This window comes from Branchiibius cervicis (assembly GCF_042661605.1).
Taxonomy (GTDB): Bacteria; Actinomycetota; Actinomycetes; order Actinomycetales; family Dermatophilaceae; genus Branchiibius; species Branchiibius cervicis.
This window is the reverse complement of the sequence record NZ_JBHSWJ010000002.1, coordinates 1,072,396-1,130,066: the sequence shown is the minus strand read 5'-3', so window position 1 is coordinate 1,130,066 and position 57,671 is coordinate 1,072,396. Positions and strand designations below refer to the sequence as shown.

44 protein-coding genes, 11 pseudogenes and 1 riboswitch (2 of these 56 only partly in view) are annotated in these 57,671 nt (G+C 68.7%); of the genes and pseudogenes, 24 read left to right on the top strand and 31 right to left on the bottom strand.

Features of this window, described 5'->3' with window-relative positions; translation table 11 throughout:
* A protein-coding gene (locus ACFQBT_RS06055; protein ID WP_377821149.1) for a malate synthase G crosses the window boundary here: on the top strand, nucleotides 1-1,665 show its 3' portion. Its footprint begins 498 nt before the window's first position; only the last 1,665 of its 2,163 coding nucleotides appear in the window; its start codon lies beyond the left edge, outside the window; the stop codon is at nucleotides 1,663-1,665.
* A gap of 22 nt (nucleotides 1,666-1,687) precedes the next feature.
* On the opposite strand, the gene ACFQBT_RS06050 is transcribed toward ACFQBT_RS06055, so the two are convergent.
* Entirely contained in the window at nucleotides 1,688-2,089 is a 402-nt protein-coding gene (locus ACFQBT_RS06050) for a LysM peptidoglycan-binding domain-containing protein (protein WP_377821147.1), read from the bottom strand.
* 320 nt (nucleotides 2,090-2,409) lie between these two features.
* Here ACFQBT_RS06050 and lexA point away from each other — a divergent pair.
* Nucleotides 2,410-3,155, top strand: a pseudogene (gene lexA / locus ACFQBT_RS06045) (transcriptional repressor LexA).
* Between the two features lie 9 nt (nucleotides 3,156-3,164).
* Here the strand turns inward: lexA and ACFQBT_RS06040 are convergent.
* The gene (locus tag ACFQBT_RS06040; protein WP_377821145.1) at nucleotides 3,165-4,013 is read right to left on the bottom strand and encodes an NAD-dependent protein deacetylase; all 849 of its coding nucleotides are present in this window, start codon (nucleotides 4,011-4,013) and stop codon (nucleotides 3,165-3,167) included.
* A 120-nt stretch (nucleotides 4,014-4,133) separates the two neighbouring features.
* On the opposite strand from ACFQBT_RS06040, the gene ACFQBT_RS06035 reads away from it, so the two are divergent.
* On the top strand, nucleotides 4,134-5,063 hold the full coding sequence (locus tag ACFQBT_RS06035) for a LysR family transcriptional regulator (RefSeq protein ID WP_377821143.1): 930 nt from the start codon (nucleotides 4,134-4,136) through the stop codon (nucleotides 5,061-5,063).
* Between the two features lie 4 nt (nucleotides 5,064-5,067).
* Here the strand turns inward: ACFQBT_RS06035 and ACFQBT_RS06030 are convergent, their stop codons facing one another.
* From ACFQBT_RS06030 to holA, 9 genes are all read right to left on the bottom strand, one after another.
* Nucleotides 5,068-7,482: a ComEC/Rec2 family competence protein gene (locus ACFQBT_RS06030; protein ID WP_377821141.1), complete on the bottom strand. Its 2,415-nt coding sequence runs from the start codon at nucleotides 7,480-7,482 to the stop codon at nucleotides 5,068-5,070.
* Nucleotides 7,479-8,477: a ComEA family DNA-binding protein gene (locus ACFQBT_RS06025; protein WP_377821139.1), complete on the bottom strand. Its 999-nt coding sequence runs from the start codon at nucleotides 8,475-8,477 to the stop codon at nucleotides 7,479-7,481. Before ACFQBT_RS06025 ends, ACFQBT_RS06030 begins: the two co-directional genes overlap by 4 nt.
* A 104-nt stretch (nucleotides 8,478-8,581) precedes the next feature.
* A complete protein-coding gene (dhaM, locus tag ACFQBT_RS06020) occupies nucleotides 8,582-9,283 on the bottom strand; it encodes a dihydroxyacetone kinase phosphoryl donor subunit DhaM (RefSeq protein WP_377821137.1) in 702 nt (233 codons plus the stop codon).
* Nucleotides 9,280-9,912 carry a dihydroxyacetone kinase subunit DhaL gene (dhaL, locus tag ACFQBT_RS06015; protein ID WP_377821136.1) on the bottom strand — a complete coding sequence of 211 codons (633 nt, stop codon included), beginning with the start codon at nucleotides 9,910-9,912 and terminating at the stop codon, nucleotides 9,280-9,282. Before dhaL ends, dhaM begins: the two co-directional genes overlap by 4 nt.
* A 3-nt stretch (nucleotides 9,913-9,915) precedes the next feature.
* Nucleotides 9,916-10,914, bottom strand: coding sequence for a dihydroxyacetone kinase subunit DhaK (gene dhaK, locus ACFQBT_RS06010; RefSeq protein ID WP_377821133.1), 999 nt, complete (start codon nucleotides 10,912-10,914; stop codon nucleotides 9,916-9,918).
* Nucleotides 10,915-11,038: 124 nt separating this feature from the next.
* A complete protein-coding gene (locus ACFQBT_RS06005) occupies nucleotides 11,039-11,923 on the bottom strand; it encodes a DegV family protein (protein WP_377821131.1) in 885 nt (294 codons plus the stop codon).
* A gap of 10 nt (nucleotides 11,924-11,933) precedes the next feature.
* Entirely contained in the window at nucleotides 11,934-14,819 is a 2,886-nt protein-coding gene (gene leuS / locus ACFQBT_RS06000) for a leucine--tRNA ligase (protein WP_377821130.1), read from the bottom strand.
* Between the two features lie 204 nt (nucleotides 14,820-15,023).
* On the bottom strand, nucleotides 15,024-15,284 hold the full coding sequence (rpsT, locus tag ACFQBT_RS05995; RefSeq protein ID WP_377821127.1) for a 30S ribosomal protein S20: 261 nt from the start codon (nucleotides 15,282-15,284) through the stop codon (nucleotides 15,024-15,026).
* Between the two features lie 176 nt (nucleotides 15,285-15,460).
* On the bottom strand, nucleotides 15,461-16,414 hold the full coding sequence (gene holA, locus ACFQBT_RS05990) for a DNA polymerase III subunit delta (protein WP_377825381.1): 954 nt from the start codon (nucleotides 16,412-16,414) through the stop codon (nucleotides 15,461-15,463).
* Between the two features lie 52 nt (nucleotides 16,415-16,466).
* Here holA and ACFQBT_RS05985 point away from each other — a divergent pair, with 52 nt between their 5' ends.
* Entirely contained in the window at nucleotides 16,467-17,111 is a 645-nt protein-coding gene (locus ACFQBT_RS05985; protein WP_377821125.1) for a dihydrofolate reductase family protein, read from the top strand.
* On the opposite strand, the pseudogene ACFQBT_RS05980 reads toward ACFQBT_RS05985, so the two are convergent.
* Nucleotides 17,102-18,963 (bottom strand): annotated as a pseudogene (locus ACFQBT_RS05980) (ATP-dependent DNA helicase). The gene ACFQBT_RS05985 and the pseudogene ACFQBT_RS05980 overlap by 10 nt on opposite strands.
* Before the next feature lie 139 nt (nucleotides 18,964-19,102).
* Between ACFQBT_RS05980 and ACFQBT_RS05975 the strand changes: the two are divergent.
* Nucleotides 19,103-20,550 (top strand): annotated as a pseudogene (locus tag ACFQBT_RS05975) (protein adenylyltransferase SelO).
* Here ACFQBT_RS05975 and hflX read toward each other — a convergent pair.
* The 4 genes from hflX to miaA form a co-directional block, all read right to left on the bottom strand.
* A complete protein-coding gene (gene hflX, locus ACFQBT_RS05970; protein ID WP_377821123.1) occupies nucleotides 20,551-22,020 on the bottom strand; it encodes a GTPase HflX in 1,470 nt (489 codons plus the stop codon).
* Between the two features lie 43 nt (nucleotides 22,021-22,063).
* On the bottom strand, nucleotides 22,064-22,663 hold the full coding sequence (locus ACFQBT_RS05965; RefSeq protein WP_377821121.1) for a class I SAM-dependent methyltransferase: 600 nt from the start codon (nucleotides 22,661-22,663) through the stop codon (nucleotides 22,064-22,066).
* Nucleotides 22,663-23,346, bottom strand: a complete 684-nt coding sequence (gene dapF, locus ACFQBT_RS05960; RefSeq protein WP_377821119.1) for a diaminopimelate epimerase — start codon at nucleotides 23,344-23,346, stop codon at nucleotides 22,663-22,665. Before dapF ends, ACFQBT_RS05965 begins: the two co-directional genes overlap by 1 nt.
* A gap of 183 nt (nucleotides 23,347-23,529) precedes the next feature.
* The gene (gene miaA / locus ACFQBT_RS05955; protein WP_377821117.1) at nucleotides 23,530-24,495 is read right to left on the bottom strand and encodes a tRNA (adenosine(37)-N6)-dimethylallyltransferase MiaA; all 966 of its coding nucleotides are present in this window, start codon (nucleotides 24,493-24,495) and stop codon (nucleotides 23,530-23,532) included.
* A gap of 62 nt (nucleotides 24,496-24,557) precedes the next feature.
* On the opposite strand from miaA, the pseudogene ACFQBT_RS05950 reads away from it, so the two are divergent.
* From ACFQBT_RS05950 to ACFQBT_RS05930, 5 genes and pseudogenes are all read left to right on the top strand, one after another.
* Nucleotides 24,558-24,848, top strand: a pseudogene (locus ACFQBT_RS05950) (FAD-dependent oxidoreductase); the annotation flags it as partial.
* A 35-nt stretch (nucleotides 24,849-24,883) separates the two neighbouring features.
* Nucleotides 24,884-25,849 carry an NAD(P)/FAD-dependent oxidoreductase gene (locus tag ACFQBT_RS05945; RefSeq protein ID WP_377821115.1) on the top strand — a complete coding sequence of 322 codons (966 nt, stop codon included), beginning with the start codon at nucleotides 24,884-24,886 and terminating at the stop codon, nucleotides 25,847-25,849.
* Nucleotides 25,846-26,565 (top strand): DUF1365 domain-containing protein, encoded by a 720-nt coding sequence (locus tag ACFQBT_RS05940; RefSeq protein ID WP_377821113.1) that lies wholly within the window; start codon nucleotides 25,846-25,848, stop codon nucleotides 26,563-26,565. The genes ACFQBT_RS05945 and ACFQBT_RS05940 overlap by 4 nt, the downstream gene beginning before the upstream one ends.
* Nucleotides 26,566-26,914: 349 nt before the next feature.
* Complete coding sequence (locus ACFQBT_RS05935) at nucleotides 26,915-27,829, top strand: class I SAM-dependent methyltransferase (RefSeq protein WP_377821111.1); 915 nt, start codon at nucleotides 26,915-26,917, stop codon at nucleotides 27,827-27,829.
* A complete protein-coding gene (locus tag ACFQBT_RS05930; protein ID WP_377821110.1) occupies nucleotides 27,826-29,103 on the top strand; it encodes a class I SAM-dependent methyltransferase in 1,278 nt (425 codons plus the stop codon). The genes ACFQBT_RS05935 and ACFQBT_RS05930 overlap by 4 nt, the downstream gene beginning before the upstream one ends.
* A 25-nt stretch (nucleotides 29,104-29,128) precedes the next feature.
* Here the strand turns inward: ACFQBT_RS05930 and miaB are convergent, their stop codons facing one another.
* The gene (miaB, locus tag ACFQBT_RS05925) at nucleotides 29,129-30,658 is read right to left on the bottom strand and encodes a tRNA (N6-isopentenyl adenosine(37)-C2)-methylthiotransferase MiaB (RefSeq protein WP_377821108.1); all 1,530 of its coding nucleotides are present in this window, start codon (nucleotides 30,656-30,658) and stop codon (nucleotides 29,129-29,131) included.
* A gap of 65 nt (nucleotides 30,659-30,723) precedes the next feature.
* Here miaB and ACFQBT_RS05920 point away from each other — a divergent pair, with 65 nt between their 5' ends.
* The gene (locus tag ACFQBT_RS05920) at nucleotides 30,724-31,596 is read left to right on the top strand and encodes a diacylglycerol/lipid kinase family protein (protein WP_377821106.1); all 873 of its coding nucleotides are present in this window, start codon (nucleotides 30,724-30,726) and stop codon (nucleotides 31,594-31,596) included.
* On the opposite strand, the gene ACFQBT_RS05915 is transcribed toward ACFQBT_RS05920, so the two are convergent.
* The 7 genes and pseudogenes from ACFQBT_RS05915 to ACFQBT_RS05885 all read right to left on the bottom strand — a co-directional run bounded on the left by ACFQBT_RS05915 (nucleotide 31,579) and on the right by ACFQBT_RS05885 (nucleotide 35,878).
* A complete protein-coding gene (locus ACFQBT_RS05915) occupies nucleotides 31,579-31,896 on the bottom strand; it encodes an Rdx family protein (RefSeq protein WP_377821104.1) in 318 nt (105 codons plus the stop codon). The genes ACFQBT_RS05920 and ACFQBT_RS05915 overlap by 18 nt on opposite strands.
* On the bottom strand, nucleotides 31,886-32,431 hold the full coding sequence (locus ACFQBT_RS05910; protein ID WP_377821102.1) for a regulatory protein RecX: 546 nt from the start codon (nucleotides 32,429-32,431) through the stop codon (nucleotides 31,886-31,888). Before ACFQBT_RS05910 ends, ACFQBT_RS05915 begins: the two co-directional genes overlap by 11 nt.
* Nucleotides 32,431-32,859 (bottom strand): annotated as a pseudogene (locus tag ACFQBT_RS05905) (recombinase RecA family protein); the annotation flags it as partial. The gene ACFQBT_RS05910 and the pseudogene ACFQBT_RS05905, both read right to left, overlap by 1 nt.
* A gap of 24 nt (nucleotides 32,860-32,883) precedes the next feature.
* Nucleotides 32,884-33,957 (bottom strand): annotated as a pseudogene (locus ACFQBT_RS05900) (intein-containing recombinase RecA); the annotation flags it as partial.
* Nucleotides 33,949-34,578 (bottom strand): annotated as a pseudogene (recA, locus tag ACFQBT_RS05895) (recombinase RecA); the annotation flags it as partial. The pseudogenes ACFQBT_RS05900 and recA, both read right to left, overlap by 9 nt.
* Before the next feature lie 265 nt (nucleotides 34,579-34,843).
* Entirely contained in the window at nucleotides 34,844-35,647 is an 804-nt protein-coding gene (locus ACFQBT_RS05890; RefSeq protein WP_377821100.1) for a transglutaminase-like domain-containing protein, read from the bottom strand.
* Nucleotides 35,648-35,878 carry a DUF3046 domain-containing protein gene (locus ACFQBT_RS05885; RefSeq protein WP_377821098.1) on the bottom strand — a complete coding sequence of 77 codons (231 nt, stop codon included), beginning with the start codon at nucleotides 35,876-35,878 and terminating at the stop codon, nucleotides 35,648-35,650.
* Between the two features lie 66 nt (nucleotides 35,879-35,944).
* Here ACFQBT_RS05885 and ACFQBT_RS05880 point away from each other — a divergent pair, with 66 nt between their 5' ends.
* From ACFQBT_RS05880 to ACFQBT_RS05860, 5 genes and pseudogenes are all read left to right on the top strand, one after another.
* Nucleotides 35,945-36,904, top strand: coding sequence for a nitrilase-related carbon-nitrogen hydrolase (locus ACFQBT_RS05880; protein WP_377821096.1), 960 nt, complete (start codon nucleotides 35,945-35,947; stop codon nucleotides 36,902-36,904).
* Nucleotides 36,904-37,925: pseudogene (locus tag ACFQBT_RS05875) on the top strand (agmatine deiminase family protein). Before ACFQBT_RS05880 ends, ACFQBT_RS05875 begins: the two are co-directional and overlap by 1 nt.
* Before the next feature lie 57 nt (nucleotides 37,926-37,982).
* Nucleotides 37,983-42,652 (top strand): annotated as a pseudogene (locus ACFQBT_RS05870) (ATP-dependent helicase).
* Between the two features lie 4 nt (nucleotides 42,653-42,656).
* A complete protein-coding gene (locus ACFQBT_RS05865) occupies nucleotides 42,657-43,253 on the top strand; it encodes a DNA-formamidopyrimidine glycosylase family protein (RefSeq protein ID WP_377821094.1) in 597 nt (198 codons plus the stop codon).
* An 11-nt stretch (nucleotides 43,254-43,264) separates the two neighbouring features.
* The gene (locus tag ACFQBT_RS05860; protein ID WP_377821091.1) at nucleotides 43,265-43,510 is read left to right on the top strand and encodes a hypothetical protein; all 246 of its coding nucleotides are present in this window, start codon (nucleotides 43,265-43,267) and stop codon (nucleotides 43,508-43,510) included.
* Nucleotides 43,511-43,584: 74 nt separating this feature from the next.
* Here ACFQBT_RS05860 and ACFQBT_RS05855 read toward each other — a convergent pair whose 3' ends face one another.
* The 4 genes from ACFQBT_RS05855 to rimO form a co-directional block, all read right to left on the bottom strand.
* Nucleotides 43,585-43,872, bottom strand: a complete 288-nt coding sequence (locus tag ACFQBT_RS05855; protein ID WP_377821089.1) for a helix-turn-helix domain-containing protein — start codon at nucleotides 43,870-43,872, stop codon at nucleotides 43,585-43,587.
* A 131-nt stretch (nucleotides 43,873-44,003) separates the two neighbouring features.
* A complete protein-coding gene (locus ACFQBT_RS05850; RefSeq protein WP_377821088.1) occupies nucleotides 44,004-44,477 on the bottom strand; it encodes a CinA family protein in 474 nt (157 codons plus the stop codon).
* Nucleotides 44,474-45,184: a CDP-diacylglycerol--glycerol-3-phosphate 3-phosphatidyltransferase gene (gene pgsA / locus ACFQBT_RS05845; protein ID WP_377821086.1), complete on the bottom strand. Its 711-nt coding sequence runs from the start codon at nucleotides 45,182-45,184 to the stop codon at nucleotides 44,474-44,476. Before pgsA ends, ACFQBT_RS05850 begins: the two co-directional genes overlap by 4 nt.
* Entirely contained in the window at nucleotides 45,181-46,638 is a 1,458-nt protein-coding gene (gene rimO / locus ACFQBT_RS05840) for a 30S ribosomal protein S12 methylthiotransferase RimO (protein ID WP_377825379.1), read from the bottom strand. The genes pgsA and rimO overlap by 4 nt, the downstream gene beginning before the upstream one ends.
* Before the next feature lie 100 nt (nucleotides 46,639-46,738).
* Here rimO and ACFQBT_RS05835 point away from each other — a divergent pair, with 100 nt between their 5' ends.
* On the top strand, nucleotides 46,739-47,896 hold the full coding sequence (locus ACFQBT_RS05835; RefSeq protein WP_377821085.1) for a dipeptidase: 1,158 nt from the start codon (nucleotides 46,739-46,741) through the stop codon (nucleotides 47,894-47,896).
* Here the strand turns inward: ACFQBT_RS05835 and ACFQBT_RS05830 are convergent.
* The 3 genes from ACFQBT_RS05830 to ACFQBT_RS05820 all read right to left on the bottom strand — a co-directional run bounded on the left by ACFQBT_RS05830 (nucleotide 47,878) and on the right by ACFQBT_RS05820 (nucleotide 52,949).
* Nucleotides 47,878-48,378: a hypothetical protein gene (locus ACFQBT_RS05830; protein ID WP_377821083.1), complete on the bottom strand. Its 501-nt coding sequence runs from the start codon at nucleotides 48,376-48,378 to the stop codon at nucleotides 47,878-47,880. The two genes, ACFQBT_RS05835 and ACFQBT_RS05830, sit on opposite strands and share 19 nt — an antisense overlap.
* Nucleotides 48,375-50,831, bottom strand: a complete 2,457-nt coding sequence (locus tag ACFQBT_RS05825; RefSeq protein ID WP_377825377.1) for an FtsK/SpoIIIE family DNA translocase — start codon at nucleotides 50,829-50,831, stop codon at nucleotides 48,375-48,377. Before ACFQBT_RS05825 ends, ACFQBT_RS05830 begins: the two co-directional genes overlap by 4 nt.
* Before the next feature lie 285 nt (nucleotides 50,832-51,116).
* Nucleotides 51,117-52,949 (bottom strand): flavin-containing monooxygenase, encoded by a 1,833-nt coding sequence (locus tag ACFQBT_RS05820; RefSeq protein ID WP_377821082.1) that lies wholly within the window; start codon nucleotides 52,947-52,949, stop codon nucleotides 51,117-51,119.
* Between the two features lie 105 nt (nucleotides 52,950-53,054).
* Between ACFQBT_RS05820 and ACFQBT_RS05815 the strand changes: the two genes are divergently transcribed.
* The 7 genes and pseudogenes from ACFQBT_RS05815 to ACFQBT_RS05785 all read left to right on the top strand — a co-directional run.
* Nucleotides 53,055-54,233: a GAF domain-containing protein gene (locus tag ACFQBT_RS05815; RefSeq protein ID WP_377821080.1), complete on the top strand. Its 1,179-nt coding sequence runs from the start codon at nucleotides 53,055-53,057 to the stop codon at nucleotides 54,231-54,233.
* A 30-nt stretch (nucleotides 54,234-54,263) separates the two neighbouring features.
* A riboswitch (SAM riboswitch) is annotated at nucleotides 54,264-54,378 on the top strand.
* 62 nt (nucleotides 54,379-54,440) lie between these two features.
* A pseudogene (locus ACFQBT_RS05810) lies at nucleotides 54,441-55,331 on the top strand (aminotransferase class V-fold PLP-dependent enzyme); the annotation flags it as partial.
* Nucleotides 55,332-55,417: 86 nt separating this feature from the next.
* Nucleotides 55,418-55,699 (top strand): annotated as a pseudogene (locus ACFQBT_RS05805) (aminotransferase class V-fold PLP-dependent enzyme); the annotation flags it as partial.
* A gap of 39 nt (nucleotides 55,700-55,738) precedes the next feature.
* Nucleotides 55,739-55,879: a hypothetical protein gene (locus ACFQBT_RS05800; protein ID WP_377825586.1), complete on the top strand. Its 141-nt coding sequence runs from the start codon at nucleotides 55,739-55,741 to the stop codon at nucleotides 55,877-55,879.
* A 180-nt stretch (nucleotides 55,880-56,059) separates the two neighbouring features.
* Nucleotides 56,060-56,890 carry a DUF4097 family beta strand repeat-containing protein gene (locus tag ACFQBT_RS05795; RefSeq protein ID WP_377821078.1) on the top strand — a complete coding sequence of 277 codons (831 nt, stop codon included), beginning with the start codon at nucleotides 56,060-56,062 and terminating at the stop codon, nucleotides 56,888-56,890.
* Entirely contained in the window at nucleotides 56,887-57,510 is a 624-nt protein-coding gene (locus ACFQBT_RS05790) for a PadR family transcriptional regulator (RefSeq protein ID WP_377821077.1), read from the top strand. The genes ACFQBT_RS05795 and ACFQBT_RS05790 overlap by 4 nt, the downstream gene beginning before the upstream one ends.
* Before the next feature lie 9 nt (nucleotides 57,511-57,519).
* Nucleotides 57,520-57,671, top strand: partial view of a citrate synthase gene (locus ACFQBT_RS05785; RefSeq protein ID WP_377821075.1) — the 5' portion only. Its footprint extends 970 nt past the window's final position; 152 of the gene's 1,122 nt are visible here — the first part of the coding sequence; the start codon lies at nucleotides 57,520-57,522; its stop codon lies off the right edge, out of view.

The following is a 57,671-nucleotide window of genomic DNA, read 5'->3' as shown; positions in this document are numbered from 1 at the left end:
ATTGCGTTCGCCAAGGACTTCCTGGATCGCGCCGTCCCGCTCGAGGGCGCGTCGTACGCCGATGCCACCGGTTTCGCGGTGAGCGAGGGTGCCCTGCAGGTGCGCACCGAGACGGGCACGGTCGGGCTGGCCGATCCGGCGCAGTTCGTCGGTTACACGGGTCAACCGACGGCGCCCAGCTCGATCCTGCTGCGGCACAACGGTCTTCACCTCGACATCGAGATCGACCCGTCGTCGCCGATCGGCGCATCGGACCCCGCCGGTATCAAAGACGTCGCGGTCGAGTCCGCGATCACCACGATCATGGACTTCGAGGACTCGGTCGCAGCGGTGGACGCCGAGGACAAGGTGGTTGGCTACCGCAACTGGCTGGGGTTGAACAAGGGCGATCTTGCCGAGCGGATCGAGAAGAACGGCAAGAGCTTCACCCGCGTGCTGAACCCCAACCGTGAATACACCGCTCCCGACGGAACCACCTTCGAGCTGCACGGTCGTTCGCTGCTGTTCGTGCGCAACGTGGGTCACCTGATGACCAACGACGCGATCTTGGATGCGGAGGGCAACGAGGTCCCTGAGGGGATCCTGGACGCGCTGTTCACGTCGCTGATCGGCATCCACGGCCTGTCGGCCGACGGGCTGCAGAACTCTCGCACGGGTTCGATCTACATCGTCAAGCCCAAGATGCACGGACCGGACGAGGTGGCCTTCACGGTGGAGTTGTTCGAGCGGGTCGAGCAGGTGCTCGGCCTTCCGGCGCGCACGCTCAAGGTCGGCATCATGGACGAAGAGCGCCGTACCACGGTCAACCTCGCGGCCTGCATCAACGCTGCCGCCGACCGGGTGGTCTTCATCAACACCGGGTTCCTGGACCGCACGGGCGATGAGATCCACACCTCGATGCTCGCGGGACCGATGGTGCGCAAGGGCGAGATGAAGACCCAGACCTGGATCACGGCGTACGAGGACTTCAATGTCGACACCGGCCTGGCGGCCGGGCTGCCGCACAAGGCGCAGATCGGTAAGGGCATGTGGGCCATGCCCGACCTGATGCACGACATGCTGGAGCAGAAGATCGCACATCCCAAGTCGGGCGCCACGACAGCGTGGGTGCCCTCCCCGACCGCCGCCACCTTGCACGCACTGCACTACCACGAGGTCGATGTCTTTGCGGTCCAGCAGGAGCTGGCCGGCCGCACCCGGGCAAGCGTCGAGCAGATCCTGACGATCCCGGTCGCCGTGCACCCGGACTGGAGCGAGCAGGAGCGCCAGGAGGAGATCGACAACAACTGTCAGTCGATCCTGGGATACGTCGTCCGCTGGATCGATCACGGCGTCGGCTGTTCGAAGGTGCCTGACATCCACGATGTCGCGCTGATGGAGGACCGGGCCACCCTGCGGATCTCCAGCCAGCTTCTGGCGAACTGGTTGCAGCACGGGGTGATCACGCAGGACCAGGTCATCGACTCCTTGAAGCGGATGGCCGTGGTGGTCGACCAGCAGAACGCGGGCGATCCGGCCTACCGGCCGATGGAGCCGGACTTCGAGACCAACATCGCCTGGCAGGCCGCTCGAGACCTGATCTTGCTCGGCGCGCAGCAGCCGTCGGGTTACACCGAGCCCTTGCTGCACGCGCGGCGCCGCGAGTTCAAGGCAGCCAACGCCTGACCGGATCAGCCGGCTCTACCGGTCAGCGCGGGATCAGTAACGTCTGACCCGCGCTGACCTGCAGCGAATTCAGGTCGTTGGCCAGTTGGACCCGCACGACGGCCTCCTGCACGGGCAGTTGCGGCAGCGCGTTGTGGGCCACTTCGGACAGGGTCTGTCCGGACTGCACGACCACCGACGCCGGACCGGCCGGCGCCGGCGCGATCGCGTGGGCGACGAGCACGCCGCACAGGGCTGTCATCGCTGCCAGGACCGTACCGATCGCCACGACGCCGCGCCGGGTCAGCCGCAGTCGGGTCGCGGACTTGGCCGTCGGGGCGCCGACAACCGGAACCGGGAACGACGTCGGGTGCAGATCCGGAACCAACCGCAAGTGGGGACGCGTGGGACGGGCGACGGGAACGAGAACGGGGACTGCGCTCATGGCTTCCTCCTGACACGGTGTGGCTCGACCGATCGGTGAACCGCTGACACCTGTGGAAATCGAACAGGCGTTCGATTTCCGTTCGTTACGATGTATAGCACGCTTGTTCGAAGAGGGACAAGGGCCGTCGGCGACCTCGCCGGTGGCCTGGCCGGGAAATTCGCGGCGACACGCGTCGTACACATGTTTGGAACTCGTGTGCGAACGCCCTAGCCTGAATCGCATAGCCGTTGTCTTCATGGACACAGCACACCAGTGACCACCGACAACATCGCTCGCCGCGCCATTCGGCGGGTTTCGCAGACAGGGAGACGGACCTGATGGGCAAGATCCACGAGATGCCGGAACGCCGTGACGGTCGCGGACTGACGCCGCGGCAGCGCAAGGTGCTGGAAGTGATCCGCAGTTCGGTGCAACGCCGGGGTTATCCGCCGAGCCTGCGCGAGATCGGCGAGGCCGTCGGTCTGACCAGCCCCAGTTCCGTAGCCCACCAGCTGTCCATGCTGGAACGCCTGGGGTACATCCGTCGCGACCCGAACCTGCCGCGGGCGATCGAGGTGCTCCCCTTGACGAGGCTCCGGGCAAGCGGCGGCGCAGCTCCGCGGCGAACGCCGGCGGGCGCCGGACGGCGCCGGTGGATGCCGACGACGGCACCGGGTACGACGAGACGGGAGTCGGCGACGAACGCCCGGCCGCGTCGTACGTTCCGGTGGTCGGCCGGATCGCGGCGGGCGGACCGATCCTGGCCGAGCAACTCGTAGAGGACGTTTTCCCGCTGCCCAAGCAGTTGGTGGGTGAGGGCGACCTGTTCCTGCTCAAAGTGGTCGGTGACTCGATGGTCGATGCGGCCATCTGCGACGGTGACTGGGTGGTGGTCCGTCAGCAGCAGACTGCCGACAACGGCGACATCGTGGCCGCAATGCTGGACAACGAGGCCACCGTCAAGACCTTCAAACGCACCTCGGACAAGGTCTGGCTGCTGCCGCACAACGAGCAGTACTCCCCTATCGACGGCACGGATGCCACCATCCTGGGCAAGGTCACGGCGGTCCTGCGACGGATCTGATCCGCACGGTCAGGCGCTGATCGGCGCTCCGACGGCTCGCACCAGTTCGGCCAGTGATGGCCCCAACGGCGCATCCAGTTTCGCCGTGAGCTCGGCGTCGCCGCGGGTCCAGCCGTGCGTGATGGCCAGCACCGGGATGTCGTGTGCCGCAGCCCGGCGCACGAAGCGGTAGCCGGACATCACCGCCAACGACGAGCCGAGAACGAGTAAAGACCGGGAGTTCTCGACCGCGTCGAAGCACTGCTGCACCAGGTCGCGCGGTACCGATTCGCCGAACATGACGACGTCGGGTTTGAGCAGGTCCGAACCGCATGCAGGGCAGTGCGCCATGCGAAAGGTGCGCACCTGCTCCTCGTCCAGCGCCACGTCGCCGTCGGGTCGCAACGCCGCGTCGGCGGATCGGTTGAAGTCCGGATTGAGCACTTCGAAACAGGCGTCGATCAGCGAGCGCGGGAAGTGCTGGCCGCACGCCTTGCACACGACCCGGTCGAGGTTGCCGTGCAATTCGATGACGTCGTGTGCGCCGGCCTGTTGGTGCAGGCCGTCGACGTTCTGGGTGATGATCGTGTCCACCAAACCGGCCCGCTGCAACTGCGCGACCGCTTCATGCCCGATGTTGGGGCGCGCCGCGGCGAATCGGGGCCAGCCCACGTAGGAACGGGCCCAATAACGCTGCCGCGCTTCAGCGGTGGCCAACAACTCGGCGGCCGTCATCGGCTGGATGCGCCGCTCTCCCGCAGCGGTCCGGTAGTCCGGGATCCCCGACTCGGTCGATAGGCCGGCCCCCGACAAAACGGTGACCCCGCCAGCGGCAACCGCATCGACGATCGCTTCCCAGGCAGCGGCTGAATCGCTCACCACTCCAGTGTCACACCTGACGTACCGGCGCTGGTTCGCGCGGGGCAGCGGCCATTACCGAAATCGCAATCGACCTACGTCAACATAACGAGAACTTATATATTGAGGTATCATGGGGGAATGATCGATGCCGCCGGCCTGCGCGTGATCCGGGCCATTTCCGAGGAAGGCAGCTTCACTGCTGCCGCTGCATCCCTGGGCTACTCCCAACCCGCCATCTCCCAGATGGTGCGCCGCCTGGAAGAGCGCACCGGGACGGTGTTGGTGGAGCGGCTCGGCCGCAATGTCCGCCTGACCGAGGCCGGCGCGGTACTGGCGCGCCACGCGGGTCCGGTCCTTGCGGCTCTCGAGGCGGCCGAATCCGAAGTGGCTGCGATCGCCGGACTGCGCGCCGGCCGCGTCCGGCTGATGGCCTTCCCGTCGGCCTCGTCGACGATGGTGCCCCGCGCGCTGGCACTGGTGAAGGAACGTTTCCCCGACATCCAGGTCACCTTCGCCGAGGCCGAACCGCCGGAGTCGCTGGCCGCCCTGCGCGCCGGCGAATGCGATGTCGCGGTGGCCTTCGCCTACGAGGGCACCGACCTCGGCCGGGGCGAGGACGACATGGAGCCGTTCGAGGTCATCAAACTGCTGGACGAGCAGGTGAAGGTCGCGCTGCCCCGCAACCACCGGTTCGCGACCGCATCCGAGGTCAACCTCGCTGACCTGGCGGACGAGCCCTGGATCGCCGGCTGTCCGCGATGTCGCGGTCACCTTCTGGCACTGGCCGCCACTGCGGGGTTCAGCCCCGACGTCGCGTTCCAGACCGAGGACAACGTCGCGGTGTCCGGACTGATCGCCGAGGGTCTCGGCGTGGCCCTGATGCCGGACCTGATCTCGCACTCGATCAGTAACCCCGGGATCGTCACCGTCCCGATCGAGCAGACCTCGCGTCGCGCCGTGTACGCCGTCACCACACCCGACCTGCAGCGCGTCCCCGCCGTCGCCGCCACGCTGAACGCCCTGACCGAGGCTGCGCAGTCGGTCGCCCTGGTCCCCCAGGCGACCTGAGAACTCACCGGCGGGTGCGCACCTGGACCGCACCCGCCGTACCCGACACGATCACATCGCCCCCCAGGTCGGTCCGGAACACTGCCGACCCCGCCGAACGCAACAAGTCGAGGGTCGCCGGCGCGGGGTGCCCGTAGTCGTTGTCGACACCGACACTGATGACGGACACGCTGGGACGTACGGCGTCGATGAGTGCCGGCAGCTGGTTCTTCGAACCGTGGTGGGCGACTTTGAGTACGTCGAACTGCGGCTGACTCTCCGCCCTCAACTCGCCGAGAACCGCTGCGTCGGCTTCTCTTTCGAGATCTCCGGTCATCAGTAACCGCAGGCCGTGTGCGTGCAGGTCCAGCGTCACACTCGCGTTGTTCTGCACCGAACCCGCCGCGATGGTCCGGGCCGGCCACAGCACGGCGGCCACCACATCCGGTGCCCAGGTGAGCACGTCACCGGTGCGCACCGTTCGAATCGGAACTGCGGCAGCAGCGGCAAGCGCGCGAACCTGCGGCTCCCGGCTGGGTTCCTCCTCGGACCCGGCACCACCGGCGGCGTCGACGGGGGTCGTCAGGATCTGGCGGACCGTCCGGCCCCGCAGCACGCCGCCAAGACCATCGACATGGTCAGCGTGAAAGTGCGTCAACACAACGGTGTCGATCCGGCTGACACCCAGTCGCTGCAAACAGTCGTCCATCGCGTCCGGTTCGGGGCCGGTGTCGATCACCACCGCCTGTCCCCCACCGAGATTGATCACGCCGCCATCTCCCTGACCGACATCGCACGCAACGTAAACCCACTGCGGTGGAACGAAATTCACCCCCGGCACGGGCACGAGGAGCGCCAGCACGACGACCGCTCCCGCGGCCGGAGCACCGGGGTGCCGGCGGCAGCGCTCGATGAGCCAGGGGCCGCTCAGCAACGCAGCCAGGGTCAGCGCCGCCAGCAGCAGCGCACCCGGTGCGCCCGGGGGCCACGGCACGGAACCGCCGGGCACACGGGCGAAGGCATGCGCGATCCGGGCGATCACCAGCGCGGGCAGTGCGGCTGCGTGTGCCGGCAACCAGGCCGCCGCCGACCCGAACGGCGCACACAACACCGTCGCCACCCCCGCCAGCGTGGCGGGGGCTACGAACGGGGCGGCGAGCAGGTTGGCCGGCACTCCGACCACGGTCACCGAGGACTGCAGCAACACGATCACCGGCCCGCACACTGCCTGGGCCGCAAGTGGAATCGCGACGGCGTCCGCGACCGGACGAGCGCGGCTCGGCAGACGCATCGCTATCGCAGCACCCCAGGGCCGGGCGAAGAAGATCAACCCCGCCGTAGCCAGGGCCGAGAGGGCGAACCCGAACGAGCCGGCCAGCCACGGATCGACGATCAGGAGTACGACGATCGCAGCGCCCAGCGCAGCCGGACCCGCCCGTCGTCCGCTCCAGGTCATGGCCAGCCCGGCGATCGCACCCATGACGCCTGCCCTGAGCACGCTCGGCTCCGGTCGGCACAACAGAATGAACAGCACCAACGCCAGCAGCACGAAGGGCATCCGCCACCGAGCGCGCACTCTCAACCATCCGGCTATCCAGGTGGTGGCCATCATCACGAACACGACGTTGGAACCGGACACGGCATTCAGGTGGGTCATTCCCGTGGCCCGCATGTCAGCCGACAGTTGCGGCGGGATGCGACTCGTGTCGCCGATGACCATCGCCGGCACCAGACCGGCGGCGTCGCCGGGTAGCCCCGCGGTCACGTCCCGGAGGTCGGATCGCAGCCGCTCCATCCCCCGTGTCACCAGCCCCGGCCGCGCCAGCACGAGCGGCGCCCCGCTGGCCGAGCCCAGGGCCACCACGTCGTCGGCGGCACTCTGGGCCGGCTTCAACCGCAACCGGAAACGGACCGTGTCGTGCCAGCTCACCGAGGCCCAGCTGTCGTCGGCGAAGACCAGTACCGGGGAACTGACCGCGCTGGTCACGTTGTCCAGGGTCACCCGGGTGCACCCGACCCGCACGAGGAGCAGCGTTCGCCCGGCTGCCCCCGCAATCGGCCGTGGATCGCTTTGCACGACGCCCTCGCATTCGAGCGTCCGATGCGACTGCGCCGCAGCGGGAACCGGGCCAGCCTCGCGCATCACCCGTTGGCATCCGGTGACCACGACCAGGCAGCTCACCACGCAACCCACGAGCACCAACGCCTGCCGCCGCCGGATCACCACGGCTCGCGACTGCCTGGTCATGACTTCCTCGCGCCCGCCGCGAAGAACTCGCCAGACACCCACAGCGCTGGCCAGCCCTCCGACCGCGGCCAGAAGAGCAACGCCCGCGGCCGGCAGCCGCAGCGCCGCAAGCACCGCGATCCACCCGATCGCCGCGGCCAGCAATAGCCGCAGGTCGTGGACCGGCGCACCGGGCTCAGCGGACCGCTTCACGCCCGGACCAGAGGTCGCAACTGCTCCATCAGTTTGGCGCCGATACCGCTGACCTCGTCCAGTTGGTCGACACTGCGGAAAGGGCCGTTGCTTTCGCGGTACTGGACGATCCGGGCGGCAAGTACCGGTCCGACTCCCGGCAGGGCGTCGAGCGCGGACGCGTCGGCCGTGTTCAGGTCCACCGGAGCCGAGGCGGTCCCCGTGCCGCTGCCCGCCGGCGCCGGCCCGGGTGCCGCGGTCACCTCCTGGCCGGGCCGAGGTACGACGATCTGCTCACCGTCCTGCACATGACGCGCGAGATTCACCCGGGTCAGATCGGCACTGTCCAGCAGACCGCCGGCTGCGCGTACGACGTCCTGAACCCGCGCGTCCGGCGCCACCGTCACCACACCAGGGTGCGCCACCTGGCCGAGCACGTGCACTTCGATCCGGGCAGTGGTGCCGCTCGTGCCACCGGAGGGCGACGATTCCGTTGGCGCAGACGTGGATCGGCCGGTTGCGGGCGTGGACGACTTCGGGACGCCGGCGAGTGCAACCGGCGTGCCGAAGGTGTGCGGCTGATTGTTGGCTCGAGCCAGCACAGCCCTGACCGCGAACAAGGACATGGCCACCAACGCCACGACGAGAACGCCGAGCACGGCGCGCCGGCCGGGTGCCAGACGTGCCTGCCGGAAGGCGACCGGCATCCGCACCAGCGGCGTAGTGTCGCCCGGAGACTGCGCGTGCCGTGCCGCGCGGCTCAGGGGCGCACCGCTCGTCCCCCGGCCGGATCCGGGGGTCAGCGTCGACGCAGCGGGCGAGGGCGCATCGGCGTACCGCCATTGCTCCGGCGGCGGCAGATCGGGACGTGGCCCCCGGCGGCGGGGACGGCGACCCGTCCGGCGAGCGGGCTCTCGGTCCGGTGGCTCCGGCAGCCAGCCCGGCACCCGCCGGACCGCCTCCAACTGCGCCAGTGCGGCCGCCAGCTGGTCGGGTTCTGCGTCGCGGGTAGCCATACCGGCGACGCTACGATCAGGGTTCCGCCGGAGTCTGCAGGAATCGCAGCCGGTGTGGACAACGCACGCCGCAGGGCTCCGAAGGGCTTGCCCCTGTGGAGAACTCAGTCCTCGCCGAAGCCGGAGGCGACCAGATCGGCCAAGGCGTCGACCCCTTCGCGGGCCTGCGGGCCGGTACCGGTCAAGTGCAGCTCGGTGCCCTTCCGGGCGCCCAGGCTCATCACTTCCAGCAGACTGCTCGCGTCCGCACCGTTGACCGTGAGTTCGGCGTCGAACTCACCGGCCGTCTGTACGAACAGCGCTGCCGGCCGGGCGTGCAGACCCACCTCGTTGACCACGGTGACCGTCCGGGAAACCTGATCCGCGGATTGGTCCGGCGCAGCCGGGGCAGAGGGTGCGGCCGGGGCAGAGGGTGCGGCCGGGGCAGAAGCGGGCGCCGACGCCTGCTCGGCGGCCGCCCGGACCGTGTCCAGATCAGCCCCGCCCTGTGCCGATACGGCAGCGGCGATGGCACCCTCCACCAGTGGAGCATCTGCGATGACCGCAGCGGCCGGATCGTCGACGAATTCGACTGCCGTCTCGGCCGTCATGACCGCTGAACCCAGGTCGCACAACACCAGCACGCCGTCACCGGACTCGGCCTGCGACAGGCCCTGCTGCACCTTCTCGAAGCTGGTCCCGATGCCGCCGTCGTCGGTGCCGCCGGCGGCCACGATACGGACATCGGCAGCCATCTGGGCGGCGAGGTCGACGACTCCTTCGGCGATCTTGGCGCTGTGCGAGACGACAACCAGGCCGACGGTCACGGGGATACCTCAGCCGCCGCCTTCAGGAGCAGTGCCGACGAGACCGACCCCGGGTCGCGATGTCCGATCGCTCGCTCACCCAGATAGGACGCCCGGCCCTTGCGCGCAATCAGCGGGTCGGTCTTCTCCGACCCCACTTTCGCGGCGTCGGCCGCAGCGGAGAGAATCTGCTGCTCGGTCGCACCCTCAGCCAGCGCGTCCTCGGCAGCTCGGACCGCCGGAGTCCAGGCATCGACCATCGTCTTGTCGCCGACCTCCGCCTTGCCGCGGGCGACGATGCCGTCGCGCGCGGCCTGCAGGAGAGCGACGATGCCAGCGCCGTCCAGCTCGTCCTCGTCCTTCACCGCCTGGGACGCCTTGAGGAACGCCGTTCCGTACAGCGGTCCCGACGCGCCGCCGACCGTCGAGATAAGCGTGGTGGCAACGGTTTTCAGAATGTCGGACGGTGAGGCGTCGGCCGGCAGCTCCGTGACCTTGGCAGAGACCGCCTTGAAACCACGGTCCATGTTCTCGCCGTGGTCCCCGTCACCGATCTCGCGGTCCAGCCGGATCAGCTCGGTGCGGTTGTCCGCAATGTACTGGGCGCTGCGGGCCACCCATTCGCGTACCCACTGTGAGTTCAGAGCCATCAGTCACCGCCCCCATCGCAGCGCGGCGGTCTGCACCGGCGCATCCCACAGCTGCGTGAATTCATCATCCAGTCGCAGAACACTCACGGAAAACCCCTGCATCTCAAGGCTGGTCGTGTAGTTGCCCACCAGACTACGGGTGACCGTGATGCCCCGCTCGGCGAGGTACCCGTGTGCACGCCGGAACGCGATGTACAGCTCGATCAACGGGGTACCTCCCATCCCGTTCACCAGCAGCAACACATTGTCTCCGCTGCGGAACGGCAGGTCGTCGACCACCGCGGTCATCATCCGGTCGACGATGGCATCGGCCGGCTCCATGGCGCGCTTCTCCCGGCCCGGCTCGCCGTGGATGCCGATCCCGAGTTCGTACTCGTCCTCGCCCAGTTCGAAACTGGGCTCACCCGCGTGCGGCACCGTGCACGGAGTCAGGGCCATGCCCATCGTGCGCACCTCGGCGTTGACCCGCTCGGCGATCGCCGCCACCGCATCGAGGTCGTCGCCGCGTTGGGCCGCTGCGCCGGCGATCTTCTCGACCAGCACCGTGCCGGCCACGCCGCGGCGACCCGCGGTGTACAGCGAATCCTTCACGGCCACATCGTCATTGATGACCACGGCGCGGACCTCGATGTCCTCCGCGAGGGCCAGATCCGCGGCGGTTTCGAAATTCAACACGTCGCCGGTGTAGTTCTTCACGATGTGCAGGACGCCGGCACCGCCGTCCACGGCCTTCGTGGCCTCGACGATCGGGTCCGGTGTCGGTGAGGTGAACACCGCTCCGGGCACGGCGGCGTCGAGCATGCCGTAACCGACGAAGCCGCCGTGCAGCGGTTCGTGCCCTGACCCACCCCCGGACACCAGTGCCACCTTGCCCTTGATCGGAGCATCCGCCCGCCGGATGTGATCGGGGTCGGTCTTGACGGTCAGTTCGGGGTGTGCAAGAGCCATCCCCTCCAGCGCCTCGGCGACGACTTCGGACGGATCGTTGATGATCTTCTTCACTGCCGGCTCCTTCGCGACCCACCGTGCACCGCCACCGGCGGTGTGGGTCCTCCTTGACCCACGGGTCCTCTACCCGAATCTAGCCGAGCAGCCGTAACGGCGGGAGGCCTGTGCGCCAGGCCGCTCAGTCCGCTGAAGGCACTCCCGGAAAGCCGGTGGGCCGCGGTGACGCGGCGACCGCGATCGTGCCCGGCCCCACGTGTGCGCCGACCACCGCGCCCACTTCGACCACGATCACGCGTGCGATGTCCGGGCCGTGCTCAGCCAGCCGCTCGGCAACCTGCTCCGCGCGATCCTGCGCCGCGAGGTGCATGACCGCCACGTCGATGCCGGCCGAGGCGCCCATCACCGAGATGGCCTCGTGGGTCAGTTCCTCCAGCCGGGCGATCGCCTTTGCCGACGTGCGCACCCGCGCCAGGGGTTCGACCTGGCCGTCCCGCAGCTGAAGCAAGGGCTTGATCGCCAGGGCCGACCCGAAATACTGCGACGCCCGGCCGATCCGGCCCCCGCGCCGCAGATACTCCAGCGTGTCCACGTAGAAGTACATGCTGGACGACCTCGCGCGCTCCAGTGCGACCTTCGTCACGACGTCCGCCGGCTCACCGACCTGCGCAGCCTGCGCTGCGGACGCTACGGCGTACCCCATTGCCATGCCGAGCGTTTCGCTGTCGACGGTGTGCACGGGGATGGGCGCAGAGCGGGCCGCGATGTCCGCGGACGACAGCGTCGCCGAGACCGTGGACGAGAGGTGGATCGAGACGATCTCGTCGTAACCTTCCTGCGCGATCTGCTCGTACGCCTGCATGAAGACGCCCGGGGAGGGACGTGAGGTGGTGACCCGTTTGCCGGAGCGCAGGTCAGCCGTCAGGTCCGCGGGCGCGTAGTCGACGCCCTCGTCGTAGGAGACCCCGTCGACGATGACGTGCACCGGAACGGTGAAGATCCGCAGCGCGGACTGCAGGTCCGGCGGCAGGTACGCCGTGGTGTCGGTGACGACCGCTACACGCATGGGCGGGTGATCAGTTCGCGACGATGTTGACCAGTTTCGGCGCGCGCACGATCACCTTGCGCACCGTTTTGCCGTCGATCGCCGCTTGAATCCTGGGGCTGGCCAGGGCGAGTGCCTCCAGCTCGGCTTCGCTCACCCCGGGCGCGACCTCCAGCCGGTCGCGGACCTTGCCGGCGATCTGCACGACACAGGTCACCGTGTCCTCGACCAGCAGCGCGGGATCGGCCTGGGGAAAGGCTGCGAACGCCAACGAATCACCGTGCCCCAGTCGCTGCCACAACTCCTCGGCGACGTGCGGTGCCAGCGGGGCGGTCATCAGCACCAGCGCCTCGACGACCTCTCGCGGCGGCGAATCCTGCTTCGTCACAGCGTTGTTCAGTTCGATCAACTTCGCGACGGCGGTGTTGAAGTGAAGGTTGCCGAAGTCGGTGCGCACCCCGTCGATGGTTTTGTGCAGCAGGCGCTGCAGATCGACCGACGGCGCCTCGTCGACGACGCGGACCTGCCCGGTCTGCTCGTCGATCGCGTTGCGCCACAGGCGCTGCAGGAAGCGTTGCGCGCCCACGACGGCTCGGGTCTCCCAGGGGCGGGACATCTCCAGCGGCCCCATCGACATCTCGTAGACGCGGAAGGTGTCGGCGCCGTACTGGTCGCACATCTCATCGGGCGTGACGACGTTCTTGAGCGACTTGCCCATCTTCCCGTATTCGCGGGTGACCGGCTGATCGTTCCAGGTGTACCTACCCTCCGACGGCTCGATCACCTCGGCCGCGGGAACGACCTGGCCGCGCGCGTCTCGGAAGTGGTAGGCCTGCACGTACCCCTGGTTGATCAACCGGCGGAACGGCTCGCTGGCGCTGACTTCACCCAGGTCGAAGAGGACCTTCTGCCAGAACCGGGAATACAGCAGGTGCAGAACGGCGTGCTCGACCCCGCCGACGTACAGGTCCACGCCACCGGGATCGCCGTCGACGCCCAGACCGGTGCCCCGGCCCGGACCCATCCAGTACTCCTCGCAACCGCGGTCCACGAACCGGTCCTGGTTGGCCGGGTCGGTGTATCGGATTTCGTACCAACAGGATCCGGCCCAGTTAGGCATCGTGTTGGTCTCCCGACGGTACTTCTTGACTCCGTCGCCCAGGTCCAACTCGACCTCGACCCAGTCGGTCGCGCGGGACAGCGGCGACTCCGGCTCGGACTCGGCGTCCAGCGGGTCGTACGTCTTGGGCGAGTAGTCCGCCACCTCCGGCAACTCCACCGGCAGCATCGAGTCCGGTAACGCGTGCGCCACACCGTCCTCGTCGTAGACGATCGGGAACGGTTCTCCCCAGTACCGCTGCCGGCTGAACAGCCAGTCGCGCAGCTTGTAGGTGACCGTGCCTTCACCGATGCCCTCGGCCTGCAAGTAGTCGATGATCGCGGCTTTCGCCTCGGCGATGCTCATGCCGTTCAACGAGATTCGCTCGTTCGCGGAGTTGATCGCCGGACCCTCGCCGGTGAATGCCTGGTCCTCCGGGTGGCCCTGCGTGGGTTGCACGGTGCGGATGATCGGCAGGTCGTAGGCCTTGGCGTAGTCCCAGTCGCGGGCGTCCTGCGCGGGGACCGCCATGATCGCACCGGTGCCGTAGCCCATCAGCACGTAGTCGGCGATGAAGACCGGCACCATCGCGCCCGAGACCGGGTTGGTCGCGAAGGCACCGGTGAACACCCCGGTCTTGGCCTTGTCGTCGATCTGCCGCTCCAGGTCGGACTTGCGAGAGGCCGCCAGCCGGTACGCCGCCACGGCCTCGGCGGGCGAGCCCGCCGTCCCGGTCCACGCCGGCAGGGACCCGTCGGGCCAGGCGTCGGGGATGATCTCGTCCACCAACGGGTGCTCGGGGGCCAGCACCATGAAGGTGGCTCCGAAGATCGTGTCCGGACGTGTCGTGAACACCTCGATCGGCGTTTCCGAGCCCGTCACCGGGAACCGGATCGAAGCACCCGTTGAACGTCCGATCCAGTTGCGCTGCATCGCCTTTACCGGCTCTGGCCAGTCCAGGTGGTCCAGGTCGTCGATCAGCCGATCGGCGTACGCGGTGATCCGCATCATCCACTGCGGCAGGTTGCGCTTGAAGACCGGGAAGTCGCCGCGCTCGGTCAGTCCCTCGTTGGTGACCTCCTCGTTGGAGACCACGGTGCCCAGACCCGGCGCCCAGTTCACCGGAGAGGAGGACTTGTAGGCCAACCGGCGGTCGTCGACGATGGCCCGCTGCTGCTCATCGCTCAGTGAGGCCCACGCGGCACCGGTCGGTGTCGGGATGGAACCGTCGGCCAACCCAGCCACCAGTTCCTCGATCGGCCGCGCCTTGCCCAGCGCCTCGTCGTACCACGCGTTGTAGATGCGCAGGAAGATCCACTGCGTCCATCGGTAGTAGTCCGGATCGATCGTCGCGAACGCCCGGCGTTTGTCGTGCGACAGCCCCAGCTGCCTCAGCTGCCGGTTGTAGGTGACGATGTTGTCCTCGGTCGTCTTGCGCGGGTGCTGCCCGGTCTGCACGGCGTACTGCTCGGCGGGCAGTCCGAACGCATCGAAGCCCATCATGTAGAGCACGTTGTGACCGGTCATGCGCTGGTAGCGAGCGAAGACGTCGGTCGCGATGAAACCCAGCGGGTGCCCGACGTGCAGGCCGGCCCCCGAGGGGTAGGGGAACATGTCCTGCAGCATGAACTTCGGCCGGTCGCCGACGGCGTCCGGGTCGGCCCACGGGCCGCTGGGGTTGGGCGCCTCGAAGGTGCCGTGCTCCTCCCAGAACTCCTGCCAGGTGCGTTCGATCTGCCCCGCCAGGGCCGCGGTGTAGCGGTGCGGCGGCTGGTCGCCGGTCTCGCTCGCGGAGGTCGGGCTGGTTGCCTCAGTCATCTGCTGCTCTCTTGACGGTCGTTCCGTGCCGGTGCATCAAAAAACCCCTCGGACATCGAGGGGTTCGCCGCGGGGTCTGCTCACTCAGAGTGACCGCCGCGGCGTGCTGAGACCGAGCACGCGCTGCATAGGACAAGGCTATCGCACGAGCGCAACGCAAAAGCCGCCGTCCCGTGCGGGAGCGGCGGCTTTGCGCGTACGCGATCAGAGTGCGTTGACCTGCTTGGCCAGCGCGGACTTCTTGTTCGCGGCCTGGTTCTTGTGGATCACGCCCTTGGAGACAGCCTTGTCCAGCTTCTTGGACGCCAGCGCCAGCGCCTGCTGGGCCTGCTCCTTGTTGCCAGCCTCAACGGCCTCGCGGGTCTTGCGGATCCAGGTGCGCAACTCGGACTTGTAGGCCTTGTTGCGCTCGGTGCGGACCTGGTTGGTCTTGATCCGCTTCAGCTGGGACTTGATGTTCGCCACTGAGAATTCTTCCTTGCTTGGTTGGTCTGGGTTGTCGTTGAGGGCGACGCCCAAGGCTCACGGATGGGGCGTGGGGACACCCGGCGACTGAGCCTTGGATTTACTGCTACGTGCGCACACGACCAGAGTCCGCACGCAAGAGACAAAGTTACCAGCGCCGCGCGATTGCGCCCAAATCAGCGGGCGTTGCGCTCGGTCGCAATCACGCGCACCGCCTTCTCCACGGCGAAAACCGGGTCGCGACCACCGCCCTTGACGTCGAAGTCGGCGGCGGCGACCGCCTGGATCGCCCGGCCGAGGCGTGCTCCGTCCCACCCGGAGGCGGCCTTGCGAGCCCGGTCGACCTGCCACGGCGCCATCCCCAACCTGCCGGCCAGGGCCTGGGAATTGCCGCCGCCGGCCGTGGCCACCCGCGCCACCTGGCGCAACTGGCTGGCCAGTACGGCGACGATCGGCACCGGGTCGACCCCCGCGGCGACCGCGTGGCGCAGCAGGGTCAGCGCCGCACCGGCGTCTCCAGCGATCGCGGCGTCGGCGACCCGGAAACCCGTCGCCTCCACCCGGCCGCCGTGATAGGTCTCCACGACGTCGGCATCGATGAGGCCGCTGGTGTCGTCGACAAGTTGCTGGCAGGCCGCCGCCAGTTCGCGGACATCCTTGCCGACGGCCTCCACCAGCGACCGGACGGCGTCGGGCGTCGCCTTGCGACCGGCCACCCGGAACTCGTTGGTCACGAAATCCGACTTCGCGCGGTCGGTCTTGATCTCCGGTGCCTCGATGACCCGCGCCTTGGCGGCCTTCAACGCGTCCAGGGCCCGCTTGCCCCGGTTGCCGCTCTTGTGCAACACGATCAGCGTGATGTCGTCGACACCCTCTTTGACCAGCGAGGTCAGGTCGTCGATCAGGTCATCGCCGGCCTCGTCGAGATCCTGCACCACCAGGACCTTGTGCCCGCCGAAGAGACTGGGCGAGGCGTGCACCTGCAGGTCGCCGCGCTGATAGGTCTCGGCGCTGAGCCGGATGACCTCGGTGTCCACCCGGCGTACGTCCTCGAGTGTCGCGGCCAGCGCACGATCGGCGAGCACCTGCTCGGGACCCTTGATCAGAACGTACGGCGTCACGCGGCTCAGCCTGCCACGCGGCGCAGACAACGGTGTCGGTGCGCTGGCCTACGGTGCTGTCATGACCCGCACTCGCGTCCACAACCTGATCGTTTCGCTCGACGGATTCTCCGCCGGTGAGTACGTCACGCTCGAGAAGCCGATCGGTGACGCGCAGCGGCTGTTCGGTTTCTTCGACGGACGCGTGATCCACGGAATCGGCGGAGTGGACGCCCCGGTCACGGTGGATCGTTCGCTGTTCGCGCTGTGGGGGCAGGGCATCGGCGCGGAGATCATGGGCCGCAAGAAGTTCGGCCCGCAGACCGGGGCATGGCCAGGCGACGGCTGGCAGGGCTGGTGGGGTGACGAACCGCCGTTCGGCACGCCGGTCTTCGTGCTGACGCACCATCCGCGCCCGGCGCTGGAATTCGCGAACGGCACGACCTTCCACTTCATCGACGCCACGCCGCAGGAGGCGTTGCGGCTGGCCACGCAGGCCGCCGGCGGGTTGGACGTCCGCCTCGGCGGCGGCCCCTCCAGCGTGCGGCAGTTCCTGCAGGCCGGTTTGGTGGACTTCCTGCACCTGGTGGTCGTACCCATCACCCTCGGACGCGGAGTGCGGTTGTTCGAGGACTGCGAAGGCGTCTCGGACCACTACGACATCGAGACGGTGACGTCAGCCAGCGGTCTGACCCATCAGCTGTGGAACCGCCGCTCTCAGTCGTGAGGTAGGACGGGCCCGGCGACCGCATCCAGCCGTTTCAGACCCGCCAGCACCATCGCGGTGTCCGTGGTAGGGAAGAACGGCGGCAGCGACCGCTGCAGGAACCCTGCGTAACGGGCGGTCATCATCCGCGAGTCCAGGAAAGCCACGACGCCGCGGTCGTCGGAGCGGCGGATCAGCCGGCCGGCACCCTGGGCCAGGCGCAGTGCCGCGTGGGTGGCCGAGACCGCCATGAAGCCGTTGCCGCCGTGGGCCGCAACGTCTTCGGAACGGGCGGAGGCCAGCGGATCGTCCGGGCGGGGGAACGGGATCCGGTCGATGATCACCAGCTGGCAGGCCGGGCCCGGCACGTCGACGCCCTGCCACAGCGTGAGGGTGCCGAACAGGCACGTCTCGGCGGTCGCGGCGAATTGCCGCACCAAGGTGCCGATCTGATCGTCGCCCTGGCACAGCACGTCCACCTCGAGACGTTCGCGCATGGCCTCGGCCGCCTGTTTGGCTGCGCGCATGGAGGAGAACAGCCCCAGCGTCCGCCCGCCTGCGGCGCTGATCAGCGCCTCGATCTCATCCAGGGTCGCCGCCGCCAGACCGTCGCGGCCGGGCGGCGGCAGGTGCGCCGCGACGTACGCGATGCCCTGCTTGGCGTAAACGAACGGTGAGCCGACGTCCAGACCGGACCACCGCGGCGCGCCCTCACCCAACAACCCCATCCGCCCGGCCACCGGGTCGAAGCCACCGCCCAGTTCGAGGGTCGCGGACGTGACGACCACCGTGCGATCGTTGAAGACGGTGTCGCGCAACGTCATGGCGACGTCCATCGGCGCGACCCGCAGCACTCCCCGCGCCGGGAGTCCTGGTCGATCCACGGCACGTCGCCGGGCCGATCCTCCAGCACTCGCGCGCAGGTGTCGAAGACGTCGTCGACGGCGGCCCGGGCCACCTGCCGGGAGGGGTCGGGTTCGTCGCTGCGCAACGCCGTGAGGACGGCGCGGGAGGTGTCCCGGACTCGTTCGAGGGCCAACGCCAACTGATCGGGTACGCCGCGCAGCCGGCCCGCGGGCGCCGCATCGAGGATCTGGGTCAGGTAGTCACCCGCATCCGAAAGGGCTTCGGTATCAGCCAGTTTCGCGGATCTCTTGGCCGCAGCGACCACCATTGAACCGGTGATCTCCCGGGTGTTGCCGGAGGTCACCCGGTCGACGAGTTCGTGGCCCTCATCGATGATCAGCACATCGTGCTCGGGCAGCATCTGCCGGCCCTCGGCCGCGTCGATCGCCATGAACGAATGGTTGGTGACCACCACATCCACGTCGCGGGCCCGGGCCCGGGATCGCTCGACGAAACACTCGGAGAACTGCGGACATTTGCCGCCTAGACACTCATCGGCCGAGACCGACACCTGCCGCCAGGCCCGCTCGCTGACCCCGGGGACCAGATCGTCGCGATCGCCGCTGTCGGTCTCCTGCGCCCATTCGCGCAGTCTCTTGACCTCCGCGCCGAGCCGGCCCACGGTCGCATCGACCTGCCCCACGTCCAGCAGCGATCCTTCGTCGTCGTCGGGGTAGCCGCCCTCGAGCTTGTGCACGCACACGTAGTTGCGGCGGCCCTTGACCAACTCGAACGTGGGCTGGCGGGGCACCAGCTCCTTCAGCGCGGTGGTCAGGCGCGGCAGGTCGCGGTGCACGATCTGGTGTTGCAGCGCGATCGTGGCGGTGGCGACGACGGCCGGTTTGCCGGTCGCGAGCGCGTGCTGGAGGGCGGGCACCAGGTAGGCCAGGGACTTGCCGGTGCCGGTCCCGGCCTGCACCAACAGATGCCGGTCGTTCTCGATGGCGTCGGCGACGGCGTGTGCCATCTGCCGCTGGCCAGGGCGATCCGTGCCGCCGACTCCTGCCACCGCCGCGTCGAGGAGGTCATCGAGTTCGCCGGGCACCGAGCCAGCCTAAGGGGCCTACCGCACGGGTCTGGCCGCCGTCGCCCCGTACCGTGGAAAAGTGAGCGTCACCGCACCCGCCCGACTCAGCTGCCAGTTCGCCGACACACTGCCGGAACTCTCGCTCGACTGGCAAGCAGGGCCAGTGACCGCCCCAAGACTGCTTGCACTCGACGAGCACCTCGCTGATGACCTCGGTCTCGACCGCGACTGGTTGCGCTCCCCTGACGGTGTGCGCTTCCTGGTGGGCAACCAGGTGCCGGAAGGCGCACGGCCGGTCGCTCAGGGGTACGCCGGGCATCAGTTCGGCGGCTATTCACCCCGCCTGGGCGACGGCCGGGCCCTGCTTCTCGGCGAGATCACCGCGAGGGACGGCGTGCTGTGGGATGTGCACCTCAAGGGTTCGGGGCGTACCCCTTCTCCCGGGGCGGCGACGGCTGGGCCACGGTCGGGCCGATGTTGCGCGAGCACCTGATGGCCACCGCGATGCACGCGCTGGGCGTGCCGACCACCCGATCGTTGGCGGTCACGGCCACCGGCGCCCAGGTCGCCCGGGACACGCTGTTGCCGGGTGCGGTCCTCACCCGCGTGGCCGGTAGTCACCTGCGGATCGGAACGTTCCAGTACGCCGCGGCCCTGGTCGCCGGTGGGCACGTCGCGGCCGATCTGGTCGACCGGTTGACCGGGTATGCGATCGCGCGGCACTACCCGGAGCTGTCCGAGGCAGATCGGCCGGGACTCGCGCTGCTCCGGGCCGTGTCCGAGGCACAGGCGCGGCTGGTGGCGCACTGGATGAGCCTGGGATTCGTGCACGGTGTGCTCAACACCGACAACGTCCTGATCAGCGGAGAAACCATCGACTACGGACCGTGCGCCTTCGCCGACACCTTCGATCCGTCCGCGGTCTTCTCCTCGATCGATGAGGGCGGCCGGTACGCCTTCGGGCACCAGCCGCGAATCACCCAGTGGAATCTGGCCCGCTTCGCCGAGGCGCTGTTACCGCTGATCGATGAAAACACAGACACCGCCGTCGAATTGGCCAGCGAGGTCATCAACGCTTTCCCTTCGCAGTACGACGATGCCTTCGCCGCTCGGATGGCGACCAAGCTCGGGCTCGATGGCCGCGCCGACTTCCCCTTGGTGAAGGAGCTGGTCGATCTGATGCAGGCCGAACGGGACGACATCACGCTGCTCTTCCGGGACCTCACCCGGGCGGCACAGGGTGAGGTGGGCGCCCTCGCCGACCGACCGGCGTACGCGCAGTGGCTGACGCGGTGGCTGGCCCGGCACCCCGACGCCCAGGCGATGGCGAGCGCCAACCCGGTCTACATCCCGCGCAACCACCTGGTGCAGGAGGCCTTGGACGCCGCGGTCGCCGGTGACCACGCGCCGTACGACACATTGCTCGAGGCCTTGCGCGAACCCTTCACGGCCCGTGCGGGATTCGAGGACTACACGCGGGCCGCACCGCAGGATTTCGGCGACTACGTCACCTTCTGCGGGACCTGATCACACGGCGTACGCCGCGAGTTGGCCTTCCAGCGTCGCAGTCACCTTGGCCTGCACCCGGGTGCCGTCAGCGGTGTGCTCACTGGCCAGCACCTCACCCTCGGAGTGCACGCGGGACACGAGGTCACCGCGGTCGTACGGCAGGAGCACGTCCACGCGGATGTCCGGCTTCGGCAATTCTTGGGCGATCAGGGCGAGCAATTCGTCGAATCCTGCTCCGGTGCGGGCGGATACGACGACCGAGTGCTTCTCGGCACGGGTCAACCGGTCGATCACCTCAGGATCGGCGACGTCGGCCTTGTTGATCACGATGACTTCCTTGACGTCGGTCGCACCGACGTCGGCCAACACGGCGCGCACCGCGGTGATCTGGGACTCGGGATCGGGGTGCGAACCGTCGACGACGTGCAGCAGCAGATCGGAATCGCCGACCTCCTCCAGGGTGGAACGGAACGCCTCGACCAACTGGTGCGGCAGCTCGCGGACGAAACCAACCGTGTCGGTGAGGGTGTAGGGCCGCCCGTCCGGGGTCTGCGAACGGCGCACCGTGGGGTCCAGCGTCGCGAAGAGTTGGTTCTCGACGAGCACGCCCGCACCGGTGAGCCGGTTCAGGATCGAGGACTTGCCGGCGTTGGTGTACCCCGCAATGGCCACCGACGGAACGTGATGGGCCCTGCGTGAGTGCCGCTTGGTGTCGCGGACCGTCTTCATCCCGGACAGTTCGCGCTTCAACTTCGAGATGCGGGTGTTGATCCGGCGGCGGTCCAACTCGATCTTGGTCTCACCGGGGCCACGCGAACCCATCCCCTGGCCGCCGGCGGCCTGGCCACCGGCCTGACGGGACATCGACTCACCCCAACCACGCAGACGCGGCAACAGGTACTGCAACTGGGCCAACTCGACCTGCGCCTTGCCCTCCTTGGACTTGGCGTGCTGGGCGAAGATGTCCAGGATCAGGGCGGTCCGGTCGATGACCTTGACCTTGACCACGTCCTCCAGCGCACGGCGCTGGCTGGGTGCGAGTTCGCCGTCGGCGATGACCGTGTCCGCGCCTTCGGCGATGACGATGTCGCGCAGCTCCTTGGCCTTACCGGAACCCAGCCAGGTGCCGGGGTCGGGTTTGGTCCGACGCTGCAGCACCCCCGCGAGCACCTCCGATCCCGCGGTCTCGGCGAGCGCGGCAAGCTCTCGCAGGCTGGCCTCGGCGTCTTCGACGGTGCCGTCGGACCACACACCCACCAGCACCACGTGCTCAAGGCGCAACTGGCGGTACTCGACCTCGGTGACGTCCTGGAGTTCGGTGGACAGCCCGCCGACCCGGCGTAGCGCGGATCGGGCCTCCCGGTCGAACTGGTCACCGTCGGTGCCCTCGTCCTCGATCAGGAAGCCGTACTCGTCGTAGCGTTCGTCCTCGCCGGACTCCGCGAGGGCCTCGGCGCGACGGTTCAGGATGGCGTGTTCAGCAGTCATGTTCTTCATATGGTTGCAAGCAGGAACGTTCGACGCGACCCCTTTATGCCTGCACCTGCAGGATCCGGAAACCGCGCACACTGGTCAGACGCGTCGTGTCCAGTGCAGGGAACTGCTCGTCCAACCAGCGTTGCAGGGAGTCCGAGCCCAGGTTCTTGGCCACCACCAGGTATGCCGATCCGCCCGGTACCAGCCGCGGCAACCAGGTGTGCAGCATCCGGTGCAGCACGTCCTTACCGACCCGGATCGGCGGGTTGGACCAGATCACGTCGAACCGTACGTCGGCCGGCACGTCATCCGGCGCCGCCACCTGGACACCGGTCAGTCCGAGCGACGCGGCGTTGACGGCGGTGAGGTCGCGGGCGCGGGCGTTGACGTCGACCGCCCACACCCTGGCCTGCGGTCGCAACAATCCGAGGGTCAACGCGATCGGTCCCCAGCCGCAGCCGAGGTCCAGGAAGTCGCCGGTCGGCGGGGGCTGCGGCACGTGGTTCAACAGGACGGTCGTGCCCTGGTCGAGACGGTCCGGGGAGAACACCCCGCCGGCCACCTGGACCGCCCTCGTCTGCCCGGCCAACGGGACCCGGATCTGCCGACGCTCCTCCGCACTGGCGGGTTCAGCAGTGAAGTAGTGCTCGCTCATCAGTCCGGCAGGCTGACCTGTCCTGCCGCGACGATCTGCGCCGGACCGGCCAATCCCACACTGCCGCCGTCGATGTCGACCATCAAGGTGCCCCCGCGCACGTCCACCCGCCACGCCAGCTCATCACTCGGCGTACCTGCCCACCACCAGGTCGCCAACGCCGCCGCGGCGGCCCCGGTGCCACACGACAAGGTCTCGCCGACACCGCGCTCGTGCACCCGCATGGAGATGTGCCGGGGGCCGATCGCCCGGACGAACTCGACATTGGTGCCGTGCCGGGGCTCGGGGTCCACCCGGGGTGCCACCGACAGATCCAGCAGCTCCAAGGAGATCGACGGCGGCAGAGCGACCACGGTGTGCGGGTTGCCCAGGTCCAGGCTGATGGCCGGCAACGGATCGGGTGAGCCGACGACCTGCACGACGCTGTCCATTCCGCGGCCGCGGGCCTCGTCCGCACGCGACAGGGTCCACGGGCCGAGGTCGGTGCGGAAGCCGTGCTCGGCCCGGGTGATCAGCTTGCGGCCGGCGCGGGTCGCGATCGGGAACTCGACGCCGTCGACCAGACCGCGATCGCACAGGAACTGGGCGAACACCCGGGTGCCGTTGCCGCACATCTGCGCCTCGGAGCCGTCGGCGTTGCGGTAGTCCATGAACCACTGCGCGTCCGGCGCGGCCTCGCGCACGTGCGCGGGGGCCGAGGCGAGGGTGCGATCCGGATCACCCCGTCGGCACCGATCCCGGCGTGCCGGTCGGCGAGGAAACGCACATCGGTCGCGGACAGGTCCAGCGAACCGTCCAGATCCGGCACGAGCACGAAGTCGTTCAACGTGCCGTGTCCCTTGGCGAAGTCGATGGTGCGCACGCGGTCAGTCTGCCGTAGCGGCGCTCGCGGCGCGTACGACGTCCATCGCGCGATCGACCAGATCCGGTGCGTCGTGGTCCAGCCAGTGCACCCGTGGATCGGGCGCGAACCAGGAGCCCTGGCGGCGCGCGAGCCGACGGGTAGCCGTGATCGTGGCCTCGATCGCCTCCTGTTCGGAAAGGCGCCCGTCGATCTGCTCCAGCGCCTGGGCATATCCGATGGCCCGGGATGCGGTACGCCCCTCGCGCAATCCGTCCTCCAGCAGCATCGTCACCTCGTGCAGCAACCCGTCCCGCCACATCTTCTCGGTGCGCGCGGCGATCCGCTGGTCAAGCACACTGCGCTCGGCGCGCAACCCGATGAGCACCGCCGGCTCGTGGAACTCCCGGCGCGGCAGGGTCGCGCTGAACAGGCGGCCGGTGAGTTCGATCACTTCCAGCGCCCGCACGATGCGCCGACCATTGCTCGGCAGGATCTGGGCGGCAGCCACCGGATCGGCGGCGGCCAGTTCCAGATGCAGCCGCTCAGGGCCTTCGGTGGCCAGGCGCGCGTCGTACCTGCCCCGCACCTGCGGATCGGTCGGCGGGATCTCGAAGCGGTCCAGCACCGCTCGTACGTACAGGCCCGAACCGCCGGCCAGCACCGGCACGTGCCCGCGGGCACGGATCCGGGCCATGTCCAGGCGGGCCGCGCGCTGGTAGGCCGCCACCGAGGCTTCGTCACGCACGCCCAGCACGTCGAGCTGGTGATGCCGGATGCCTCCGCGCTGCTGCGGCGGCACCTTGGCCGTACCGATGTCCATCCCCGCATACAGCTGTGACGCATCGGCGTTGACGATCTCGCCGGCCAGCCGGGTCGCCACGGCGATCGCCAGGTCCGACTTGCCCGTCGCGGTGGCACCGACGATCGCGACCACGGGGTCCGGAGTGTCGGACTGCGTGGCGGACGGTTCGTTATCGTGATCGTGCATCCGTCCTATCGTCCCAATACGCGCAGCGGCAGGAGAACCGAGTGCCCCAATCCGGAAGTCCGATGGCGCCGAAACACCACCATGCGACTTCTGGAACTGACGTGAGCCCCCGCACCGCCGTCATCGGGTCGGGTGTCTCCGGACTCGTGGCGGCGTACGTCCTGAGCCGCTCGACGCGGGTGACGCTCTACGAGGCGGACAACCGGGCCGGCGGCCACGCGCACACCCACGACGTCACCCTGGCCGACGGCTCCGTGGTGCCGGTGGATTCCGGCTTCATCGTGCACAACAACCGCACCTACCCCACGCTGGGGCGCCTCTTCGCCGAACTGGGCATCGCGACGCAGCCGACGGACATGAGCATGTCGGTGTTCTCACCGCAGGACCAGTGGCAGTACGCCGGGGGCAGGGTATGCGGGGTATCTTCGCCGACCTACGCACCAGCAGCCGTCCGGCCTTCCTGCGGATGCTGCTGGAAGTACGGCGTTTCCACCAACAGGCCAGGACCTTCCTGCACGGCAACGACCCCGAGGTGCCGCTGCGCGACTGGCTGTCGCAGGCGTCGTTCGGCGAGACGTTCCACCGCTACTTCATGACGCCCCTCGTCTCGGCCGTCTGGTCCTGCGACGACGATGACGCCTTGGACTATCCGGCCCGTTCGCTGTTCACGTTCCTGGAACATCACGGCATGCTCAGTGTCGGCGGTTCCCCGTCCTGGCGCACGATCGTCGGCGGATCGCGCACCTACGTCAACAAGGTGCTCGAGCACGTTGCGGAGGTGCGGCTGGCCACCCCGGTGGTCGCCGTTTCGCGGCTGGCCGCGGGCGGCGTACGCGTCTGCGACGCGACCGGCGCAGTGCGCGACTTCGACGCGGTCGTCGTGGCGACCCACCCCCGGCAGGCACTGACGATGCTCCAGGAGCCGACGCCGACACAGCAACGCGTCCTGGGGTCGATCGAGTACAGCGTGAATCAGGCTGTGCTGCATACGGACTCGTCGGTTCTGCCGAGCGCCACCGCGGCTCGCGCTTCCTGGAACTACCGGTTGGATGGCGACGCCGGCGTGCTCGTCACCTACGACGTGACCCGGTTGATGCGGCTGCCGTCACCCCTCGGCGAGCGGGTGCTGGTCACGCTCAACGGGGCGGACCGGATCGACAAGGCCACCGTGATCGCGGAAATGACCTACGAGCATCCGCTCTACACCTCCGAGTCGGTCGCGGCCCAGCGGGAGCTGGCAGCCTGCAGCGACGACCGGATCGCCGTCGCCGGCGCGTATCACGGCTGGGGCTTTCACGAGGACGGCGCTCGCGCCGGTCTGCGGGCCGCGGCGCGGGTAGGCGGGGTTTGGTGAGTGTGCGGCCCTACCTGACGTCGGTCCGGCATATCCGAACCGGCCCGGTCACCAACGATTTCCGCTATCGCGGCGTCGCCTGGTTGGTGGATCTCGACGAAGCGGCGCCGGTCCCGCGCTGGCTGGCATCGATCGTGCGTTTCCGGGCCGGTGATCATCTGGGTGACCCCGGCGCGTCGTGGCGGGACAACGTCATCGCGTTCGCGGCGGCCCAGGGCATCACCATCGGCGACGGGCCGATCCGGGCGATGAGCGGCGCCCGGACATTGGGCTACGCCTTCGACCCGATCACGCTCTACTGGTGCCACGACCGGGCGGGATCCCTCACCTGCGTCATCGCCGAAGTCCGCAACACCTACGGAGACCGGCACGTGTACCTGGTCCGGCCGGACGCTCGTGGCAGGGCTCGCACCGACAAGGCGATGTACGTGTCCCCGTTCAACGACGTGAGCGGTTACTACCAGTTGAGCGTGCCTGCACCGGCACCCAACCTCGACGTTCGCATCGTGCTGCACCGCGACGGGCAGCCGCCGTTCGTGACGACCTGGTCAGGTGAACCGGCGACCTCGCGATCCGAACTCCTGCTCGCGGTGGCGCGCGCGCCTTTGTCAGCCCAACTCGTAACCGCCCGCATTCACTGGCAGGGCGTGAAACTCTGGCTTCGGCGGCTGCCCATCGTCGCCCGACCGAAGCACCAGCCACAGGAGGCCGTATGACGACTCTCGCGAACACATCGGTGACCATCGACCCGATCCGTTGGCCCGACGTTGCCTACATCCCGGGAAGCCTGAAAGCTGTTGCGGCGGAACGGGTAGCGAAGTCGCTGTTCTTCCGAGCCGTCCAGCGGCTACCGATCCGCGTGCACCTGCCCGGCGGCGCGGTGATCGGAGGTGCCGCTCATGATGAGAACGCCCCCGACATGACCGTGCACCAACTGCGGCCCTTCGTGCGCCGGATCGGCGACAGTGGTTTGATCGGTTTCGGCGAGTCGTATCTGGCCGGCGAGTGGGACAGCAGCCGGCTGGCGGATCTCATCGCGGCGTTCGCCCAGGGGTCGACGATCTGGTGCCGGCTCCCCTCAAACGGCTGCGATCGGCGTACCTGCGTCGTCAACCGACCACCACCCGGCCGAACACGGAGAACTCACGAAGCAACGTCGAGAAGCACTACGACCTGTCCAATGACATGTTCGCGACGTTCCTGGACGAAACGATGACCTACTCGTCGGCACTGTTCGACCCCAGAACGACCGGTACCCCCGGCGAGGCCGAGTTGGCGGGCGCCCAGCACACCAAGATCGACCGGATGCTGGATCAGGGCCGGGTCGGTCCGGGCACCCGGGTGCTCGAAATCGGCACAGGATGGGGCGAATTGGCGTTGCGCGCCGCCCAGCGCGGGGCCCGCGTGCACAGCATCACGTTGTCGTCCGAACAACTGGCGTGGGCTCGCGCCAAGGCGCAGGCGGCCGGTGTCGCGGATCGGGTCGACATCGAACTGGCCGACTACCGCACCGTGCACGAGGAATACGACGCGGTGTTGTCCGTGGAAATGATCGAGGCGGTCGGCCTGGAGTTCCTGCCCACGTACTTCACCACCCTGCGGTCCGCGTTACGACCCGGCGGCCGCGCCGTGGTCCAGGCGATCACGATGCCGCACCACCGGATGCTGGAGACACGTAACACCTACACCTGGATCCACAAGTACATCTTCCCCGGGGGCGCGCTCCCGAGCCTGGAAATCCTCGGATCCACTGCTGCGGCAAGCGGATTGCAGACTGCCGGGATCCTGTCGATGGGGCAGAGTTACGCGCGGACCCTCGACGCGTGGGCCGAGCGGTTCACCGCTGCAACCGATCGGTTGGAGACGCTGGGTTTCGATGAGGTCTTCCGGCGTATGTGGATGTTCTATCTGCGCTACTCCGAGGGCGGCTTCCGCTCGGGCTACCTGGACGTGCACCAACTGACCTACGAGGTGGCGTGAGCGGGATCGCCGGGCGGATCGCCCGCACGTTGGAGCCCTTGGTCGGCGGCAACCTTCCGGTGCGCCTCACTGCGTGGGACGGCAGCGCCGCCGGGCCGCAAGATGCCCCGCTGGTCCGGCTGAACTCCCCCAACGTTCTGCGTCGAATGCTCTGGGCACCAGGGGAACTCGGCGCGGCCCAGGCGTACGTCACCGGCGAGCTCGAGGTCGAGGGCGACCTGGTCGCCGCACTGCGGCACGCCTGGTCGGTCGTGTCCGAGCGGGACTTGTCGGGCGTGCGGGTGACGCCGCGCTTGCTGGCGTCGGTGGCGTCGTTGGCCAAGGACGCCGGAGTCATCGGCCGTCGACCGTCGGTGCCGGACAGCCAGGTGGTCGTGCGTGGCCGGCTGCATTCGAGAGCGCGGGATGAGCAGGTCATCGCCCACCACTACGACATCACCAGTGCCTTCTACGAAGCAGTGCTGGACGAGAACATGGCCTACTCGTGCGCCTACGTCACCGGCGCGGACGTGACCGGCGGGGAGACCGAAACCTACCGGCTGGAGGATGCGCAGCGGGACAAACTGGACCTGGTGTGCCGCAAGCTGGGTCTGGACCAGCGGCCCGGGCAGACACTGCTGGACGTCGGCTGCGGCTGGGGTTCGTTGTCGTTGTACGCCGCGCGGACCTACGGCGCCCGGGTGACCGGAGCGACGATCGCCGCCGAACAGAAGGCGTTCATCGACCGCCGCGTGGCGCTGGAAGGGCTGGACCGCCTCGTCACGATCCGGTTGCAGGACTACCGGGACATCGACTGCGGCCCGTTCGATGCGGTGGCCTCCCTGGAGATGGGTGAACACGCCGGGGACCGGGGCTATCCAGCTTTCGTGGACACCCTGCGCCGCAACGTATCCGAGCATGGCCGGGTCCTGGTGCAGCAGATGAGCCGAGGGGGCAGGCATCCCGGCGGCGGGCCGTTCATCGAATCGTTCATCACCCCGGACATGACGATGCGACCGGTCGGTGAGACGGTTGCGTTGCTGGAGAAGGGCGGCCTCGAGGTCCGCGACGTCCAGGCCTTGCGCGAGCACTACGCCTGGACCGCCCGCGCGTGGATGACCCGGTTCGAGGCCAACAAGGAGAAGCTGCGCGAACTGGTCGGCGACGAACAGGTCCGCGTGTGGGAGCTGTATCTGGCCGGCGGGCAGTTGGCGTTCGAGCAGGGCCGGATGGGCGTTGACCAGATCCTGGCCGTACGCCGCGGCGGCACGACGCCTCCTCGCACCCCGCGGTGAGAGCAGAGCCGGTCCTATCGGCGGGTCACCGTGCGGAGCACGGCGAGACCGCCACGGGCTGCGGCCGACCAACCGTGGGCAGACCCAGCGACACCGCCGGTTTGCGGACCGCACCCGCAGCGCCGTCCTGCAGCGCCGCCCACGCATCACCGCCACGCGTCGCACGGACCTCGAACCGGTGACCGGACAGGCCGGAGTCGGCCACGAGATGGTGCGGGGCGGCGTACGTCACCTCGACGTCGACCAGGTCGCCGGGCCGGACCCGGTCCTGGCCCTCAGGCACGGCGAAGTGCACCAGGCGGTTGTCGCGGGCCCGACCGGACATGCGATGGGTCGCCTCGTCCTTGCGGCCGCCCGCCGTCACCAGGACCTCGATCTGCCGGCCGACGAGCGCGGTGTTCTGCGCCCATGAGACGGCTTCCTGCAGGGCCAGCAGCCGATCGAAACGCTCCTGGACCACCTGCTTGGGCAGCTGCGCGTCAAGGGTCGCCGCCGGGGTCCCCGGACGCGGGGAGTACTGGAACGTGAACGCGGAGGAGAACCGCGCCGCCTCCACGACCCGCAGCGTGTCCTCGAAATCTGCATCGGTCTCCCCCGGGAAGCCCACGATGATGTCCGTGGTGATCGCCGCATCGGGGATCGAGGCCCGCACGTCGTCCAGGATCCGTAGGAACTTCTCCGAGCGGTAGGACCGCCGCATCGCTTTGAGCACCCGGTCGGAGCCGGACTGCAGCGGCATGTGCAGCGACGGCATGACGTTGGGGGTCTGCGCCATCGCATCGATGACGTCCTGGGTGAACGCGGCCGGATGCGGCGAGGTGAAGCGCACCCGCTCCAAACCCTCGATCTCACCGCAGGCCCGCAGCAGCTTGCCGAATGCCTGCCGGTCGCCGAACTCGACTCCGTAGGTGTTCACGTTCTGGCCCAGCAGCGTGACTTCGACCACGCCCTGGTCCACCAGCGCTGTGATCTCGGCCAGGATCTCCCCGGGCCGGCGGTCGCGTTCCTTGCCGCGCAGCGAGGGCACGATGCAGAAGGTGCAGGTGTTGTTGCACCCCACGGAGATGGACACCCAGCCGCTGTAGGCCGAGTCGCGGCGCGTCGGAAGGGTGGACGGGAACGTCTCGAGGGACTCCAGGATCTCGACCTGGGCCTCGCGGTTGTGCCGAGCCCGTTCCAACAGCACCGGCAGCGCGCCGACGTTGTGAGTGCCGAAGACGACGTCGACCCACGGCGCCCGGTCCACGATGCTGGCCCGGTCCTTCTGCGCCAGGCAGCCGCCGACCGCGATCTGCAGGTCCGGGTTGGCGTCCTTCGCCGGGCGCAGGTGGCCCAGCTGGCCGTACAACTTGCCCGCGGCGTTCTCCCGGACGGCACAGGTGTTGAACACGACCACATCGGCGGTTTCCGGGCGCTGCGCAGCAGGCAGGGTGGCGATGTCCCGGTATCCCGCGGTCTCCAACAGACCCGCGATCCGTTCGGAGTCGTGGACGTTCATCTGGCAGCCGTGCGTGCGCACGTCATAGGTACGGCGAGTGTCCTGCGAAGTCGACATAACCCGTCAATGGTAGCCGCGCCAAACCGGGGTCCCCGCCGCCGACAACGTCCTACCATCGGGCGATGCAGCGGTTGCACGTCATCTGCAACCCGGTGGCCCGGGGAGTCGACGATGCCCTCGTGCAGCGGGTGGCAACGACGCTGCGGTCGGCAGGGCACGGCGTACGCGTGTCACGGTGCCGGGCCGTCGCCGCGGCCGATGACCTGATCGCCGACACCGCCGCCCGCGGGGAGCGAGCCGTCCTCGTCGGCGGCGACGGATTCCTGCACACCATGACCGGTCCGTTGATCGCCCACCGGATCGACTTCGCTCTCGTGCCTGCCGGCCGCGGCAACGACTTCGCTCGGCAATTGGGGATTCCGACGGCACCGGATGCGGCCCTGCGGCTGGCGTCCGCGGGTACGGTCGCGCCCGTCGACGCGTTGAAGGTGCGGGCATGCGCGGCGGTGCACTTCGCCGCGGTCAGCGTCTACGCCGGCGTCGACTCCCGGGTGTCGCAGCTGGTCAACGGCTACCGCCGGATACCGGTCGCGGCTCACTATCCGCTGGGTGCTGTGCAGTCGATCCTGACCTTCGCGCCGCGGGACTACCGGGTCGAGGTGGATGGCGTCGTTCACGAATACACCGGCGTGTCGGCGATCGTCGCCAACGGCGGCTTCTACGGCAACGGCATGCACATCGCGCCGGACGCGATCCCCGACGACGGCCGCCTGGACGTGGTCCTCCTCGGCGCGGCCACCAGGGCCCGATTTCTGAGGTTGTTGCCGACGGTCTACCGCGGGAGGCACATCAGACAGCCGGAGGTGACGGTGCTGCGCGGCCGGACCGTGCGCATCGAAAGCAGCGGGGTGAGCGCGTACGGCGACGGTGAATTCATCGGGGATCTGCCGGTCACCGTCGAGATCGTGCCTCGCGTGCTACGCGTCGTGCGCTGAGGTTTCTTCGTCGGAGCGGGCGGGCTGAGCCCGGTCGGCGTGGCCCAACGAGCGGTCCGGCCACGCGACGTCCCGGACGCGCCGCTTGAGCTCGGCCGCGTCCGGGAAACCGCCGTCGCGGCGGCGGTCCCAGACGACCTCCTCGCCGACGGCAATCGTGAAAACACCGCCGGTGCCGGGCACCAGCGTCACGGACGTCAGATCGGTGCCGAAGCTGGACAGCAGCTCGCCGGCGAGCCAGGTGGCGCGCAGCAACCAGTTGCACTGGGTGCAGTACTCGATCCGGATGTCAGTCCTCATCAGCCGACTCCTGGAGCACCTCTCGAACCACCGACATCACCAGCGAGGGTGAGTAGCCCTTCCGGGCAAGCATTCCCGCCACGCGGCGCTGTTGCACAACGTATTCGGCGCCACGCATGGTGCGCACCTTCTTGCGGGCCAGCTCAACCGCCCGGTCACGCTCAGCATCGTCGTCGATGCTGTCCAACTGGTCGCGGATCAACTCATCGTCGACCCCTTTGCGGCGCAGTTCTTGAGCGATCCCTCGCCGACCCAGACCACGGGTGGCTTGCTGGGAGCGGACGAGCATCCCGGCGAACGCCTCGTCGTCGACGAGTCCGACCTCCGTCATCCGGTCCAGCACCGTCTCGGCGACCTCGTCCGCGCAACCCTTGGCCCGCAGTTTTTCTTCGAGTTGTTTGCGGCTGCGCGGAGCCATGGTCAGCTGGCGCAACACGATGTTGCGCGCCACGTCGTACGGGTCCGGCTCCCGGTCGGCAGCACGCTCTGGTGCTGCCGACCGGGACCGGGGACGACCGGCTTGCGGTCCCGGCATCAGAATTCGACCGGGATGTCTTCCTCGGCGGGCGCGTCGAGGCGCGGTCCGACGCCGAGCTTCTCCTTGATCTTCTTCTCCAGCTCATCGGCCAGGTCGGGGTTGTCCCGCAGGAAGTTGCGGGCGTTCTCCTTGCCCTGACCGAGCTGGTCGCCTTCGTAGGTGTACCAAGCCCCCGATTTGCGCACGAAGCCGTGCTCGACCCCCATGTCGATCAGGCCGCCCTCGCGGGAGATGCCCTGGCCGTAGAGGATGTCGAACTCGGCCTGCTTGAACGGCGGCGACACCTTGTTCTTGACCACCTTGACGCGGGTGCGGTTGCCGACAGCATCGGTGCCGTCCTTCAACGTCTCGATCCGGCGAACATCCAGTCGCACCGAGGCATAGAACTTCAACGCCTTACCGCCCGTGGTGGTTTCGGGGCTGTTGTGCACCATCACCCCGTCGACGAAGTAGTTGTGCGTGCCTCCCACCTCGATGTCGAACCGATGCATCGAGCGGGTCGGCGGCTTGACGTGCACATCGAGCACGCGAGCAGGGATCAGCACCTCTTGCGGCGCGACGAACTGCGGGGCCACCTCGAACCGGCCCTGCAACGACGGCAGCAGCTTGTAGGCCATCGACGGGTGGACAAAGGGGGCCACCAACTGCAGGAAAGTGTCGGTACCAGCCCGAGTCATCGCCAGTACTGCCTTGGCGCGGGCACCAGAGGGTTGCACCGAGCACTCGACCCCATGAGTGTCTCGCAGGTAGTCGACCAACCGGTCCCGTGAGCCTGAGCTCAGCGCCTCTACACAGAATTGGACACGCCCACTACCGCCAGCGGTACGCGCCTGCACGCCCTTGGACCGGACGGCCAGCGAGCCATCGTCCATGTACCAGATCGCCAGCGCCAACGGCGTCAGCGCCTTGAGGTACTCCTCGCTGAGGTGTTTCTTGCCGTCACCCCAGTAGACGACCTCACGAAGCTCGGACAACTCCGGCAGCGGCGAAAGGTCCACGTGCACAGCGCCATTGGGGCGAACCGAACGAGTCTGACCGATGTTGCCCAGCAGTTCGCTCTTCCAATCCAGATAACCGACCTGAGCCGCTGCATGACCCATCCGGTAGCGCACGCCACGGCGACCCCGGGTGTTGGGCGCAAGGTGTCCGTCCCCCATCAGACCGCCCAGAATCACCTGCCACTGCTGGTCGCTCAGGCGTGCGGTTTCGCTGACCATGACCCGGTCACCGGCGATGATCTCGCCTGCCTCGCGCCAGCCTCCCGGGGTGCGGATCAAGTGGTTCTCGGTCGCCGCGAACTGTGACTTCCCGTTGCCACCGGACTTCGCCACGCTGAACTGCAGAAAGCGTTGGGCCGGGCCGTTGTCGAACCAGTTCGTGATCGGCCGGTTGACGATGGTGTTCGTAGCTGGATCGTAGGTTCGCACCTCCACAGCCATCTTCTGGTTGACGATCTTGCCGATCTTCTCCTGGCTGCCATCGGCCAACGTCACTCTGGTGCCATAGGAGAAGCAGCCGAACATGACGCCGATCTTCTCGCGCAACTGGTTGATGAAGATGGCGGTCGTGCCGGAGTTGTTCAGGGCACCGGTGATCTTGCGCAGTGCCTGGCTCATCAACCGGGCCTGCAGACCGACGTGGCTATCGCCCATCTCGCCCTCGATCTCCGCACGCGGCACCAGCGCGGCAACGGAGTCGATCACGATGATGTCCAGCGAACCGGAACGGATCAGCATGTCGGCGATCTCCAGGGCCTGCTCACCGGTGTCCGGTTGGCTGACCAGCAGGGCGTCGGTGTCGACCCCGAGCGCCTTGGCGTACTCCGGGTCCAGCGCGTGCTCGGCGTCGATGAACGCGGCAATCCCGCCGTTGCGCTGCGCACTGGCGACCGCGTGCAGTGCGACGGTGGTCTTACCGCTGGACTCCGGGCCGTAGATCTCGATGACCCGGCCGCGCGGCAGGCCGCCGATGCCCAGTGCGACATCGAGGGCGATCGACCCGGTCGGGATCACTTCGATCGGCGGACGGATGTCATCGCCCAGGCGCATGACCGCGCCCTTACCGTGCGACTTCTCGATCTGCGCCATGACGGCGTCGAGGGACTTCAGTTTGTTGTCACGCGGATCCGCGGTTGCTGCGGCCATCAGGCTCTCCTTGGCTCATTCATCGGGTCGCGCCTACCGGCGACCCTTGCGGCATCGGCACGCTCCGTCCCCTTCAAGCTGCTCGGCAACCCGAAGGTACGACGTCGACGACGCGATAGGTCAGACGCTAGGTGCGACCACCGACAACCACGTGAACAAGATCCTGCGTGTGTGGACAACGGGCCGTCGCGGAGCACCTGTCCACAACCTAACCGACCATTCGCACATCCGTACGAACGACACCCCGCCCGCGTGTCGGGCGTTCTCATCGGCCCAACTGCACCATGCCCGTGTGGTTGTCCAGCGGCAGCGCGGGCTGCATCGTCGCGGTCACCGCCATGTCCCCGAGGGTTACCTGACCGCCGTACACCGACATGAACGAAGTGTCCGCCGCGTCCCGTCCGGTGGCGATGCGCAGCAACGACTGACGAGGGGCCAGGCCGGTGGAGTCCAGGCACCACCACTGCTCGTCGACGTAGGCCTCGGCGACGGCGTGGAAATCCATCGGCGACAATCCGGGCGCGTAGACCGCGACCAGCCGGGCGGGTACGTCGCGGGCGCGCAGAGCGGCGACCGTCAGGTGGGCGAAGTCCCGGCAGACGCCGGTGCGCTGCAGGAACGTGTCCAGGGCACCGTCGGTCGGTCGCGACGAGCCGCCGATGTACGCCGTACGTCCCCTGACCCAGTCCGCCACCCCGATCACCAGGTCGGACCCGCTTCGTCCCTCGAACAACTCCGCCGCCGTCCCGAACAGCGCGTCGGACTCGGCGTAGCGGGAGGGCACCAAATGGTTCAGTTGCTCCGCGACGCCCTCATCGGCGTACTCCTCGGCGCCGTTCACGCTCGCGTCGTAGTGGATCGTGATGTCCCCCGCGGGCAGATCGACGACGTGACGTACGCCGTAGTGGGCCGTGGCGACTTCCTGCGCCTGCAGTGTCTGGTCACCGGACCGGATGTCGAGGTGGTCGTCGATCTCCAGACCGGGGCACCGGGCGACCGCGACGGCCAGCACCAGACGGGCGGGCGCGGCGGCTTGCAGGGACAGAGCAGCGGTGACAGTGCGTTGCATCTAGACGTCTCTCTCGCGAAGGGGCAGGTCCCGCCCGAAGCGGCGCTCGGGGGGAATGTCCAGGTCGTCACACAGCGCCGCCCACACCTCCTTGGGTCGGACGCCGTCGTCCAGGGCGACCATGACGGTGCGATCGCCCAGCGCGTGCAGGTGGTGGCCGGAGGCCAGAGTCCGGGCGTAGGCGTCGCCGAACTCGTCGTTCATCAACCGCCAGAACTCGCTGGTGCGCACCGCCTCATTGTTCCAGGCACACCGAACCGGTGCCCCCACGGGGGCAGGCACCGTACATTGCTGCCCATGCAGTTGATCGTGGCTGACGGCCCCCTCCCCTCCCTGTCCCGTGTGCACGAGCCGCGTCGACCCACCGTCCGGGTGGGGCTGGTGCAGCACGCATGGGACCCCGATGCGGATCACCTCAAGGCGACGCTGCGCGGAGGGATCGAGCAAGCGGCCGGCGCCGGCGCGACGTACGTCTTCCTGCCCGAACTCACGCTGTCGCGCTACCCGGCGGACACGTTGCCCACCGGGGTGCCCAGCGCCACCGCAGAGTCACTCACCGATGGGCCGACCATCACCTTCGCCCGCGACACCGCCACGGATCTGGGCATCTTCGTACACGCCTCGCTGTACGAGAAGGCGGACGCCGACGACGGCCTCGGCCTCAACACCGCCATCCTGGTCGGCCCGGACGGGCGCCTGCTCGCCCGCACCCGCAAGACGCACATCCCGGTAACGGCCGGTTACTACGAGGACAAGTACTTCCGTCCCGGTCCGGCCGATGACGCCTATCCGGTGGTGTCGCTACCGGACACGGCGATGAACCTGGGCCTGCCCACGTGCTGGGACGAGTGGTTCCCGGAGGTGGCGCGCAGTTACGCCCTCGGTGGGGCCGATGTGCTGGTCTACCCGACGGCCATCGGCTCCGAACCTGATCACCCGGAGTTCGACACCGAACCGCTGTGGCAGGCCACGATCGTTGGACACGCCATCGCCAACGGGCTGTTCGTGATCGTCCCCAACCGCACCGGAACCGAGGGCCTGATCAGCTTCTACGGCAGTTCCTTCATCGCCGACCCCTACGGCCGGATTCTCGTGCAGGCTCCGCGCGACGAGCAGGCCGTCCTGGTCGCCGACCTGGACCTGGCGCAGCGGGCCGACTGGCTGGATCTGTTTCCGTTCCTGGCCACCAGACGCCCCGACACGTACGCCGATCTGGCCGCTCCGGTGCGGCCCGAACACCAACGGACGGACACCTGATGTCGTGGTTCATGCCGCCGGAGACCGCGCCGCACCGGCGCACCTGGATGGCTTTCCCGTCGGCCGGGTACACCTTGGGTGACACACAAGAGGACGCCGAGATCGCCCGGGCCACCTGGGCGGCGGTCGCGAACGCCGTGTCGGTCTTCGAGCCGGTCACGATGCTGGTCACCCATGACGACGCGCAGGTGGCCCGGGAACTTCTCGACGCCGGCATCGACCTCATCGAAACCGAACTGGACGATGCGTGGATGCGCGACATCGGGCCGACGTTCGTGCTCGGCGCCGGTGGGCGCCTGGGGGCCGTCGACTGGGTCTTCAACGGCTGGGGCGGGCAGTCATGGGCGTCGTGGTCCCATGACTCACGGGTCGCGGCAACGGTCGCGGCGCAGGCCTTCGCCGAACGCATCGAGTCGCGGATCGTCAACGAGGGCGGTGGTTTTCACGTCGACGGCGAGGGAACCGTACTTCTCACCGAGACGGTCCAGCTGGACCCCGGTCGCAACCCATCGCTCACCAAGGCAGACATCGAGGCGGAGTTCGCGCGGACACTCGGCGTGGACACCTTCATCTGGTTACCGCGCGGCCTGACCCGTGACTACGGCGAGTTCGGGACCCGCGGGCACGTCGATATCGTGGCCACCTTCCCCTCCCCGGCGTGGTGCTGGTGCACGACCAGGAGGATCCGTCGCATCCCGACCATGCCGTGACGCAACAGGTCATCGACGTCCTCGCCGGGGCAACGGATTCACGGGGCCGATCCCTGGAGATCGTCCGCATCCCCGCGCCGGCCACAGGCTACGACGAGGAGGGCCCCAACGACTGGTCGTACGTCAACCATCTGGTCGTCAACGGCGGTGTCGTGGCCTGCATCTTCGACGACGCCAACGACGACCGGGCACTGGACATCCTCGAGGAGGTCTACCCGGGCCGTGAGGTCATGGGTGTCGACGCTCGCGAGCTGTTCGCCCGCGGCGGCGGTATCCACTGCATCACCCAGCAGGAGCCCTCGGCGGGTTGACCCGCGCGCCGCCATCGAGGGTGAGGTTGTCGGTGCCGCGTGACACCCTGATCGGTGATGGCTGACGTCCTTGACCGCTTCTCCCCGCGACCCGCGCCTGGTTCGAGGGGACGTTCAGCGCGCCCACCGCGGCCCAGGCCGGTTCGTGGGAGGCCATCAGCAGCGGCCAGCACACCCTGGTCGTGGCCCCGACGGGTTCGGGCAAGACCCTGTCGGCGTTCCTGTGGTCGCTGGATCGCCTCGCCGCCGAGGGCGTGCCGGAGGATCCGCAGCGGCGCTGCCGGATCCTCTACATCTCGCCGATGAAGGCGCTCGCGGTCGATGTCGAACGCAACCTTCGCTCACCCCTGGTCGGGATCACCCACGCCGCCACCCGCCTGGGTGAGCAGGAGCCCGACATCACGGTCGCCGTGCGTTCCGGTGACACCACCGCACAGGATCGACGGGTCTTCGCCAAGACACCCGCCGACGTACTCATCACCACCCCCGAGTCGCTCTTCCTGCTGCTGACCTCCGCCGCCCGCGAGTCCCTGTGCGGGGTGCAGACGGTGATCATCGACGAGATCCACGCGGTCGCTGGCACCAAACGCGGCGCCCACCTCGCGTTGTCCCTCGAACGACTTGATGAGCTGCTGGAGACCCCCGCACAACGGGTCGGTCTGTCGGCGACCGTGCGGCCGGTGGAGGAGGTGGCCCGCTACCTGTCCGGCGGCCGGCCGGTCAGCATCGTCCAACCACCGATCGAGAAGTCCTGGGACCTGGAGGTGGTCGTCCCGGTCCCCGACATGTCCGAGCTGGGCCAGGTCACCGGCGACCTGTCCGGTGCCGCCGCCGGGCCGGTGGAGCGTACGTCGATCTGGCCGCACGTCGAGGAACGCATCGTCGATCTCGTGGCCGAGCACCGCAGCACCCTGATCTTCGCCAACTCCCGGCGACTGGCCGAACGCCTCACCGCGCGCCTCAACGAGATCTGGGCCGAGCGCCTGGATCCCGATGCGGCACAGGAGATTTCGGGGCCACCCGCACAGGTCATGGCCCAAGCGGGCGCGTCCAGGGGTGCGCCGCCCGTGCTCGCCCGGGCGCACCACGGCTCGGTCAGCAAGGAGCAGCGCGGTGAGATCGAGGACGCGCTCAAACGCGGCGATCTGCCTGCCGTGGTCGCGACGAGTTCGCTCGAGCTGGGGATCGACATGGGCGCGGTCGACCTGGTCATCCAGGTCGAATCACCGCCCAGCGTGGCCAGCGGCCTGCAGCGCGTGGGCCGGGCCGGCCACCAGGTGGGTGCCACCTCCCACGGCGTGCTCTTCCCCAAGTTCCGCGGCGACCTGCTGCAGACCACCGTCGTGGCACAGCGCATGCGCACCGGTCAGATCGAGGCGTTGCACGTGCCCGCCAACCCACTGGACGTGCTCGCGCAGCAGATCGTGGCGATGTGCGCCATGGACGACTGGCTGGTCGATGACCTGGAGCGGGTGGTGCGCCGGACCGCGTCCTTCGCGACGCTGGCGCGGCCCTTGCTGGAGTCGGTCCTGGACATGCTGTCCGGCCGGTACCCGAGCGACGAATTCGCCGAGCTGCGGGCACGGTTGGTGTGGGACCGGATCGCCGGGACGTTGTCCGGGCGTCGCGGTGCGCAGCGGCTGGCCGTGACCAGCGGGGGCACCATCCCCGACCGCGGCCTCTACGGCGTGTTCCTGGCTTCGGGAACCGGACCGGGCCGGCGCGTGGGCGAGCTGGACGAGGAGATGGTCTACGAGTCGCGGGTCGGGGACGTCTTCACCCTCGGCACCAGCAGCTGGCGCATCGAAGACATCACCCACGACCAGGTGCTGGTCTCCCCCGCCCCGGGACAGCCGGGCAAGCTGCCGTTCTGGAAGGGCGACACTTTGGGCCGGCCCGCCGAATTGGGCCGCGCGGTGGGCGAATTCGTCCGAACGGTCGGTGCACAGGACAACGCCAGCGCCCGGGACCAGTTGCGCGCGGCCGGCCTGGACGACTGGGCCTCGGACAACCTGCTGGCCTATCTGCACGAGCAGCACGAAGCGACCGGCCAGCTGCCCACCGATCGGCAGATCGTCGTCGAACGCTTCCGGGACGAACTGGGCGATTGGCGCATCGTCATCCACTCGCCGTACGGCGCCCAGATCCACGCGCCGTGGGCCCTGGCCATCTCCGCCCGGCTGCGCGAGCAGTTCGGTCTGGAGGTCCAAGCGATGCACGGCGACGACGGGATCGTGCTGCGGATGCTGGACTTCGAGATCGAGGAGGGCGATCAGCCCGTCGGTCAACGGTTGCTGGATGCGATCATCCTGGACCCCGACGAGGTAGCGGAGATGGTCACCCGCGAGATCGGCGGTTCAGCCCTGTTCGCGTCGCGCTTCAGGGAGTGCGCCGCACGCGCCCTGCTCATCCCCCGCCGCCAGCCCGGTCGTCGACAGGCTCTGTGGCAACAACGGCAACGCTCCGCCCAACTTCTGGAGGTCGCCTCCCGCTACCCGTCCTTCCCGATCATCCTGGAAGCCGTCCGCGAGGTCGTGCAGGACGTTTTTGACGTCCCCGCCTTGACCGGTCTGATGCGCGACATCGGCTCCCGGCGGGTGCGCGTGGCCCAGATCGACACCCCGAGCGCGTCACCCTTCGCACGCAGTCTGCTCTTCGGGTACGTCGCGCAGTTCCTCTACGAGGGCGACTCACCGCTGGCGGAGCGGCGAGCCGCAGCCCTCGCGATGGATCCGTCGCTACTGGCCGATCTGCTGGGCCACGGTGAAGGCGCGGCGCTGCGGGATCTGCTCGATCCGCAGGTGCTCGCGGCGACCGAGCAGGAGCTGCAACGGCTCACTCCCGAGCGCGGCGCCAGGCACGCCGAGGACGTCGTGGATCTGCTGCGAGCTCTCGGTCCGCTCCCGGACGATGAGATCGCCGCCCGGACCGTGGCCGAGATCCGCGACCAAGTGCCGCAATGGCTGCAGGAGCTGGAGCGGACCCGGCAGGTGTTCCGGGCCCGGTGGAGCGGGATCGAGCACTACGCGGCCATCGAGGACGCCGGCCGGCTGCGGGACGCGCTCGGTGTCGGGTTGCCGCCCGGTATCGCCACCGCCTTCACCGACAGCGTGCCGGACCCGTTGGGCGATCTGCTGGCTCGCTACGCGCGCACCCATGGACCGTTCGGGGTCGACCAGATCGCACAGCACTTCGGGCTTGGCCGCGCCGTGGCCAGTGCGGGCTGCCGCCGCCTGGTCGGCGAGGGACGCCTGGTCGAGGGAGAGCTACGCCCGGAGGCGGCCACCGGGCGCCTGGACCTGTGTGACCCGCAGGTGCTGCGACTGTTGCGACGGCGATCGCTGGCGAGTCTGCGGGCCGAGGTCGAGCCGGTCCCGGCCCAGGACTTCGCCCGGTTCCTGCCGGCCTGGCAGGGTCTGGGCTCGGGCCAGCGCGGGATGGACGGATTGTTCCGAGCAGTCGAGCAACTGGCTGGCGCCCGGTTACCGGCCAGCGCCCTGGAAACCCTGGTCCTGCCCGCCCGCGTGGCCGGCTACTCCCCGGCCATGCTCGACGAAGCAATGTCCACCGGGGACGTGCTGTGGCAGGGGCACGCCGCCCTCCCCGGAGACGACGGATGGGTCTCGTTGCACCTCGCCGATGCGGCGACGTTGACCCTCCTGCCCGGTGACGGCGGTGCGGACGGCCCGCTGCACGACGCGATTCGCCACGCTCTTGCCGGCGGCGGCGCGTTCTTCTTCCGGCCGTTGCTGGAGGCCGTACGCCGGGGCGGGCAGGAGCGCGTGAGCGAGAAGGAGCTCATGACGGCGTTGTGGGATCTGGTCTGGGCCGGTGAGGTCAGCGGCGACACGATCGCTGCGCTGCGAGCACGCCTCGGCAACGGCCGACCTGCCCACCGGTCGCGCAGCCGGGGCCCGCGGCGGGCCAGGTACGGCCGGCCCGGCGGCATCTCCCTGGGTTCGGCGCTGGCCGGCGGCGCGGTCACGCCCCCGGACGCAGTCGGCCGGTGGACGCTGCTCCCAGCTCCCGATCCGAATCCCACCGCCCGGATGCTGGCGCGCGCGGAGGTCCTGCTCGACCGCTACGGCGTGGTCACCCGCGGGTCCGTGACCGCAGAAGGTGTCGAGGGCGGTTTCGCGGGCGTCTACCGCGTCCTGGCGGCGGCTGAGGAAGCCGGCCGGGTCCGGCGGGGATATTTCATCGAAGGGCTCGGCGCCGCCCAGTTCGCGTCCGGCGGTGCGGTCGACCGACTCCGGGCATCAAGCAAACCCGTTGGTATCACACGCAATCCGTGGGACAACCCGGCGCCGGTCGACCAAGGACGCACCCTCGTGCTGGCGGCCGCGGACCCCGCCAACCCCTACGGCGCCGCTCTTGCGTGGCCGGATCGCAGTGCCGACCCTGCCGACGACGACCTGGCCAAACCGGCCCGGTCCGGTCACAAACCGGGGCGGAAGGCGGGAGCATTGGTGGTGCTGGTCGACGGCGCCTTGATCCTCTACGTGGAGCGCGGCGGCCGGACGTTCTTGTCCTACTCCGAGGAACCCGCGGATCTGCGCGCCGCCGCCGATGCGCTTGCCCTGGCGGTGCGCGAGGGTGCCCTCGGCCCGCTCACGGTGCGATCCGCGGACGGCGATCCGGTGCTGGGATCGGAGCATCCGCTGGCGGCCGCGCTGGCGGATGCCGGCTTCCATGTCACGCCGCGCGGCCTGCGGATCCGGACCTGAACCGGTGCCCGAAGGAGACGTCGTCCACAAGACCGCCGACCGTTTGCACGCGGCACTGTCCGGTCGGCCGTTGGTGGGGGTGGACCTGCGCTGGCCCAACGTGCCCGGCGTCGAACTGCGCGGCCGCGAGACGCTGGAGGTCCGCGCCCGCGGCAAGCATCTGTTGCACCGCATCGGCGGTGGAATCACGCTGCACACGCATCTGCGGATGGAAGGTTCGTGGCGGATCCGGCCCACCGTGCAGGTCACCCCGGCAGTGGCCCGGCGCGCAGACATCCGAGCCATCGTCGCCGACGAGCAGTGGGCCGCGATCGGCTACCGACTGGGCATGCTCGAACTCCTGGCCACGGCCGACGAAGACCGCGTCGTGGGCCATCTGGGACCGGACATCCTGGCCGAGGACTTCGATACGAGCCGTGCGTCGAGCAATCTGCTGGCCGACGGCGATCGCACGATCGGATCGGCTCTGCTGGATCAACGCAACGTCGCCGGGATCGGCACGATGTTCGCAGCTGAATCGCTCTTCGCCACCCGGACCCGCCCTGGCAGCGGGCGGCCGACAGCGACGTCGGAGCCATCCTGGCCAGCGCCCGCCACATGATGCAGCGATCGATGCAGCAGCCGATCCGCGACGTCATGGAGAAGGTGTCCACCCTGGAGGAATCAGCGGTGCATGCCCGCAGCGGCCGACCGTGCCTACGGTGCGGTGGGACGGTGCGGGTGGCCATGATCGGCGATCCGCCCCAGGACCGCACCATGTTCTACTGCCCCAGCTGCCAGGGCGGACTGGGTCCGACTGACGATGGCAGCCGACAGCAGCCGCTGAGTTCAAGCCCCCGCAGCACACGCTACGGATAGAGCCCTGCGAACTGGACTCACCGCCACGTGTCACGGATCCGTCACACGTCAGGGACCCGCGACCGGAGAGAGAATCAGGCGGCGGATACGACCGGTGCTGCCGCCGGAACCGGCAGCCGCACCAACGACTCCAGCGCGGCCACACGATCCGAGACCAGCAGCAACGCCTCGGACATGGGCACATCCAGAGCGTCGCAGATCATGGCCAAGACCTCGGACGAGGCTTCCTTCTCACCGCGCTCGATCTCGCTGAGGTAACCCAGCGAGACACTCGCCGCCGCGGACACATCACGCAGCGTGCGCCCCTGGCTCTGGCGCAGGCGACGCAACACATCACCCAACTCACGCCGAAGCACGATCATGGCGTCACCTCCTGCCCGTGGTACGAGGCCCTGTCGTCACAGCCAACCGAGGCCGGTCACCTCGGGTCGAACCGGACCGCCCGGCCCGATGGGATCAACTGTAGCCGCCACCCCTGACATTCCCGAGGGGGTTACGCCGTGCCGCGCGCCGCGTCGATCAACAGGCCCAGCGCACGTTCGACCGTCGCTGCCCGGATCTCATCGCGGGATCCATTCAGGGACAGGATCCGCACGTCGTCGCCGGATTCCCAGGCGACGGCGATGAAGACCCGGCCGACCGGGGCAATGCCTTGCGGATCGGGACCGGCGACCCCCGTGGTGGCGATACCCAGATCGGCACCCAGCACCCGGCGGACACCGTGCGCCATCTGCCGGGCCACGTCCGCCTGCACCGGACCGCCGGCCCGCAGGAGGAAATCGTCCACCCCCAGCACACTGCTCTTGGTGTCCGTCGCATAGCTGACGACACCGCCGCGGACGACCGCCGATGCACCGGGAACCGCGGTCAGTGCGGCGGTCACCAGGCCCCCGGTCAAGGATTCGGCCACAGCGACCGAGAGACCGGCGGCCTGTAACTGCGCGATGGCCCGGGATGCCGTGCTCATGCCGCCGCCTTGCCGTGCTGGGCCGTCGGGCCCGACGCCGATCCGGGGGTGCCGCCGGAGCGCAGCGCCATCGCCCGGAACACATAATCGATCCCGGTCACCACGGTCACGACCAACGCCGCAATCATGACGATCCACGCGAAGACATGCAGGAACCCGCTGAGCGGGAGCACGAACAATCCGATGGCCACCGCCTGCAGGAGCGTCTTCAACTTCCCGCCGCGGCTGGCCGGGAGGACCCCGTGTTTGAGGACCACGAGCCGCAGAACGGTGATGCCGACCTCCCGGATCAGGATGACGATGGTCAGCCACCACGGCAGGGCACCGATGATGCTCAAACCGACCAGCGCCGTACCCATGAGGGCCTTGTCCGCGATCGGATCCGCCATCTTGCCGAAGTCGGTGACCAGGTTGCGGGAGCGAGCGAGGTGACCGTCGACCTGGTCGGTGATCGAAGCAACCGCGAAGACGCCGAAGGCGGCCACTCGCCACCACGTCTGGTGGCCGCCGTCGTGCAGCAGCAACCAGCCGAACAGCGGCACGAGCAGGATGCGCAACATCGTCAACCCGTTGGCGATGTTCCAGACGCTGACGTCGTCCGGCGGCGTCGACGCCGGGTCCGGTTGGAGGGCCGGCGCGTGCGCCTCGATCCGCTGCCGCATCTGTTCGGCGGTCAGCGGTTCGCGACGGGGTCGCTGCTCGTTCACGCCCGCCGCTCCGCCACCAGATCGATACCGACCGTATCGATCACGGTGGCGCGCACGATGTCGCCCACGGCAAGGTCGGCCACGTGCCCGGTGAGGATGGTCTCGCCGTCGACGTCCGGGCCCTGTTGCCCGGCGCGACCCCGGATCTCGTGATCCTGCGGATCGTCGGGGTCGCCGAGGGATTCCACGAGTACGTCGACCTGCTGGCCCACGCGGTCGGCGGCGCGCTGCGCGGTCAACTCATCGGCCAACGCCTGGAAATGGGCCACCCGGGAGGCGATCTCGTGCTCGGGCAACTTGCCCTCGTAACCCTCGGCTTCGGTCCCGTCCTCGTCGGAGTAGCCGAACACGCCGATGACGTCCAGGTCGGCGTGGGTGAGGAATTGCTCCAGCTCGGACAGGTCTTCGTCGGTCTCGCCGGGGAATCCGACGATCACGTTGGAGCGGATTCCCGCCTCGGGGCTGCGCCGGCGTACATCCGCAAGCAGCGACAGGAACGACTCCCGCGAACCGAACCGACGCATCCGACGCAACAACGGCTCCGACGCGTGTTGGAAGGAGATGTCGAAATAGGGCACCACGCCCGGGGTCGAGGTCATCACCTCCAGCAGATCGGGCCGGATCTCCGCAGGTTGTAAGTAGGACACCCGAACCCGCGAAATACCTTCTACCGCAGTTAATTCCGGCAACATCGTGTCCAACAGACGCAGATCGCCCAGATCCTTGCCATAGGACGTGGAGTTCTCACTGACCAGGAAGATCTCCCGGACGTCGTGCTGGCCCAGCCAGCGCGCCTCGGCCAGCACATCGGCTGGCCGACGGGAGACGAACGCGCCGCGGAACGACGGAATGGCGCAGAACGCACACCGCCGGTCGCACCCGGAGGCGATCTTCAAAGGTGCCCAGGGGCGTCCGTCGAGCCGGGCCCGGATCACTCGTGGCGCGGCGACCGGCGACTCGATCGCGACCTGCGCCGCGGGGGCCCGCACATCGCCGTGACCGGGCAGTGAAACACCGCTGTCCTGACGGGCCGCCGGGGAGATGGGCAGCAGCTTGCGGCGGTCACCGGGGGTGTGCGCGGCCGGCGCATGCCCGGCAAGGATGGCCTGCAGATGCGATGACATGTCCTGGTAGCTGTCGAAACCCAACACCGCATCGGCCTCGGGCAACTGCTCGGCGAGGTTCTTGCCGTAGCGCTCAGCCAGGCAGCCCACGGCCACGACTGCCTGGGTGCGACCGGTCTCCTTCAGATCACCGGCTTCCAGCAGGGCGTCGATCGAGTCCTTCTTGGCCTGCTCGACGAAGCCGCAGGTGTTCACGACCGCGACGTCGGCCTGCGCGGCGTCGTCGACAAGGTGCCACCCCTCGGCCGCCAGGCGGCCGGCCAGCTCCTCGGAGTCGACCTCGTTGCGTGCGCAGCCCAGGGTCACCAACGCCACGCTGCGACCGGTCATCTCCTCGACGCCTCCAGAAACCACGCCCGCCAGTCTATGGCGCCGATCCACAGGTTCCGAACCGTCGAACCGAGTACCGGCGCTGTGATCGAATGACGGGATGTCCGACGCTTCGTCACTGCTGATCATCGATGGCCACAACGACCTGCTGTGGGAGGCCCGCGAGCAGGTGGGGTACGACTTCGGCCGGCTCGATGTCGGCGGGGACACCACCGGGCGCACGCACACCGACATCCCTCGCTTGCGGGCTGGTGGCGTGGGCGGACAGTTCTGGTCGGTGTTCGTCCCGTCCGACCTGCCCGGCGCGACCGCCGTGACCGCGACCCTCGAGCAGATCGATGCCGCGCACCAACTCATCGCACGGTACGACGACCTGCAGTTGGCGCGCAGCGCCGAGCAGGTGCGGGCCGCTCTGGCAGACGGCCGCATCGCCAGCCTCCTGGGGGCCGAGGGCGGTCAGTCGATCGATTCCTCACTGGCCGCGCTGCGGATGCTCTACGTGCTCGGAGTGCGGTACATGACGCTGACGCACAACGACAACACGCCCTGGGCCGGCTCGGCCACCGATGTCGAAGTACCCGGCGGCCTGACGTCCTTCGGGGTCGAGGTGGTGCGTGAGATGAACCGGATCGGCATGCTGGTCGACCTGTCGCACGTCGCCGCGAACACGATGCACGCCGCGCTCGATGCCACCCGCGCCCCGGTGATCTTCTCCCACTCCAGCGCGCGAGCTCTGTGCGATCATCCGCGCAATGTGCCCGACGACGTTCTGGAGCGAATTCCGGACAACGGCGGCGTCGTCATGGCCACTTTCGTGCCAGTGTTCGTCTCCCCCGACGTCATGGCCTACGACCAGCAAATGAAGGAGGCGACGGCCGCCTCGGGGATCGATGCGGCGGACACCGACGCCCTGCAGGCGTTCCGCGACCAGTGGCAGCACGACCGGCCCGCACCGCGTGCGACCATCGCCGACGTCGTCGCCCACCTGCAGCACCTGCGCGAGGTCGCTGGTGTCGACCACGTCGGTCTCGGCGGCGACTACGACGGCGTGGACCGACTCCCGGACGGCCTGGAGGACGTCAGCGGCTACGCCCGGCTGCTGGCCGCTCTGCGCGAGAAGGGCTGGTCCGAAGCCGACCTCGCGAAGCTGGCCAACGGCAACATCTTGCGGGTCCTGACGGAGGCGGAGCAGGTTGCCGAGGACCTACAGGCCACCGAGCCGCCGAGCCTGGTGCGGTATCAGCCGGCGGCGGACTGACGCAGCCGGCCGGCGTGCACACCGGACGCGATCAGCGCCGGGATCCAACCCACCAGCAGAGCCCACCCGGCCCCGGCCTGCAGCCCCGAGGGCAGGACATCGAAGCCTGAACTGCCCGGCGAACCCGCTGCCGAGATGATGACCGCGGCCGCTCCCGCGAGCGCACCGGCGACCAACACTGCCCCCCACGCCGCCCACATCATGGTGTACCCGGCCCGCCCGGGGGCGATCTCGCGCGCTGCCGGTGACACCAGGATGACGGGGACCAGCAGGACGATGGCCAGGGCGACCAGGAAGTTGGTCAGCGGGTGACCGTTGTCCGACCACGGCCAGATCACCAGGGTGGCCATTCGCACCAGCCCCGACCAGCCCAGGTTGTTGGGCTGCAGCAGCGATCCGAGCAGACTGGAGGCGGCCAGGCACAGTGCCCCGGCCAGGCCGGCGGTCAGACCGACGCCGACAGCGCCGGCCCAACGACTCACCGGCCGTTCTCGGTCAGACTCCACGCATCCTCGGATCCGTCGTCCGAGGAGGCCTCGGCGTCGTACACGTCGTCGGCGGCCGGCACGTCCTCACCCCGCAACAATGCCAGAGTCGTCGGAAGGTCGTCCGGCTTGACCAGGACGTCACGAGCCTTCGACCCTTCGGAGGGACCGACCACGCCGCGGGATTCGAGCAGATCCATCAGTCGTCCGGCCTTGGCGAAACCGACCCGCAGCTTGCGCTGGAGCATTGAGGTCGAACCGAACTGGGTGGTGACGATCAGCTCGGCGGCCTGCAGCATCAGGTCGAGGTCGTCACCGACTTCTTCGTCGATCTGCTTCTTCGGGGCAACGACCGTGACGTCGTCGCGGTAGTGCGCCTGCAGCTGACCCTTGACGTGCGCGACGACCTCGTGCACCTCGGTTTCGGTGACCCACGCCCCCTGTACGCGGATGGGCTTGGATGCACCCATCGGCAGGAACAGAGCGTCACCCTGGCCGATCAGCTTCTCCGCGCCGGGCTGGTCGAGCACGACCCGCGAGTCGGCCAGGGACGAGGTCGCGAACGCCATCCGGGAGGGCACGTTGGCCTTGATCAGACCGGTCACCACATCGACCGAGGGGCGCTGGGTCGCAAGCACCAGGTGGATGCCGGCGGCTCGGGCCAACTGCGTGATCCGCACGATCGATTCTTCGACGTCGCGCGGGGCCACCATCATCAGGTCCGCGAGCTCGTCGACGACGACCAGCAGATACGGGTAAGGCTGCAGGTTGCGCTTACTGTCCGGGGGAAGCGTGACCTTGCCCGCGCGCACCGCCTTGTTGAAGTCGTCGACGTGTTTGAAGCCGAACGCAGCCAGGTCGTCGTAGCGGGTGTCCATCTCCCGCACCACCCATTGCAGGGCCTCTGCTGCCTTCTTCGGGTTGGTGATGATCGGCGTGATCAGGTGCGGAATGCCCTCGTACGCAGTCAGTTCAACCCGCTTGGGGTCCACCAGCACCATGCGGACCTCTTCGGGGGTCGCACGCATCATGATCGAGACGATCATCGAGTTCACGAAGCTGGACTTGCCGGCGCCGGTCGCTCCCGCGACGAGAAGGTGCGGCATCTTGGCCAGGTTGGCCACGACGTACCCGCCCTCGACGTCCTTGCCGACGCCCATCACCATGGGGTGCTCGTTGCTGCGCGCCGCCTGGCTGCGCAGTACGTCGCCGAGGCTGACCTTCTCGCGATCGGTGTTGGGGATCTCGATACCGATCGCGGACTTGCCCGGGATCGGCGACAGGATCCGCACGTCGGCCGACGCCACGGCGTACGCGATGTTCTTGGACAACGCGGTGACCCGCTCGACCTTGGTCCCGGAGCCGAGTTCGACCTCGTAGCGGGTGACCGTCGGGCCCCGGGTGAAGCCGGTGACCTGAGCGTCCACGTCGAAGGATTCCAGGGTCGCCCGCAGTGCCTCGACGACGCGGTCGTTGGCGGCCGAGCGCGACTTGGGCGGCGTGCCGGGTTGCAGGATCTGGTTGGCCGGCAGGGTGTAGGTGACGTCCCCGCCGAGCGCGAGTTGCTCGACGCGTTGCGGGATGGGCGCTACCGGGGGTGCCTCCAGCGGCGGGGTGGCATCGACCGGAGCCGGTGCTGCCTTCTCCCCCGGGCGCAGGACCCGGCCGTCGGCTGCGGTGCGTTCCGGCAGCGGCGCCGGGCCGGCCTTGGGCGAGCCGTGGTGCACCTGGGCGGCCTGCTCGAAGGCTTCGTCGCCGTCCAGTCCCGGCTCATCGGGCGCCGTACGCCGGCGTCCCCGCTTCCTGGGGCGCTGACCGTCGATCTGGTCACCGTGCAGGTCCTGTGCCACAGCGTCGATCGGACCGTCGGTGTCCTCCTCCGAGCCGTGCTGACCCATCAACCAGCGGTAGGTGTGCTGGATACGCGTCGGCACCGCCCGCACCGGGGTCGCCGTCATGACCAGCACCCCGAAGACCGTGACGACGGCCAGCACGGCCGCGGTGCCCCAGGAGCCGATGGCCGCCGCGATCGGACTGGAGGCCAGGAAGCCGACCATGCCGCCGGCCGTGCGGATGTCGTCGGTCATCGCGGGAGCCGGAATGCCCTTGACGGTGCTGATCAAGCCGCAGATTCCGGCCAGGAACAGCGCCAGGCCGATCAGTACCCGGTGCGTGGCCGGGTGACCCTTGGGCGAACGCAGCAGGTGACCGCCCAGCAGCACCAGGATGATGGGCAGGGCGAGCGCCACCATGCCGAAGGTGCCGGCGACGACGGCGTAGACGGCATCGCCGAAAGTGCCGCTGACGCCCCACCATTCACGCAGCGCGACCACGATGGCGAATGCGATGAGCAGGAAGCCCAGGCCGTCGCGGCGCTGCTCGGGACCGACTTCGCGACCGGACATCGCCACACTGCGCGCCGTTCCGCCGGCCGCATGGGAGACCCCCATCCAGGCCGACCGCACGGCGCGCACCGGCATCGGCATTCCGCCGTTGCGTGCCTTGGTGCGACTGGCCGGCGCCGAGGCCCGCGGTGCCCTGGCTGCGGGGCGTGCGGATCGGGCGCTTGCTGATTTGCCGCTCGAGCTACGAGCCCGGCTCTTGGTCGAGGAGGTCCCGCGGCTCGCGGGCTGACGGGTAGCCACCGAAACAGGCTAGAGGACTGTCACATCTTTCACTTGCGTCACACGCCGCCGCGATCGGCCCGAATCGGACCGATCGCGGCGCGCGAGGAGTTATGCGGTGTGATGCACCGGTTGCAGTGCGTAGACCGGTGTCTCCAGCCCCTCGTACCGGGCTTTCAGCTGCAGCGCCAGGTAGAGGGAGTAGTGGCGGGACTGGTGCAGGTTGCCGCCGTGCATCCACAGGTTCGGCACGTTGGTGGGCTTCCACATGTTGCGTTGTTCGCCCTCCCACGGTCCGGGATCCTTGGTGGTGTCCGATCCCAGACCCCAGCATTTGCCCAGTTGGTCCGCCGTCTGCTGGTCGATCAGGTCGGCCACCCAGCCGTTCATCGAGTTGTAGCCGGTGGCGAAGACGACCAGGTCGGCGGGCAAGTGCGTGCCGTCCTCGAGCACGACGGCGTCCTTGCTGAGGTGATCGATCTGCCCGTGCACCAGCTTCACGTCGCCGTTCGCCACCAGATCGGCCGAACCGACGTCGATGTAATAACCGGAGCCGCGTCGCAGGTACTTCATGAACAGACCGGAGCCGTCCTCGCCCCAGTCGTGCCAGAAACCGGCGTTCTCCAACCGGTCGTAGAAGTCCTTGTCGACCTCGGCCATCTTCTCGTAGGCCGGGATCTGGAACTGGTGCATGATCCGGTACGGCAGCGACGCGAAGATCAGGTCGGCCTTCTCCGTGGTCACTCCGGCTTCGACCGCCCGCTCCGAATACAGGTCTCCGAGCCCGTATTCCATGAGTGACTCGCTCTTGACGATGTGCGTCGAGGAGCGCTGCACCATCGTCACGTCGGCGCCGTTCTCCCACAGTGCCCCGCAGATGTCGAAGGCGGAGTTGTTCGAGCCGATGACCACCGCCCGCTTGCCGGCGTAGGCGTCCGGACCCGGGTGCGCGCTGGAGTGGTGTACGTCGCCCTCGAAGACGTCGATTCCCTCGACCTCGGGCATCCGCGGCTTACCCGACATACCGGTCGCGAACACCAGTTGCGTCGGGCGCAACGTCACCGGCTGCCCGTCACGCTCAACCTCGACGGTCCACTCCCCGCGCTCGGCCGACCAGCTTGCCTTCTTGGCTTCGGTGTTGTTCCAGTACGGCACCTCCATGACCTTGACGTAGGACTCCAGCCAGTCGGCGATCTTGTCCTTGGGTGCGAAGACCGGCCAGTTGTCCGGGAACTTCAGGTACGGCAGGTGGTCGTACCAGACCGGGTCGTGCAGGCACAGCGACTTGTAGCGACCGCGCCACTGGTCACCGGGCCGGGGGTGCTTGTCGATGACCAGCGCCGGCACCTCCAACTGCCGCAACCGGGCGCCGAGGGCGATACCGCCCTGTCCGCCGCCGATGATCAGCACGTAGGGCTGGGTGGTCGAACCCAGCGACTCGGCCTCCTCCTGGCGACGCTCGGCCCAGCTCTTGCGATCGCGCGTGGCGCCGTGCTCAGCACCCTTGGGGCGCCGTACGCCGCGTGGTTCCTCGTGACCCTTGAGCTCCCGCAGGGCGGTGAGCAGCGTCCACGCCCTGTCCTCGCCCTCCTCCTCGGTCAGCCGGACCAGGCCCTGCCCGCGCCCGATCCCGGTCTCGAAGGTGAACCAGGCCGTCACGACACCGTCGTCCTCGGTGGCGGGCTCGCTGGTCCGGAACGTGCCCGGGTCGGTGCGGTCGAGCGTCTGGGTGAGCAGGTCGGTGACCCCGCTGCGACCCTCGACGGTCACGATGTTCCAGGTGAAGGACACGAGATCTCGCCAGTAGCTGTCGGTAGCGAAGAGCGCGGCCGCCGCCGCGATGTCCCGCTGGCGCAAGGCGGTCTCGAAAGAGTTCAACCAGGTCTCGGCGCGGGTTTGCGCATCGGTCGCCGTTGCGGCGGGCGAATCGGCAATCTGCGTCATGTGCTCTCAACTCCTCGATGTCGTACGGTGTGATCTACAGCACACCGCGCCGGGGTCCGGGGCGGAACCGTTGCACCACGTTGCATGCGGCGAAAGTGGGATGTGATGACCTCAGCGGCGGCGGTCGCACCCGGTGTCGATCTCGGGCTGCGCGCGCGGCAGTTGGTCCGCCTGCACGACGCCGTGATGTCCGGCTCCCGTTCGCTGGAGGAGCCCCGACCGGTCGTTGCTCGCTCCTGGGCCCGGATGAAGTCGCTGGGCCTGGATCCGGACCGGCCGCTGCACCGCGACATCCTGCCCATCGACCAGGTCGAGGCCCGGCGGGCCGAGAGCGCGCTGGCGCTGGTCGCCGACCGGATCCGCGCCGTGTTGACCAGGGTTGCTGACGCTTCCCTGTTCATCGTGGTCATCACCGACCGGGACGGCGTCATCTTGTGGCGGGAGGGGTCGCCGGCCATTCTGCGACAGGCGGATTCGCTGGGATTCGCGCTCGGCGCGCACTGGTCGGAGACCTACGTCGGCACCAACGCCATCGGCACCGCGCTGGCCGAGCAAGCGCCGGTCCAACTGTTCTCCGCCGAACACTTCGAGCACCGCCAGCACCCGTGGTACTGCACCGCGGCACCGGTCCACGATCCGCGGGACGGCTCATTGCTCGGAATCGTCGACGTGAGCGGTCCGGCGATGACCATGCACCCCGCGCTCGTCGCGCTGGTCGACAGTGCCGTGCAGCTGGCCCAGGGCGCGCTCTGGCAGCACCACGAGCAGCAGCTGCGACGCCTTCGGGAACGCGCCAGCCACCTGATCGCCACGGCCGGCAGCCCGCTGCTGCTGGTCGACGACCACGGTTGGGTGGCCCACCGCGAAGGAGTGAGTGTCCGCGACCGCATCGCGGCACCGCGGGCCGACCGGCCGCTGGCCGTCCCCGGCCTGGGCATGTGCCTGCCCGAGCGCGTGGGCGACGGATGGCTGGTGCGGCCGGCTCCCGAGCCGCGGCGACTGTCGGCCCGGCTCGGCCGCGACGACACGCTGCATCTGGCGGGCGGCGCCGAAGACCAGCCGTGGACCGTGCCGCTGAGCCGCCGCCACGCCCAGATCCTGCGCCTGCTGGCCGCCGCGCCGCGGGGCATGACCGCTGCGGCCTTGAGCACCCGGCTCTACGGCGACGGCGAGCACGAAGTGGCCGTCCGGGCCGAGATCAGCCGGTTACGACGCGCCGCGGGGGCGCTCGTCGAGGCAGCGCCGTACCGCATTGCGGACGGCATCGACGTGGTGTGCGACTGAACGCGCCTGCACTGCTACAGTTTTTGACCAGGTCAAGAGTCTCAGTCGTAAGCCCCGGCTGACTGAGCGGCAACCCTCCTCCGCGGTGGGGTGCTCCGGGTGACGACCCGGCCGGATCGCAACAGCGTGACGGCAAGCGCGGACCAGTCCTCCGCTCGCCACCTTCGGCGTGCTCGCTGGTCCCTTGGACCGACGAGGAGTATCGCCATGAGCACCGTCACGAGCATCACCTGTACGCCGAGCAACGGCTTCACCGAGCCGGCACCCGCCGCCACCCCCAGCCCCGAGCACCCCAGCGCTCGCCGGCTGAGCATCGTGACGGATCTACCGCGTCGCGGTCGCGGCAGTGTGACCGCGGCCGGCCTGCCCCGCACCGTGGCCCACGAGATCGGCGTACCCACGGTGCACCGCACGGTCGTGGACATCGCCAACTTCGACCACGGCGCGACCACCCCCGCATTGGTGGCCGTGACGCAGGCGGTGGACAAGGTCAACCCCACCTACGGCTCGGTGCACCGCGGCGCGGGTTACGCCAGCCGCCTCACGACCGGCTGGTTCGAGCAAGCCCGCGCCGAGGTCGGCCGGTTCGTCGGTGCCCGATCCGGTGATGAGGTGATCTTCACCCGCAACACCACTGACGCGTTGCGGCTGCTCGCTCACGCGTTGCCCCAGGACGCGCTGGTCTTCGCCTGGCAGTCCGCGCACCACGCGGCGCTGCTGCCCTGGCCGGCCGGGCGTACGACGTCGTTGCGGGTGCCACGCAGCACGGCCGACGCCGCCGACCTGCTGCGCACCGCACTGGCAGCCGCCGACCCCCGGGCGCCCAAGCTGGTGGTGCTCACCGGTGCGTGCAACGTCACCGGTGAGGTGTGGCCGGTGCGCGAACTATCCTCTGTTGCAGCCGAGTTCGGCGCCCGAGTGGTTGTCGACGGGGCGCAGCTGGTACCCCACCGAGCCGTGGACCTGGACGAGCTGGGCGCGGACTGGATCGCATTCTCCGGGCACAAGATGTACGCCCCCTTCGGCGCCGGAGCCCTCGTCGGTCGAGCCGACTGGTTGGACGTCGCCGAGCCGTACCTGCCTGCCGGCGGCGCCACGCACTCCGTGTCCGCCGACGGGATCTTGTGGCACAGCGGGCCTGCCCGCCACGAGGGGGAACCCCGAATGCCCTGGGCGCCATCGCCATGGCAGCTGCCTGCGCCACGCTGGCCGAGCACCGAGAAACCATCGAGCGGTACGAGGACGCCCTGGGCAGCCGACTGCGGGCGGGTCTGGCCCAGATCCCCGGGGTCACGATCGTTTCGGCGCTGGGGCAGGACCGTCCGAACGTCGGCGTCGTCACGTTCACCGTGGATGGGTGGGACAGTTCGCTTGTCTCACAAGTGCTTTCGGACGAGGACGGCATCGCCGTCCGCGACGGGCGCTTCTGTGCGCACCTGTTGTGCGACGCCGTGGTCGGACAGAACACCACTGCCGTGCGGGCCAGTCTCGGCCTGGCGACCACCGTGGATCACGTCGACCGGTTGATCGCCGGCGTACGTCGCCTGGTCACCTCCGGCTCGGCACTGCCCTACCGGCACGTGGCGGGTCAGGGGTGGGAAGCGGTCGGCGACCCGCGCGACCTGAGCCAGCCGCGTCCCTGGTAAGCACGCCTGCCGCGCTCCGTCCAGCAACGCTCCCTGGACTTTTGGATCTCTTTTCACCCGGCGAGGCCTCCGGCGGGTGAAACGCGATCCAAAAGTCCGGCAGGCAAACGTCTTGCCGCGTACCTCATTCGCGATATATCGTGACGTCGGTAACGCGATATATCGTGATGGGAGAGGTAGATGCAGGCCTGGGAGATCCGTGAGCCGCAAACGCTGGAGATCGGCGAGGAGAAACCGGCCACCGTCCGCACGGTGTCGGTGTCCATCGTCGGCGGTCAGGTGGACGTCGTCACCCACGGGGACGCGGACGGCGCCACGCTGGAAGTTCATGAGCTGCGCGGACGACCCCTGCAGGTCACCTGGGACGGCAACACCTTGAAGGTCACCCACCTCAAGGTCGAGGGCGAGAACATCTGGGAGACCCTCAAACGGCTCGGCTCGTCGTCGGCGCAGGACCGGGCACGCATCTCCATCGCGGTTCCCGAGGGCGTTACGGCCAAGATCAACACGGTTTCCGCCCAGGTGCTGGCCAGCGGGCTGACCCGCCCGGCCAAGATCAACACGGTCAGCGGCAGCGTCACGTTGGATCACATCACCGACGCGGTCGACGTCAACACGGTCTCGGGCACGGTCGAATTGCACGGGCTGGTCGGGTCGCTGAAGGCCAACGGCGTCTCCGGCAACATCACGGTGCATCGCAGCCAGGTGAACCCGGTGAAACTGAACACCGTCTCCGGTGACATCACCCTGGACCTGCTGAGCGCCAAGACCTCGATCTCCTCCACGGCGGTGTCCGGGGACGTCCTGGTGCGGGTGCCCGACGCGGACGGATTCGATGTCCAACTGAGCAGCCTCAGCGGTGCGGCGATCGTCGACGGACAACGCATCGGCAACCCGGGAAGCCGCGGCGGCGGCAGGCTGTCGGAGGGAAACCCCACGCTCAAGATCAAAGCCAGTTCCGTATCCGGTGATGTCGTCGTCATGCGCTCGACCCAGGCGGTCGAACAGTGACACCGGTCTTCCAGCACGGACAACTACGCCTCTACCTGCTGGCACTGCTCGACCAGGGTCCGCGGCACGGCTACGACATCATCCGTGACCTCGAGGAACGGTTCGGCGGGCTGTACACCCCGAGCGCCGGCACCGTCTATCCCCGCCTGGCCAAGCTGGAGGAAGAAGGTCTGGTTTCGCGGACCGACGACGGCCGCAAGGCGACGTACGTCATCACCGAGGCAGGACGTCAGGAGGTCCGCGACCGCAAGGAGGACCTGGGCGAATTGCAGGCCGACCTCGAAAGATCCGCCCGGGAACTGGCCGATGAAGTGCGCGCCCGGGTGCACGGCAGCGCCGCTGACCTGAGGGCCGAGCTCAAGGCCGCGGCGAGAGAGGCGCGGCGGACCGCGACGACGGTTCCCGGTGGCTCGGCCACCGGAGGGGCCGGCTGGCATGGCTTCGTGGGCGCCGGACCGGAGATCGACGCCATCGAGCGTGGACTGCGGGATCTGAGCAAGGCAGTGCGCAAGGCCGCGTCCGGCAAACACAGCACGCCACAAGTCCGCCAGACGCTGCTGGCCGCACTCGAGGAGGCGCAGCGGCAGGTTCGGGAGGCCATCCGTCAATCCGGGTCCTAATCTGAGGCGGTGAGCGACACCGTGGACACCCAGCAGGCCGCCGACCTGCTCGGTGTCCGGGTCGCGACCGTCTACGCCTACGTCAGCCGCGGCATCCTGTCGCCGGTGCCGGGTGGGCCCCGATCCCGCGGATCGCGCTTCGAGCGAAACGCGGTGCTGGC

Bases quoted from the DNA above. Each gene is read 5' to 3' on its own strand.
- miaB (WP_377821108.1), bottom strand. From the start codon at position 30,658: ATGTCGACTTCGCAGGACACTCGCCGTACCTATGACGTGCGCACGCAC.
- ACFQBT_RS05985 (WP_377821125.1), top strand. From the start codon at position 16,467: ATGACCCGCACTCGCGTCCACAACCTGATCGTTTCGCTCGACGGATTC.
- ACFQBT_RS05890 (WP_377821100.1), bottom strand. From the start codon at position 35,647: ATGCAACGCACTGTCACCGCTGCTCTGTCCCTGCAAGCCGCCGCGCCC.
- ACFQBT_RS05860 (WP_377821091.1), top strand. From the start codon at position 43,265: ATGCAGCAGCCGATCCGCGACGTCATGGAGAAGGTGTCCACCCTGGAG.
- rimO (WP_377825379.1), bottom strand. From the start codon at position 46,638: ATGACCGGTCGCAGCGTGGCGTTGGTGACCCTGGGCTGCGCACGCAAC.
- ACFQBT_RS05915 (WP_377821104.1), bottom strand. From the start codon at position 31,896: ATGAGGACTGACATCCGGATCGAGTACTGCACCCAGTGCAACTGGTTG.
- ACFQBT_RS05795 (WP_377821078.1), top strand. From the start codon at position 56,060: ATGCAGGCCTGGGAGATCCGTGAGCCGCAAACGCTGGAGATCGGCGAG.
- dhaL (WP_377821136.1), bottom strand. From the start codon at position 9,912: ATGGCTCTGAACTCACAGTGGGTACGCGAATGGGTGGCCCGCAGCGCC.
- hflX (WP_377821123.1), bottom strand. From the start codon at position 22,020: ATGACTGCTGAACACGCCATCCTGAACCGTCGCGCCGAGGCCCTCGCG.
- ACFQBT_RS05910 (WP_377821102.1), bottom strand. From the start codon at position 32,431: ATGCCGGGACCGCAAGCCGGTCGTCCCCGGTCCCGGTCGGCAGCACCA.
- miaA (WP_377821117.1), bottom strand. From the start codon at position 24,495: ATGCACGATCACGATAACGAACCGTCCGCCACGCAGTCCGACACTCCG.
- ACFQBT_RS05825 (WP_377825377.1), bottom strand. From the start codon at position 50,831: ATGGGGGTCTCCCATGCGGCCGGCGGAACGGCGCGCAGTGTGGCGATG.
- ACFQBT_RS05920 (WP_377821106.1), top strand. From the start codon at position 30,724: ATGCAGCGGTTGCACGTCATCTGCAACCCGGTGGCCCGGGGAGTCGAC.
- ACFQBT_RS05820 (WP_377821082.1), bottom strand. From the start codon at position 52,949: ATGACGCAGATTGCCGATTCGCCCGCCGCAACGGCGACCGATGCGCAA.
- ACFQBT_RS05835 (WP_377821085.1), top strand. From the start codon at position 46,739: ATGTCCGACGCTTCGTCACTGCTGATCATCGATGGCCACAACGACCTG.
- ACFQBT_RS06050 (WP_377821147.1), bottom strand. From the start codon at position 2,089: ATGAGCGCAGTCCCCGTTCTCGTTCCCGTCGCCCGTCCCACGCGTCCC.
- ACFQBT_RS05965 (WP_377821121.1), bottom strand. From the start codon at position 22,663: ATGAGCGAGCACTACTTCACTGCTGAACCCGCCAGTGCGGAGGAGCGT.
- ACFQBT_RS05855 (WP_377821089.1), bottom strand. From the start codon at position 43,872: ATGATCGTGCTTCGGCGTGAGTTGGGTGATGTGTTGCGTCGCCTGCGC.
- leuS (WP_377821130.1), bottom strand. From the start codon at position 14,819: ATGACTGAGGCAACCAGCCCGACCTCCGCGAGCGAGACCGGCGACCAG.
- ACFQBT_RS05850 (WP_377821088.1), bottom strand. From the start codon at position 44,477: ATGAGCACGGCATCCCGGGCCATCGCGCAGTTACAGGCCGCCGGTCTC.
- ACFQBT_RS05880 (WP_377821096.1), top strand. From the start codon at position 35,945: ATGCAGTTGATCGTGGCTGACGGCCCCCTCCCCTCCCTGTCCCGTGTG.
- ACFQBT_RS05815 (WP_377821080.1), top strand. From the start codon at position 53,055: ATGACCTCAGCGGCGGCGGTCGCACCCGGTGTCGATCTCGGGCTGCGC.
- ACFQBT_RS06025 (WP_377821139.1), bottom strand. From the start codon at position 8,477: ATGGCTACCCGCGACGCAGAACCCGACCAGCTGGCGGCCGCACTGGCG.
- ACFQBT_RS06035 (WP_377821143.1), top strand. From the start codon at position 4,134: ATGATCGATGCCGCCGGCCTGCGCGTGATCCGGGCCATTTCCGAGGAA.
- ACFQBT_RS06005 (WP_377821131.1), bottom strand. From the start codon at position 11,923: ATGCGTGTAGCGGTCGTCACCGACACCACGGCGTACCTGCCGCCGGAC.